General features: G+C 53.3%; 57 protein-coding genes, 1 tRNA gene and 1 pseudogene (2 of these 59 cut by a window edge). 30 read left to right on the top strand and 29 right to left on the bottom strand.

Annotation, left to right across the window (positions count from 1 at the left end; translation table 11 throughout):
• Both pyrB and A3466_RS22415 read right to left on the bottom strand, forming a co-directional pair.
• Positions 1-710, bottom strand: partial view of an aspartate carbamoyltransferase gene (gene pyrB / locus A3466_RS12835; protein WP_028015316.1) — the 5' portion only. It extends 223 nt beyond the left edge of the window; only the first 710 of its 933 coding nucleotides appear in the window; it begins with the start codon at positions 708-710; its stop codon lies off the left edge, out of view.
• Between the two features lie 34 nt (positions 711-744).
• Positions 745-849, bottom strand: coding sequence for a pyrBI operon leader peptide (locus A3466_RS22415; RefSeq protein ID WP_022646880.1), 105 nt, complete (start codon positions 847-849; stop codon positions 745-747).
• Here A3466_RS22415 and A3466_RS23175 point away from each other — a divergent pair.
• Positions 829-946 (top strand): annotated as a pseudogene (locus tag A3466_RS23175) (hypothetical protein). The gene A3466_RS22415 and the pseudogene A3466_RS23175 sit on opposite strands and share 21 nt — an antisense overlap.
• A gap of 3 nt (positions 947-949) precedes the next feature.
• On the opposite strand, the gene A3466_RS12830 reads toward A3466_RS23175, so the two are convergent.
• The 5 genes from A3466_RS12830 to arcA all read right to left on the bottom strand — a co-directional run bounded on the left by A3466_RS12830 (position 950) and on the right by arcA (position 6,132).
• Positions 950-1,429 (bottom strand): arginine repressor, encoded by a 480-nt coding sequence (locus tag A3466_RS12830; RefSeq protein ID WP_028015317.1) that lies wholly within the window; start codon positions 1,427-1,429, stop codon positions 950-952.
• Between the two features lie 80 nt (positions 1,430-1,509).
• Positions 1,510-2,913, bottom strand: a complete 1,404-nt coding sequence (locus tag A3466_RS12825; protein WP_063450866.1) for a YfcC family protein — start codon at positions 2,911-2,913, stop codon at positions 1,510-1,512.
• A 47-nt stretch (positions 2,914-2,960) separates the two neighbouring features.
• A complete protein-coding gene (gene argF / locus A3466_RS12820) occupies positions 2,961-3,965 on the bottom strand; it encodes an ornithine carbamoyltransferase (protein ID WP_063450865.1) in 1,005 nt (334 codons plus the stop codon).
• A 25-nt stretch (positions 3,966-3,990) separates the two neighbouring features.
• Positions 3,991-4,902 (bottom strand): carbamate kinase, encoded by a 912-nt coding sequence (arcC, locus tag A3466_RS12815; RefSeq protein WP_063450864.1) that lies wholly within the window; start codon positions 4,900-4,902, stop codon positions 3,991-3,993.
• A 9-nt stretch (positions 4,903-4,911) separates the two neighbouring features.
• The gene (gene arcA / locus A3466_RS12810; protein WP_063450863.1) at positions 4,912-6,132 is read right to left on the bottom strand and encodes an arginine deiminase; all 1,221 of its coding nucleotides are present in this window, start codon (positions 6,130-6,132) and stop codon (positions 4,912-4,914) included.
• A 675-nt stretch (positions 6,133-6,807) separates the two neighbouring features.
• Here arcA and A3466_RS12805 point away from each other — a divergent pair.
• The 5 genes from A3466_RS12805 (at position 6,808) to A3466_RS12785 (ending at position 13,583) form a co-directional block, all read left to right on the top strand.
• A complete protein-coding gene (locus A3466_RS12805) occupies positions 6,808-7,260 on the top strand; it encodes a YhcH/YjgK/YiaL family protein (RefSeq protein WP_063450862.1) in 453 nt (150 codons plus the stop codon).
• A gap of 202 nt (positions 7,261-7,462) precedes the next feature.
• Positions 7,463-8,371 (top strand): 2-keto-3-deoxygluconate aldolase, encoded by a 909-nt coding sequence (gene yagE, locus A3466_RS12800; RefSeq protein ID WP_063450861.1) that lies wholly within the window; start codon positions 7,463-7,465, stop codon positions 8,369-8,371.
• Between the two features lie 14 nt (positions 8,372-8,385).
• Complete coding sequence (gene yagF, locus A3466_RS12795; protein ID WP_063450860.1) at positions 8,386-10,353, top strand: xylonate dehydratase YagF; 1,968 nt, start codon at positions 8,386-8,388, stop codon at positions 10,351-10,353.
• A gap of 225 nt (positions 10,354-10,578) precedes the next feature.
• The gene (locus A3466_RS12790) at positions 10,579-11,961 is read left to right on the top strand and encodes an MFS transporter (protein ID WP_028015325.1); all 1,383 of its coding nucleotides are present in this window, start codon (positions 10,579-10,581) and stop codon (positions 11,959-11,961) included.
• 11 nt (positions 11,962-11,972) lie between these two features.
• Positions 11,973-13,583: a glycoside hydrolase family 43 protein gene (locus tag A3466_RS12785; RefSeq protein WP_063450859.1), complete on the top strand. Its 1,611-nt coding sequence runs from the start codon at positions 11,973-11,975 to the stop codon at positions 13,581-13,583.
• On the opposite strand, the gene xynR is transcribed toward A3466_RS12785, so the two are convergent.
• The 5 genes from xynR to argL all read right to left on the bottom strand — a co-directional run bounded on the left by xynR (position 13,568) and on the right by argL (position 16,684).
• Positions 13,568-14,329, bottom strand: a complete 762-nt coding sequence (xynR, locus tag A3466_RS12780) for a DNA-binding transcriptional repressor XynR (protein ID WP_063450858.1) — start codon at positions 14,327-14,329, stop codon at positions 13,568-13,570. The two genes, A3466_RS12785 and xynR, sit on opposite strands and share 16 nt — an antisense overlap.
• A 193-nt stretch (positions 14,330-14,522) precedes the next feature.
• Positions 14,523-14,975, bottom strand: a complete 453-nt coding sequence (locus tag A3466_RS12775; RefSeq protein ID WP_063450857.1) for a DUF3828 domain-containing protein — start codon at positions 14,973-14,975, stop codon at positions 14,523-14,525.
• Between the two features lies 1 nt (position 14,976).
• Entirely contained in the window at positions 14,977-15,339 is a 363-nt protein-coding gene (locus tag A3466_RS12770) for a hypothetical protein (protein WP_063450856.1), read from the bottom strand.
• 275 nt (positions 15,340-15,614) lie between these two features.
• A complete protein-coding gene (gene argF, locus A3466_RS12765) occupies positions 15,615-16,619 on the bottom strand; it encodes an ornithine carbamoyltransferase (RefSeq protein ID WP_063450855.1) in 1,005 nt (334 codons plus the stop codon).
• Positions 16,589-16,684: a putative translational regulatory protein ArgL gene (gene argL, locus A3466_RS23705; protein ID WP_245167745.1), complete on the bottom strand. Its 96-nt coding sequence runs from the start codon at positions 16,682-16,684 to the stop codon at positions 16,589-16,591. Before argL ends, argF (A3466_RS12765) begins: the two co-directional genes overlap by 31 nt.
• Positions 16,685-16,783: 99 nt before the next feature.
• Between argL and rraB the strand changes: the two genes are divergently transcribed.
• The 8 genes from rraB (at position 16,784) to A3466_RS12725 (ending at position 26,537) form a co-directional block, all read left to right on the top strand.
• Positions 16,784-17,209: a ribonuclease E inhibitor RraB gene (gene rraB / locus A3466_RS12760; RefSeq protein WP_017694625.1), complete on the top strand. Its 426-nt coding sequence runs from the start codon at positions 16,784-16,786 to the stop codon at positions 17,207-17,209.
• Between the two features lie 46 nt (positions 17,210-17,255).
• Positions 17,256-18,014 carry a tRNA isopentenyl-2-thiomethyl-A-37 hydroxylase MiaE gene (gene miaE, locus A3466_RS12755; protein WP_063450854.1) on the top strand — a complete coding sequence of 253 codons (759 nt, stop codon included), beginning with the start codon at positions 17,256-17,258 and terminating at the stop codon, positions 18,012-18,014.
• A gap of 30 nt (positions 18,015-18,044) precedes the next feature.
• Positions 18,045-18,767 (top strand): hypothetical protein, encoded by a 723-nt coding sequence (locus tag A3466_RS12750; RefSeq protein WP_063450853.1) that lies wholly within the window; start codon positions 18,045-18,047, stop codon positions 18,765-18,767.
• 106 nt (positions 18,768-18,873) lie between these two features.
• Positions 18,874-18,958 (top strand) — tRNA-Leu (locus A3466_RS12745).
• 464 nt (positions 18,959-19,422) lie between these two features.
• The gene (locus A3466_RS12740; RefSeq protein WP_063450852.1) at positions 19,423-20,979 is read left to right on the top strand and encodes a type I restriction-modification system subunit M; all 1,557 of its coding nucleotides are present in this window, start codon (positions 19,423-19,425) and stop codon (positions 20,977-20,979) included.
• Complete coding sequence (locus A3466_RS12735) at positions 20,976-22,223, top strand: restriction endonuclease subunit S (protein WP_063450851.1); 1,248 nt, start codon at positions 20,976-20,978, stop codon at positions 22,221-22,223. The genes A3466_RS12740 and A3466_RS12735 overlap by 4 nt, the downstream gene beginning before the upstream one ends.
• A gap of 1 nt (position 22,224) precedes the next feature.
• On the top strand, positions 22,225-23,415 hold the full coding sequence (locus A3466_RS12730) for an AAA family ATPase (protein ID WP_063450850.1): 1,191 nt from the start codon (positions 22,225-22,227) through the stop codon (positions 23,413-23,415).
• 23 nt (positions 23,416-23,438) lie between these two features.
• Positions 23,439-26,537, top strand: coding sequence for an HsdR family type I site-specific deoxyribonuclease (locus tag A3466_RS12725; protein WP_063450849.1), 3,099 nt, complete (start codon positions 23,439-23,441; stop codon positions 26,535-26,537).
• A 111-nt stretch (positions 26,538-26,648) separates the two neighbouring features.
• On the opposite strand, the gene A3466_RS12720 is transcribed toward A3466_RS12725, so the two are convergent.
• Positions 26,649-27,569: a COG2958 family protein gene (locus tag A3466_RS12720; RefSeq protein ID WP_063450848.1), complete on the bottom strand. Its 921-nt coding sequence runs from the start codon at positions 27,567-27,569 to the stop codon at positions 26,649-26,651.
• Between the two features lie 198 nt (positions 27,570-27,767).
• Here A3466_RS12720 and A3466_RS12715 point away from each other — a divergent pair, with 198 nt between their 5' ends.
• Positions 27,768-28,469, top strand: a complete 702-nt coding sequence (locus A3466_RS12715; RefSeq protein WP_063450847.1) for a hypothetical protein — start codon at positions 27,768-27,770, stop codon at positions 28,467-28,469.
• Positions 28,466-28,900: a hypothetical protein gene (locus A3466_RS12710; RefSeq protein WP_063450846.1), complete on the top strand. Its 435-nt coding sequence runs from the start codon at positions 28,466-28,468 to the stop codon at positions 28,898-28,900. Before A3466_RS12715 ends, A3466_RS12710 begins: the two co-directional genes overlap by 4 nt.
• Positions 28,901-28,937: 37 nt before the next feature.
• Here the strand turns inward: A3466_RS12710 and A3466_RS12705 are convergent, their stop codons facing one another.
• Together A3466_RS12705 and A3466_RS12700 are read right to left on the bottom strand one after the other, a co-directional pair.
• Positions 28,938-29,522, bottom strand: coding sequence for a class I SAM-dependent methyltransferase (locus A3466_RS12705; protein ID WP_063450845.1), 585 nt, complete (start codon positions 29,520-29,522; stop codon positions 28,938-28,940).
• A complete protein-coding gene (locus tag A3466_RS12700; protein WP_063450844.1) occupies positions 29,522-30,535 on the bottom strand; it encodes an HNH endonuclease domain-containing protein in 1,014 nt (337 codons plus the stop codon). Before A3466_RS12700 ends, A3466_RS12705 begins: the two co-directional genes overlap by 1 nt.
• 457 nt (positions 30,536-30,992) lie before the next feature.
• Between A3466_RS12700 and A3466_RS22410 the strand changes: the two genes are divergently transcribed.
• Entirely contained in the window at positions 30,993-31,466 is a 474-nt protein-coding gene (locus tag A3466_RS22410) for a SymE family type I addiction module toxin (RefSeq protein ID WP_074161018.1), read from the top strand.
• A gap of 74 nt (positions 31,467-31,540) precedes the next feature.
• On the opposite strand, the gene A3466_RS12690 is transcribed toward A3466_RS22410, so the two are convergent.
• The 5 genes from A3466_RS12690 to trpS form a co-directional block, all read right to left on the bottom strand.
• A complete protein-coding gene (locus tag A3466_RS12690) occupies positions 31,541-31,912 on the bottom strand; it encodes a hypothetical protein (RefSeq protein WP_047364124.1) in 372 nt (123 codons plus the stop codon).
• A gap of 114 nt (positions 31,913-32,026) precedes the next feature.
• Positions 32,027-32,506, bottom strand: coding sequence for an Hcp family type VI secretion system effector (locus tag A3466_RS12685; protein WP_063450843.1), 480 nt, complete (start codon positions 32,504-32,506; stop codon positions 32,027-32,029).
• Between the two features lie 2 nt (positions 32,507-32,508).
• Entirely contained in the window at positions 32,509-32,856 is a 348-nt protein-coding gene (locus tag A3466_RS12680) for a hypothetical protein (protein WP_047364002.1), read from the bottom strand.
• Complete coding sequence (locus A3466_RS12675; protein WP_063450842.1) at positions 32,849-33,532, bottom strand: hypothetical protein; 684 nt, start codon at positions 33,530-33,532, stop codon at positions 32,849-32,851. Before A3466_RS12675 ends, A3466_RS12680 begins: the two co-directional genes overlap by 8 nt.
• 179 nt (positions 33,533-33,711) lie before the next feature.
• The gene (gene trpS / locus A3466_RS12670) at positions 33,712-34,713 is read right to left on the bottom strand and encodes a tryptophan--tRNA ligase (RefSeq protein WP_063450841.1); all 1,002 of its coding nucleotides are present in this window, start codon (positions 34,711-34,713) and stop codon (positions 33,712-33,714) included.
• A gap of 199 nt (positions 34,714-34,912) precedes the next feature.
• On the opposite strand from trpS, the gene fosA reads away from it, so the two are divergent.
• Both fosA and A3466_RS12660 read left to right on the top strand, forming a co-directional pair.
• Complete coding sequence (gene fosA, locus A3466_RS12665; protein ID WP_063450840.1) at positions 34,913-35,329, top strand: FosA/FosA2 family fosfomycin resistance glutathione transferase; 417 nt, start codon at positions 34,913-34,915, stop codon at positions 35,327-35,329.
• A 385-nt stretch (positions 35,330-35,714) separates the two neighbouring features.
• Complete coding sequence (locus A3466_RS12660; RefSeq protein WP_239005667.1) at positions 35,715-36,560, top strand: hypothetical protein; 846 nt, start codon at positions 35,715-35,717, stop codon at positions 36,558-36,560.
• A 35-nt stretch (positions 36,561-36,595) separates the two neighbouring features.
• On the opposite strand, the gene A3466_RS12655 is transcribed toward A3466_RS12660, so the two are convergent.
• From A3466_RS12655 to A3466_RS12625, 7 genes are read right to left on the bottom strand one after another with little or no spacing between them, the layout of a single operon-like run.
• Positions 36,596-38,692 (bottom strand): flagellar biosynthesis protein FlhA, encoded by a 2,097-nt coding sequence (locus A3466_RS12655; protein ID WP_063450838.1) that lies wholly within the window; start codon positions 38,690-38,692, stop codon positions 36,596-36,598.
• Complete coding sequence (gene flhB / locus A3466_RS12650) at positions 38,679-39,815, bottom strand: flagellar biosynthesis protein FlhB (RefSeq protein ID WP_063450837.1); 1,137 nt, start codon at positions 39,813-39,815, stop codon at positions 38,679-38,681. The genes A3466_RS12655 and flhB overlap by 14 nt, the downstream gene beginning before the upstream one ends.
• A complete protein-coding gene (gene fliR, locus A3466_RS12645; protein ID WP_063450836.1) occupies positions 39,812-40,585 on the bottom strand; it encodes a flagellar biosynthetic protein FliR in 774 nt (257 codons plus the stop codon). The genes flhB and fliR overlap by 4 nt, the downstream gene beginning before the upstream one ends.
• 6 nt (positions 40,586-40,591) lie before the next feature.
• Positions 40,592-40,864: a flagellar biosynthesis protein FliQ gene (gene fliQ / locus A3466_RS12640; protein WP_063450835.1), complete on the bottom strand. Its 273-nt coding sequence runs from the start codon at positions 40,862-40,864 to the stop codon at positions 40,592-40,594.
• 2 nt (positions 40,865-40,866) lie between these two features.
• Positions 40,867-41,592 (bottom strand): flagellar type III secretion system pore protein FliP, encoded by a 726-nt coding sequence (gene fliP / locus A3466_RS12635; protein WP_074161031.1) that lies wholly within the window; start codon positions 41,590-41,592, stop codon positions 40,867-40,869.
• Positions 41,593-41,615: 23 nt separating this feature from the next.
• Positions 41,616-42,014: a flagellar motor switch protein FliN gene (gene fliN / locus A3466_RS12630; protein WP_063450833.1), complete on the bottom strand. Its 399-nt coding sequence runs from the start codon at positions 42,012-42,014 to the stop codon at positions 41,616-41,618.
• Positions 42,007-42,891 (bottom strand): FliM/FliN family flagellar motor switch protein, encoded by an 885-nt coding sequence (locus tag A3466_RS12625; protein WP_063450832.1) that lies wholly within the window; start codon positions 42,889-42,891, stop codon positions 42,007-42,009. The genes fliN and A3466_RS12625 overlap by 8 nt, the downstream gene beginning before the upstream one ends.
• 536 nt (positions 42,892-43,427) lie before the next feature.
• Here A3466_RS12625 and A3466_RS12620 point away from each other — a divergent pair.
• The 11 genes from A3466_RS12620 (at position 43,428) to A3466_RS12570 (ending at position 55,954) form a co-directional block, all read left to right on the top strand.
• On the top strand, positions 43,428-44,459 hold the full coding sequence (locus A3466_RS12620) for a sigma-54 interaction domain-containing protein (protein ID WP_063450831.1): 1,032 nt from the start codon (positions 43,428-43,430) through the stop codon (positions 44,457-44,459).
• 18 nt (positions 44,460-44,477) lie between these two features.
• Positions 44,478-44,846 (top strand): flagellar hook-basal body complex protein FliE, encoded by a 369-nt coding sequence (gene fliE / locus A3466_RS12615; RefSeq protein ID WP_063450830.1) that lies wholly within the window; start codon positions 44,478-44,480, stop codon positions 44,844-44,846.
• A gap of 10 nt (positions 44,847-44,856) precedes the next feature.
• Positions 44,857-46,548, top strand: coding sequence for a flagellar basal-body MS-ring/collar protein FliF (gene fliF, locus A3466_RS12610; protein WP_063450829.1), 1,692 nt, complete (start codon positions 44,857-44,859; stop codon positions 46,546-46,548).
• Positions 46,517-47,542 carry a flagellar motor switch protein FliG gene (locus tag A3466_RS12605; RefSeq protein WP_063450828.1) on the top strand — a complete coding sequence of 342 codons (1,026 nt, stop codon included), beginning with the start codon at positions 46,517-46,519 and terminating at the stop codon, positions 47,540-47,542. Before fliF ends, A3466_RS12605 begins: the two co-directional genes overlap by 32 nt.
• A 3-nt stretch (positions 47,543-47,545) precedes the next feature.
• On the top strand, positions 47,546-48,304 hold the full coding sequence (fliH, locus tag A3466_RS12600; RefSeq protein ID WP_063450827.1) for a flagellar assembly protein FliH: 759 nt from the start codon (positions 47,546-47,548) through the stop codon (positions 48,302-48,304).
• Positions 48,291-49,610, top strand: coding sequence for a flagellar protein export ATPase FliI (gene fliI, locus A3466_RS12595; RefSeq protein WP_063450826.1), 1,320 nt, complete (start codon positions 48,291-48,293; stop codon positions 49,608-49,610). The genes fliH and fliI overlap by 14 nt, the downstream gene beginning before the upstream one ends.
• A 6-nt stretch (positions 49,611-49,616) precedes the next feature.
• Positions 49,617-50,063: a flagellar export protein FliJ gene (gene fliJ / locus A3466_RS12590; RefSeq protein ID WP_063450825.1), complete on the top strand. Its 447-nt coding sequence runs from the start codon at positions 49,617-49,619 to the stop codon at positions 50,061-50,063.
• A gap of 5 nt (positions 50,064-50,068) precedes the next feature.
• On the top strand, positions 50,069-51,490 hold the full coding sequence (locus A3466_RS12585) for a glycosyltransferase family 2 protein (RefSeq protein ID WP_063450824.1): 1,422 nt from the start codon (positions 50,069-50,071) through the stop codon (positions 51,488-51,490).
• Positions 51,491-51,516: 26 nt separating this feature from the next.
• Positions 51,517-52,455 (top strand): hypothetical protein, encoded by a 939-nt coding sequence (locus A3466_RS12580; protein WP_063450823.1) that lies wholly within the window; start codon positions 51,517-51,519, stop codon positions 52,453-52,455.
• Between the two features lie 77 nt (positions 52,456-52,532).
• Positions 52,533-53,783, top strand: coding sequence for a methyltransferase domain-containing protein (locus A3466_RS22875; protein WP_082830938.1), 1,251 nt, complete (start codon positions 52,533-52,535; stop codon positions 53,781-53,783).
• Between the two features lie 89 nt (positions 53,784-53,872).
• Positions 53,873-55,954: a glycosyltransferase family 9 protein gene (locus A3466_RS12570; protein ID WP_063450822.1), complete on the top strand. Its 2,082-nt coding sequence runs from the start codon at positions 53,873-53,875 to the stop codon at positions 55,952-55,954.
• Between the two features lie 63 nt (positions 55,955-56,017).
• Here the strand turns inward: A3466_RS12570 and A3466_RS12565 are convergent, their stop codons facing one another.
• Positions 56,018-56,674 carry a glycosyltransferase family 32 protein gene (locus A3466_RS12565; protein WP_063450821.1) on the bottom strand — a complete coding sequence of 219 codons (657 nt, stop codon included), beginning with the start codon at positions 56,672-56,674 and terminating at the stop codon, positions 56,018-56,020.
• On the bottom strand, positions 56,671-57,235 hold the 3' portion of the coding sequence (locus A3466_RS12560; protein ID WP_063450820.1) for a hypothetical protein. It continues 98 nt past the right edge of the window; 565 of the gene's 663 nt are visible here — the last part of the coding sequence; the start codon falls outside the window, past its right edge; its stop codon occupies positions 56,671-56,673. Before A3466_RS12560 ends, A3466_RS12565 begins: the two co-directional genes overlap by 4 nt.

Here is a 57,235-nt window from a genome sequence, read left to right as displayed (position 1 = left end):
GGATCCAGACGCTCTTTCTGCACGCGGGTCATATAGAGAATATCCACGTTGCCCACCACCTCTTCGATGCTGGCGTGCAGGCTCCACGTAATGCCTTTCTCGTCCAGCATGTCGAGGATGTACTGCGGCATCGCCAGCGCGTCCGGGGCGATGAAGAAGAAGCGGTTGCCGCTAAATTTCGCCAGCGCCTGGGTCAGGGAGTGGACGGTGCGGCCGTACTTCAGGTCACCGACCATGGCGATGTTCAGGTTTTCAAGCGTGCCCTGCGTCTCCTGAATGGTGAACAGGTCCAGCAGGGTTTGCGTCGGATGCTGGTTGGCGCCGTCACCGGCGTTCAGCACCGGAATGCCGCCAGAAAACTCGGTCGCCAGACGCGCCGCGCCCTCCTGCGGGTGGCGCATCACAATCGCGTCAACGTAGGTGCTGATCACTGAAATGGTATCCGCCAGGGTTTCGCCTTTTTTGCCCAGCGACGTGTTGCTGCTGTCCGAGAAGCCCACCACGCTCGCGCCCAGGCGGTGCATGGAGGTTTCAAAGGAGAGGCGGGTGCGCGTCGAGGCTTCAAAGAAACAGCTCGCGATCACCTTGTGCTTCAGCAGCTCCGGCTGCGGATTGGCCTTCAGTTTTGCCGCGGTTTCCAGAACCAGTTCCAGCTCTTCGCGGCTGAGGTCGTTTATGGAAATGATGTGTTTTTGATAAAGCGGATTCATGTTTATCTCCTGACGCCGGGCAAAAAAAAGCCCCTCAAATGAGGGGCTCTGGGAATAGGTTTAGCAACGGGAAGAAAAACGGCAGGCCAGCGTCTGATTTCAGACGCGGTAAGACGTTATGTCGTACACGCTTGACCATGCTTCCTCCCGGCAAATTGTCGGGCATTATACGCAGCTCGTTTTTGGGATCAAGCGATTTAATGCACGCTTTACTCAATGCAAACGGTTCTTTATGAATATTAATGCATTCTGAGTAAATAATTAATTTGCTTATGCACCAGCGCGGTACGCTTCACCACCCGGGGCGCAACCCAGACAATACTGCTTCCCGCCACCACGCCTAAAATTTCCGGTAACTGGTGATAATCCAGAATACGCGCCACCGCGCGGCCATATCCGGCAACGGTATGAATAAGGATAAATTCGCTATTGTGCTCCACGCTCACCACCATTTCGGAGACGGTGCGCGCGGCGTCGGGGGCAGGGCGCAGCTGGGGATTCAGCGAATAAATCTTTAGCCCTTTGGCATTGCGAATTTTTATGACGCCGAGCAGCTTGAGCAGACGTGAAACGGTGGACTGGCTGATGGTCTCAAAACCCCGCTCCTGCAAGTCGCGGCGGATCTCTTCCTGAGAGAGATAGCTCTTTTCCGCGATCAGACGCTGGCAGACCGTTAGCTGTAGTTGCTCTTTGGGAGAGTACTCTTCGTAATCCATCATAGTTCCCATATCAGTTCCCGAAATAACCGGTGGCACCGCACCGATCCGTAGGCCGGATGAGCGCAGCGCCATCCGGCAAATCACAACAACGCGCCCAGGCTTAACGCCACCATAATCACCACCGTCAAAATCCCCAGCAGCGGCGCGACCCATTTCAGATAACGCATGTAGGGCACGCGGGCGATAGCCAGCCCGCCCATCACAACGGCAGAGGTGGGGGTGATAAGGTTAACGATGCCGGACGCCGACTGGTAAGCCGTAACCACCAGGTCGCGGTTGACGTTAGCGAAATCGGCAAGGGGCGCCATGATCGGCATCGTCAGAACGGCCAGGCCGGACGAAGAAGGCACAAGAAACGACAGCACCACCTCCAGCCAGTACATCACGTTAATGAACGCCACCGTCGATAATCCGGTAACCATCCCCTCGGCGCTGTGCAAAATGGTGTGGGTAATCATGCCCTTATCCATAATCACTACGATACCGCGCGCGATGCCGATAATCAGCGCGACGCCCAGCAAATCTCGCGCGCCGTTGATAAACGTCGACGTCAGCTCCTCTTCGCTCATGCGGGCGATAAGCCCAACGATAATGGCGCTGGCGAGGAACACCGCCGAGATCTCCGCCATCCACCAGCCCAGCACCGCCACGCCGTAGATCATCACCGCGAAGGCGAGGGCGAAAATCACCAGGATGAGTTTGCGCACCGGGGTAAATTCCAGCGACTGCTCGCCCTTGTTGCCGAGGAAGTGGGCGAGGTTCTCCTCCTGTTTATCCGCCACGATCGACAGCGACGGATCTTTGCGCACCTTGCGGGCATAGCGCATCACCCACGCCACGCAGATGATCCAGCCGATGACCAGCAGCGCGATGCGCAGCATGATCCCGTTGGTGAAGGGGATCCCGGCGGCGTTGGCGGCGATCACCGTCGCGAACGGGTTAATGGTGGACCCGAGCGTGCCGATCCCCGCCCCGAGCAGCACGGTGGACGCGGCAACCACCGGATCGAACCGCGCCGCCAGCATCACCGGCACCAGTAAGGTATAGAAGGGCAGCGACTCTTCGGCCATGCCGTAAATGGTGCCACCTGCGGCAAACAGCGCCATCAGGATCGGGATCATCCACTCTTCGCGCCCGCGCAGCCTGGTGGTGACGCGCTCGATCCCGGCGTCAATTGCCCCGGTTTTGGTGACGATCCCGAGAAATCCCCCGATGATCAGGATAAACAGCGCGACGTCGATCGCCCCGGCCTGGCCGGACTCCGGATCGTACAGCCCGGCAATCGGGGCCATCAGCACCGACACCAGCCCCTGCGGATGCGATGCCACGTGCGCATAGGTGCCGGCAACCGGCACCTCTTTGCCGAGCGCCTCGTTCATCGCCATATGGTACTGCCCGGCCGGAACAATCCACGTCAGCACGGCAACCACGGCAATCAGAAAAAAGAGAATGGTGTAAGCGGAGGGAAACTTGAACTTGCCCATGATGTTCTCCTGAAACCCGGCGCACCCCGCGGCGCGCCGGGCGGTGATTAGTCGCCGAGTGTCGCCACCATGACCGCCTTAATGGTGTGCATGCGGTTTTCTGCTTCGTCAAAGACGATGGAGTTCGGTGATTCAAAGACCTCTTCCGTCACCTCCAGCCCCTTCAGGCCGTACGCCATCTCGATCTCGCGGCCCACTTTAGTGTGCTCGTTGTGGAACGCGGGCAGGCAGTGCATGAACTTGACGTTCGGGTTGCCGGTGGCCTTCATCACGTCCGCGTTGATTTGATACGGCTTCATCAGGCTGACGCGCTCGGCCCACGCCTCCTTCGGCTCTCCCATGGAGACCCACACGTCGGTGTAGAGGAAATCGGTGCCCTGCACGCCTTCTTCCACATCGTCGGTGAGGGTGATGCGTGCGCCCGTTTCTTTGGCGATGGCGCGGCACTGCTCAACCAGCCCTGCTTCTGGCCAGAAGGATTTCGGTGCCACGAGGCGGATATCCATCCCCATCTTGGCCGCGCCGACCATCAGGGAGTTGCCCATGTTATTCCGCGCGTCGCCGAGATAGGCAAAGCTCAACTCCGGCAGGGTTTTGCCCGGTGAATGCTCCAGCATGGTCATCAGGTCAGCGAGAATTTGCGTCGGGTGGAACTCGTCGGTCAGGCCGTTCCATACCGGCACGCCCGCGTACTCGCCCAGCTCCTCGACGATGGCCTGGCCGTAGCCGCGGTACTCGATGCCGTCATACATGCGGCCCAGCACACGGGCGGTGTCTTTCATCGACTCTTTATGGCCGATCTGCGACCCGCTTGGACCGAGGTAGGTGACCTGCGCGCCCTGGTCAAATGCGCCCACTTCGAAGGCGCAGCGGGTGCGGGTGGAGGTTTTTTCAAAGATCAGGGCGATGTTTTTTCCGACCAGGGTCTGCTTTTCGCGCCCGGCCTTTTTGGCCGACTTCAGCTCGATGGCGAGGTCGATCAGGTACTGAATTTCCGCCGGGGTGTAGTCCAGCAGTTTGAGGAAGTTGCGGTTTTTCAGGTTGATGGTCATGGCTAAATCCTTTTTAAATGAGAGTTCAGTTACGAATCAGCGTGCCTTTCTCGCCCGCCAGGATCTCCGCGCCGTCGGCCAGCGCGCCGATCCCGGCAATGCCGTTGCAGGCCTCAACAAATTCGCGGCAGGCGGCCACTTTCGGCCCCATCGATCCGGCGTCGAACGGCATGTCTTTAAGCAATTCCGGCGTCACCTGCGCCAGCGGGCGCTGGGTCGGCTTGCCCCAGTCGAGGTACACCGCGTCGGCATCGGTGAGGATCAGCAGGGCGTCGGCCTCGATCTGGCGCGCCAGCAGGGCGGCGGAGAGGTCTTTGTCGATCACCGCCTCAACGCCGCGATAGCCGTTGGCGTTCTCCACTACCGGCACGCCGCCGCCGCCGTTGCAGATGACCAGGTGGTCACGCTGGATCAGCGCCGTAATGGCATCGCTCTCCACGATGCGCTTCGGCTGCGGAGAGGGCACCACGCGGCGGAAATAGGCGCCGTCTGCCCTGAACGTCCAGCCTTTTTCTGCGGCCAGCGCTTTCGCCTGCGCTTCGCTGTACACCGGACCGATGTACTTGGTCGGGTTGCTGAACGCCGGATCGGCGGCGTCCACTTCCACCTGGGTGAGCAGGACGCTCACCTCGCGTTGTGGCAGGCTGTTTTTCAGCGCCTGCTGGAGCATGTAGCCGATCATCCCCTGGCTTTCCGCGCCGAGAACGTCCAGCGGGTAGGGCGTCACTTTGTCGTAGGCGCTGTTTTGCAATGCCAGCAGCCCGACCTGCGGCCCGTTGCCGTGCACCAGCACCACGCGCCACTGTTCTGTTAATCCGGCGATGGTGCGGGCAGCCTGCTCGATGTTCTGGCGCTGGATATCCGCTTCCAGCGGCTCGCCGCGCTTAAGCAGCGCGTTGCCGCCCAGGGCCACAACCAGAGTGGGTTTTCGTTCCATGATGGCTCCTTAAATTCCGTCGCGTTCCAGTGGGCAGCTCATGCAGCGCGCGCCGCCGCGACCGCGTCCCAGCTCGTCGCCGGGGATCGGCAGCACGGTAATGCCCGCTTTGTCGTACTTCTCGTTGGTCCAGACGTTACGCTCGTAGCCGATCACCACGCCCGGGCGGATGGTCAGAACGTTGTTGGCGTCGTTCCACTGCTCGCGTTCGGCTTCAAAGGCGTCGCCACCGGTGGTGATGAGGCGGACCTGGTTAATGCCGAGGGCTTTCTCGATGGCGTGCAGCAGGTCGGTTTCCTGGGTGCGCAGCAGGCCGCCGCGTCCGTCCGGGGTGAGCGTCCAGCACTGGGCGTCTTTGCGCACCACTTCCGGATAGACGGAGAAGGTGTCCACATCGATGTGGGTCATCACCGTGTCGAGGTGCATGCAGGAGCGGTGTTTTGGCAGCTCAACGGCAATCACGCGTTCGGCCTGACGGTGTTTAAACAGGCTGTTGGCGAGGAACTCCACGCCCTGCGGCGTTGTGCGCTCGGACATGCCGATCAATACCGCCCCGCGGCCAATCACCAGTACGTCGCCGCCTTCTAAGGTGGCGTGGTCATAATTAATATTCTCGTCGCCGAAATACTTAATAAAATCGCCGTCGGCAAATGCCGGATGCCAGCGATATATCGCGCGCAGATTATTGGTTTCACGCTGGCGGGCGGGTTTCGCCATCGGGTTAATGGACACGCCGTTATAAATCCAGCAGGAGGTATCGCGGGTAAATAAATGGTTCGGCAGCGGCTTCATAATAAAATCATTCGCCGTGTGGGTATCCACTACCATATTTTTAATGGCTGCCGGGATTTCGCCGTAAGTTAATCCCCCGCTTAATCGCCGCGCCAGTTCACGGTGCGGCATATCCGCCAGCCAGCCGCGCACGTCGCCGGCAAAGGTTGGCCCGAGGCGATAATCGGAGATTTGCGTTTCAAGAAGCCAGGCTTTCGCTTGTGCAATATCAAGCGTTTGCGTGAGAAGGTCGGTCAACAGCAGGACTTCCACACCCTGCTCGCGCAGCGTGTTGGCGAAGATGTCATGCTCTTCACCCGCCCGTTCAACCGACAGTACATCATCAAATAACAGTTCCTGACAGTTTGAGGGGGTTAACCGCTTCAGGCTTAAATTAGGGCGGTGCAGCATAACGCTACGCAATTGACCAATTTCAGAACCGACGTAATGCTTTTCCATAATTATTCCTTTAACTGTTTTTCAGAATAAAAAGGGCATGCGCCATGTGATGTGTTTAATTTCATGGCGGCTAAGCTCAATTGATTTCGTGATTCATATTAGGCGCTTAAATAATGGTTATTGTGACATTGCTCACGCGAAAACCGATATTAAGACGTTTGTTTTCATTTGCATGATTCGCATCAGATAATGATTAAATTGTTATTATTGGGGGATGAATAGCTAAGCGGAAATGGGTGGCATTATTTGAGGTTGTTATTAATTTGTAGAATTACATATTTAGATATATTAAGTTACAGTGTTGATTTTAAACGATAAAATATCAAGATGAGAATGGCTATGCAATTAATGCAATTAACTATTTTGGACTTAAGAAAAATCAATAAATAATTATGGCGTTATAAAGGAAATAACCAGAGTGATAAAGTGTGACGTGGCCGCAGGTTTTGTGATTTAGGCTGTAGTTTCAAATGGTTATATTAATTCAGTGGCGAGTATCGGGTGAGGTTATGCATAACCACTGCATAAATGCCTGACTGCAATTAACAGCAAATTAACACATTTCCCGATAAACATGCGCTTGCGCAAAAGTTGCCTAAAAAGGGGTGGCGGGGAGAGAACAATTTTCGTATAAAAGATGGAAATGAAACGGTGTTTTAATTTGAGGGCTATACCATGATTGTGGGCAACATTCATCATCTCCAGTCCTGGCTACCAGAAGAACTGCGCCAGGCCATTGAGCACGTTAAGTCGCACGTTACCGACGCCACGCCGACCGGCAAGCACGACATCAACGGCAACAGCCTGTTTTATCTGGTGTCAGAAGACATGACCCAGCCGTTCGCCGAGCGCCGCGCCGAGTACCACGCGCGCTACCTGGATATCCAGATTGTGCTGAAGGGGCAGGAAGGGATGACGTTCAGCACCCTGCCGCACGGCACCCCGGACACCGACTGGCTGGCGGATAAAGACATCGCGTTCCTGCCGGAAGGCGAGCAGGAGAAAACCGTGGTGCTGAGCGAAGGGGATTTTGTGGTGTTCTGGCCGGGTGAAGTGCATAAGCCGTTGTGCGCGGTGGGGGAGCCTGCTAAGGTCAGAAAAGTGGTTGTTAAAATGCTGGTGGAATAATTTCCCCTCACCCCAGCCCTCTCCCACGGGGAGAGGGCTGGGGCACCAGACCGCACCCACGCATAATGTGATCCAGCTTAAACTTCCCGCACTCCCTCCTCATCTCCCATTTACCTCCCCTTTTTCTGCGTCATAGTATGATCGTTAAATTAATGAACACTGTTCTATAATGTAGAACAAAATGATTCAACAAGGAGATCTTATGCCGCAGTCCGCGTTGTTCACGGGAATCATTCCCCCTGTCTCCACCATTTTTACCGCCGACGGCCAGCTTGATGAGCAGGGCACCGCCGCGCTGATCGACGATCTCATCAAAGCGGGCGTTGACGGCCTGTTCTTCCTGGGCAGCGGCGGCGAGTTCTCCCAGCTCAGCGCTGAAGAGCGTAAAACCATTGCCCGCTTTGCTATCGATCATGTCGATCGTCGTGTGCCGGTGCTGATCGGCACCGGCGGCACCAACGCCCGGGAAACCATTGAACTCAGCCAGCACGCGCAGCAGGCGGGCGCGGACGGCATCGTGGTGATCAACCCCTACTACTGGAAGGTGTCGGAAGCGAACCTGATCCGCTATTTCGAGCAGGTAGCCGACAGCGTCACGCTGCCGGTGATGCTCTATAACTTCCCGGCGCTGACCGGTCAGGATCTGACTCCGGCGCTGGTGAAAACCCTGGCCGATTCGCGCAGCAATATTATCGGCATCAAAGACACCATCGACTCCGTCGCCCACCTGCGCAGCATGATCCTCACCGTTAAAGCCGCTCATCCGCACTTCACCGTGCTGTGCGGCTACGATGATCATCTGTTTAATACCCTGCTGCTCGGCGGCGACGGGGCGATTTCGGCGAGCGGCAACTTTGCCCCGCAGGTGTCGGTGGATCTTCTGAAAGCCTGGCGGGATAAAGACGTGGCGAAAGCGGCTGAGTATCATCAGATCCTGCTGCAAATCCCGCAGATGTATCAGCTGGATACGCCGTTTGTGAACGTCATTAAAGAGGCGATCGTGCTTTGTGGTCGTCCTGTCTCCACGCACGTGCTGCCGCCCGCCACGCCGCTGGACGAGCCGCGTAAGGCGCAGCTGAAAATCCTGTTACAACAGCTCAAGCTCTGCTGAGCCGGACGATAACGATGACCATTGAGAAAATTTTCACCCCACAGGACGATGCGTTTTATGCGGTGATCACCCACGCGGCGGGGCCGCAGGGCGCGCTGCCTCTGACCCCGCAGATGCTGATGGAATCCCCCAGCGGCAACCTGTTCGGCATGACGCAGAACGCCGGGATGGGCTGGGACGCCAACAAGCTGACCGGCAAAGAGGTGCTGATCATCGGCACCCAGGGCGGCATCCGCGCCGGGGACGGGCGCCCGGTTGCGCTGGGCTACCACACCGGACACTGGGAAATCGGCATGCAGATGCAGGCGGCGGCGAAAGAGATCACCCGCAACGGCGGGATCCCGTTTGCGGCCTTCGTCAGCGATCCGTGCGACGGGCGCTCGCAGGGCACGCACGGCATGTTCGACTCCCTGCCGTATCGTAACGACGCGGCGATCGTGTTTCGCCGTCTGATCCGCTCCCTGCCCACGCGCCGGGCGGTGATCGGCGTGGCCACCTGCGATAAAGGGCTACCCGCCACCATGATCGCGCTGGCCTCCATGCACGACCTGCCGACCATTCTGGTGCCGGGCGGGGCGACGCTGCCGCCGACCGTGGGGGAAGATGCGGGCAAGGTGCAGACCATCGGCGCGCGCTTTGCCAACCACGAGCTCTCCTTGCAGGAGGCCGCCGAGCTCGGCTGTCGCGCCTGCGCGTCGCCGGGCGGCGGCTGCCAGTTCCTCGGCACGGCGGGCACCTCGCAAGTGGTGGCGGAAGCGCTGGGGCTGGCGCTGCCGCACTCCGCGCTGGCGCCGTCCGGGCAGGCGGTGTGGCTGGAGATCGCCCGCCAGTCGGCGCGGGCGGTGAGCGAGCTGGATAACCGCGGCATTACCACGCGCGATATCCTCACCGATAAAGCCATCGAAAACGCCATGGTGATCCACGCGGCGTTCGGCGGTTCCACGAACTTACTGCTGCACATCCCGGCCATTGCCCACGCGGCGGGCTGCACTATCCCGGACGTAGAGCACTGGACGCGCGTCAACCGCAGGGTGCCGCGTCTGGTGAGCGTGCTGCCCAACGGCCCGGACTACCACCCGACCGTGCGGGCGTTTCTCGCAGGCGGCGTGCCGGAAGTGATGCTCCACCTGCGCGATCTCGGCCTGCTGCATCTGGACGCCATGACCGTTACCGGCCAGACGGTGGGCGAGAACCTCGACTGGTGGCAGACGTCCGAGCGCCGTAAGCGCTTCCGCCAGTGCCTGCGCGAGCAGGACAGCGTGGAGCCGGATGACGTGATCCTGCCGCCGGAGAAGGCCAAAGCGAAAGGGCTGACCTCGACGGTCTGCTTCCCGACGGGCAACATCGCGCCGGAAGGTTCGGTGATCAAGGCCACGGCGATCGACCCGTCGGTGGTGGATGACGATGGCGTTTACCGCCACACCGGCCGGGTGCGGGTGTTTGTCTCGGAAGCGCAGGCCATCAAGGCCATTAAGCGGGAAGAGATTAAGCAGGGGGATATCATGGTGGTGATCGGCGGCGGGCCGTCCGGCACCGGCATGGAGGAGACCTATCAGCTCACCTCCGCGCTGAAGCATATCTCGTGGGGCAAGACGGTGTCGTTAATCACCGATGCGCGCTTCTCGGGCGTGTCGACGGGCGCCTGCTTCGGGCACGTGTCGCCGGAGGCGCTGGCGGGCGGGCCGATTGGCAAGCTGCGCGACAACGATATCATTGAGATTGCCGTCGACCGCCTGACATTAACAGGCAGCGTGAACTTCATCGGCACGGCGGATAACCCGCTGACGCCGGAGGAGGGCGCGTGCGAGCTGGCTCGGCGGCAGACGCACCCGGACCTGCACGCCCACGACTTTTTGCCGGACGATACCCGGCTGTGGGCGACATTGCAGTCGGTGAGCGGCGGCACCTGGAAAGGCTGTATTTATGACACCGATAAAATTATTGAGGTAATTAACGCCGGTAAAAAAGCGCTCGGCATTTAATTATTTTTCACGCGATTGTCGTCTACGGAATATATTCCGTGGGCGGCTTTTCGTATCTGTAATTTGTTAATTTAAACAATAAGTTGCGATATATCGTTGGCGTCACAAAAGCAAAATAACGTAATTCAGAAATAAGATATGACCATTGCTGGTTAATTGAACAGCTCATTACACTCCATTAACACGATGTTGTAATTCAGCACACTACCAAAGGGTGTAATTCTGATGACGCAATTAACCATGAAAGACAAAATTGGCTACGGGCTGGGTGACACCGCCTGCGGCTTCGTCTGGCAGGCTACCATGTTCCTGCTGGCCTATTTCTACACCGACGTGTTTGGCCTGTCGGCGGGCATAATGGGCACGCTGTTTTTAGTCTCCCGCGTGCTCGATGCCGTGACCGACCCGCTGATGGGGCTGCTGGTAGACCGCACCCGCACGCGGCACGGCCAGTTCCGCCCGTTCCTGCTGTGGGGCGCCATCCCGTTTGGCATCGTCTGCATGCTGACCTTCTACACACCGGACTTCTCCGCGCAGGGCAAAATCATCTACGCCTGCGCGACCTACATTCTCCTGACCCTGGTTTACACCTTCGTTAACGTCCCGTACTGCGCCATGCCGGGGGTGATCACCGCCGACCCAAAAGAGCGCCACGCCCTTCAGTCCTGGCGTTTCTTCCTCGCCGCGGCGGGCTCGCTCGCCATCAGCGGCATCGCGCTGCCGCTGGTCAGCATCATCGGCAAGGGGGACGAGCAGGTGGGCTATTTCGGCGCCATGTGCGTGCTGGGGCTGACCGGCGTGGTGCTCCTCTACGTCTGCTTCTTCACCACCAAAGAGCGCTACACCTTTGAGGTGCAGCCTGGCTCGTCGGTGGCGAAAGATCTCAGGCTGCTGCTCGGCAACGGCCAGTGGCGCATCATGTGCGCGTTCAAGATGATGGCGACCTGCTCCAACGTGGTGCGCGGCGGGGCGACGCTCTACTTCGTGAAATACGTGATGGATCACCCGGAGATGGCGACCCAGTTTTTACTCTACGGCAGCCTCGCCACCATGTTTGGCTCACTCTGCTCCTCACGCCTGCTGGGCCGCTTCGACCGCGTCACCGCCTTTAAGTGGATCATCGTCGCTTACTCGCTCATCAGCCTGCTGATTTTCTTTACGCCAGCAGAGCATATTGCCCTGATTTTCGCCCTCAACATCCTGTTCCTGTTCGTCTTTAACACCACCACGCCGCTACAGTGGCTGATGGCCTCCGACGTGGTGGATTACGAGGAGAGCCGCAGCGGGCGTCGCCTCGACGGGCTGGTGTTCTCGACCTACCTGTTCAGCCTGAAGATTGGCCTGGCGATTGGCGGGGCGGTGGTGGGCTGGATCCTGGCCTGGGTGAACTACTCCGCCAGCAGCAGCGTGCAGCCGGTTGAGGTGCTCACCACCATCAAAATTCTGTTCTGCGTGGTGCCGGTGGTGCTCTACGCGGGCATGTTCATCATGCTGTCGTTCTACAAGCTCACCGACGACCGCGTGGAGGCCATCAGCCAGCAGCTGATCAAACACCGCGCGGCGCAGGGCGAGGCCGTACCCGACGCCGCGACAGCCGCATCCCATTAACCGGAGGCAACATGGAAATTACTAACCCGATCCTGACCGGCTTCAACCCGGACCCGTCCCTGTGCCGTCAGGGCGAGGACTACTACATCGCCACCTCGACCTTCGAGTGGTTCCCGGGCGTGCGCATCTACCACTCCCGCGACCTGAAAAACTGGTCGCTGGTCAGCACGCCGCTGGACCGCGTGTCGATGCTGGACATGAAGGGCAACCCGGACTCCGGCGGCATCTGGGCGCCTTGCCTGAGCTACGCCGACGGCAAATTCTGGCTGCTCTATACCGACGTGAAGATTGTCGACTCGCCGTGGAAAAATGGCCGCAACTTCCTCGTTACCGCGCCGTCCATCGAAGGGCCATGGAGCGAGCCGATCCCAATGGGCAACGGCGGGTTTGACCCGTCCCTGTTCCACGACGACGATGGGCGTAAATACTACCTCTACCGACCGTGGGGGCCGCGCCACCACAGCAACCCGCACAACACCATTGTGATGCAGGAGTTTGACCCGCAGACCAGCACGCTCTCGCCCGAGCGCAAAACGCTGTTTACCGGCACGCCGCTCTGCTACACCGAAGGGGCGCATCTTTATCACCACGCGGGCTGGTACTACCTGATGGTTGCCGAGGGCGGCACCAGCTACGAGCACGCAGTCGTGGTACTGCGTTCCAGAAATATCGACGGGCCGTACGAGCTGCACCCGGACGTAACGATGATGACCAGCTGGCACCTGCCGGAGAATCCGCTGCAAAAGAGCGGCCACGGCTCGCTGCTGCAAACCCATACGGGAGAATGGTACATGGCCTACCTCACCAGCCGCCCGCTGCGCCTGCCCGGCGTGCCGCTGCTGGCCTCCGGCGGGCGCGGCTACTGCCCGCTGGGGCGCGAGACCGGCATCGCCCGCATTGCGTGGCGCGACGGCTGGCCGTACGTGGAAGGCGGCAAACACGCGCAGCTGACCGTGCCCGGCCCACAGGTGGCGGAGCAGCCCGCAGCCGCTCAGGGTAACTGGCGGGATGATTTTGACGGCAGCACGCTTGACCCGCAGCTACAGACCCTGCGCATTCCGTTCGACGACACCCTCGGCTCGCTCACCGCCCGCCCGGGCTACTTACGGCTCTACGGCAACGACTCGCTCAACTCGACCTTTACCCAGTCGACCGTGGCGCGCCGCTGGCAGCACTTTACCTTCCGGGCCGAGACGCGGATGCAGTTCTCGCCGGTCCACTTCCAGCAGAGCGCGGGGCTGACCTGCTACTACAACAGCAAAAACTGGAGCTACTGCTTTGTGGATTACGAGGAGGGGCAGGGGAGAACCATCAAGGTGATCCAGCTCGACCACAACGTGCCGTCGTGGCCGCTGCACGAGCAGCCCATTCTGGTGCCGGAACATGCGGAGAGCGTCTGGCTGCGGGTAGATGTGGATACGCTGGTCTACCGCTACAGCTACTCGTTTGACGGCGAGACGTGGCACGCCGTGCCGGTGACGTATGAGGCGTGGAAGCTGTCGGACGACTACATCGGCGGACGTGGCTTCTTTACCGGCGCGTTTGTGGGGCTGCACTGCGAGGACATCAGCGGCGACGGCTGTCACGCGGACTTCGACTACTTCACCTACGAGCCGGTATAGCCCAGCGCGCGTGAGAGCTCGAGCCCGGCCTGCTGAAGCTGCTCGCGGAAGCGGGCCAGCTCGGCGTCGTCCACGCGGGAGGTGAGCGTCGACAGGCTCAGGGCGGCAATCACGCGGGATTCGTGGTTCCACACCGGCACCGCCACGCAGCGCACGCCCTGCTCGTTCTCTTCGCTGTCCAGGGCATAGCCCTGCTCGCGGGTCTGCGCCAGGGCGGCCATTAACGCTTCACGAGACGCGAGGGTGGAAGGCGTAAAGGTGGTGTAGTGATAGCCCTCCAGCAGGGCGTTCAGCTCGGCCTCACCCAGCCAGGCAATCAACACCTTGCCGATGGCGGTGGCGTGAACCGGCAGGCGGCGGCCAATGCGCGAATAGGCAATGGCCGCCAGCTTGCCTTCAATCTTCTCGATATAAACCCCTTCACGCCCGTCCAGGATCCCCAGATGGGTGGTCTGTCCGGTCCGCTGGGACAGCTCCGTCAGCCAGCCTTTCGCCTTCTGGCGAATATCGATGGAGCCCACGACAAAATGACCGCGCTCGACCAGCTTCATGCCAAGGCGATATTTGCCGTTCTCCGGGTTCTGATCGATATAGCCGTGAAGCTGGAGGGTTTTCAGCAGCGAGTGGAGGGTGCTCTTGCTCAGCCCCATCAGTTTGCTGATGTCGGTGATCTTAAGCTCGGTGGCCTGCTCGTTGAACAGGTCGAGGATCTGTAACGCACGTTCAACAGACTGAATAATCGGCATAATGCTGGCATGTCCACGCTGGAATGAAGGCGAAAACGTACCTTTTTCGGGGTGAAAAATCAATGAAGGGGAGCCGGTTTGCCCGGCGGCGCTTCGCTTGCACGGGCCTACGGGTTTTGTAGGCCGGGTAAGCGCTGTGTCACCCGGCAGGAAGATCGCACCGATCCAATATCATGTCAGTACGTTGTTTGGCTCAGTTCGGTATAGTCAGGTTTCTTGAAAATTCAACAGCAGAAACCGACTGCACCTTCCATAAGTTGTTTTCTTTAACCATGCAGTCTATGACTACGTGGTCCTGCTTTTTACCGAATGCAATGTATACGTTGACACAGACTGGATCGGTATCCCCGGCTATGGCTGTTACATTCTGCGGCCAGTCATCGCCGACGTATTGCGCTTTTAAAAATATATCAGCCTCGTAAAATTCTTCGTCTGCATAGCGAGGATCCTGCGCGTGACGGAGTTTTTTCATTGTTGATGCTGTGACATATTTATCTATTTCGTTTCCATCAGTGATGGGAAATACATCTTTGTTGATTTGATTTACGTACCAGCTGTTAAATTTTACAGCACGCTCAATCGGATCAGAATGGCCAGCCATTGCAGAAAAAGAGAATATGAAGAGAAGCAGTAAGATATTTTTCATATCAATAGTGCCTGTAAAGAGTGATTTTGGGCTGTATCTTCCGATATGTCTGGCCGGGATAAAGGCTATTCTGTTTAAAGTCTGAATACCAGGTACCCGATCCGTCGTAGATACAAGCATGCCCGTTCTGATGCGCTCCAGGTAATGCGTCAATGACTGCAACATCACCCTCAATAGGGGTGCCATACACTTTACTGAATCCTGCCTTCTCAAGAGAACGCCAGAAGTTTTTTGCATCAGCGCCATCAATCTTCAGTCCTCCGGCGCGGATAGCTGCATCAACGGCGCGGGCGCAGTAACCGGTACTTTTATGATGTGCGTGGCTGCGGGCATACGACACAGCTTCATGCTTATTCCATGACATAAATAATCCTTATTAACGAAATGCAGCAATAAGGAAATATTACGCCGATAATATACGGTGTTTTGTAATTGATAATGACCTGATATTAACCATTATCCACTCAGTAAATAATGGTTAATAAAAATATAAATATCTATTATGGTTAATGCCTGGCTGAGAAAGCGGCAGTAAAATATTTTTCTGCCAGACCATAACGCTATTGTCGTTTTTAGGGTTTTCTCCCTCTCCCTGTGGGAGAGGGCCGGGGTGAGGGCACCAGACCGCAGAGGACCCAATCACTCCCCAAGCGTCGCCACCATCACCGCCTTAATCGTATGCATCCGGTTTTCCGCCTGGTCAAACACAATGCTCGCCGCCGACTCAAACACCTCGTCCGTCACCTCCATCCCGCCGTGCAGGTCGAACTCCTTCGCCATCTGCTTGCCGAGCGTGGTCTGGTCGTCATGGAACGCGGGCAGACAGTGCAGGAACTTCACGTTCGGGTTGCCGGTCAGCGCCATCATCTGCGCGTTCACCTGATACCCCCGCAGCAGCGCAATACGCTCCGCCCACTTCTCTTTGGCTTCGCCCATCGACACCCAGACGTCGGTATAGATAAAGTCCGCGCCCTTCACGCCCGCCGCCACGTCTTCCGTCAGGGTGATTTTGCCGCCGTGCTTCTCCGCCAGCGCGCTGCACTCCGCCACCAGGCTCTCTTCCGGCCAGCAGGCTTTCGGGGCCACCAGGCGCAGATCCAGCCCGGTCAGCGCCGCCGCTTCCAGCATCGAGTTGCCCATGTTGTTGCGCGCGTCGCCCGCGTAGACCAGCGTCATCTCGTTAAACGCCTTGCCCGGCAGGTGCTCCTGCATGGTCAGCAGGTCCGCCAGCAGCTGGGTCGGGTGGAACTCGTTGGTCAGCCCGTTCCACACCGGCACGCCCGCATACTGCGCCAGCGTTTCGACGACGTCCTGGCCGTGGCCGCGATACTGAATGCCGTCGTACATCCGCCCGAGAACCCGCGCGGTGTCCTTAATTGACTCTTTATGCCCAATCTGGCTGCCGCTCGGCCCTAAATACGTGACGCGCGCGCCCTGGTCAAATGCGGCAACTTCGAAAGAGCAACGGGTACGGGTCGAGTCTTTTTCGAAGATGAGCGCGATATTTTTACCGGTAAGTTTCTGTACTTCCTTGCCATTTTTCTTATCGGCCTTGAGCTGTGCGGCAAGGGTCAGCAGAGAAGTGAACTGTGCAGGGGTAAAGTCGAGCAATTTCAGAAAGTGTTTCTTGTACAAATCGGCCATTTTATCCTCGCATGGCAAACGCCAATTACTGAATTAAAATTCACTTTATATGTGTAATTATTCATTTGCAACCCCGTTTCACAAATCTTTCCAACAAAGGTGGAGGCAAACCCGTCCGTGTGTGAAAATAGAAGTATCTGCCGCACTTTAAAGAGGATTGAGCCATGGCAAACCCGGAATTACTGGAAGAGCAACGCGAAGAGACGCGCCTGATTATTGAAGAACTGCTGGAAGACGGTAGCGATCCGGACGCGCTGTACACCATCGAACACCATTTCTCTGCGGACGACTTTGAAGCGCTGGAAAAAATGGCCGTGGAAGCCTTCAAGCTGGGTTACGAAGTGACCGAGCCGGAAGAGCTGGAAGTGGAAGAGGGCGACACCGTCATCTGCTGCGACATCCTGAGCGAAGGCGCGCTGAAGGCGGAGCTGATCGACGCGCAGGTCGAACAGCTGATGAACCTGGCCGAGAAGTTTGAGGTGGAATACGACGGCTGGGGAACCTACTTCGAAGATCCGAACGGTGAAGACGGCGAAGAAGGCGACGACGAAGATTATGTCGACGAAGACGACGACGGCGTGCGTCACTAAGTGATTCAGGCGGTGGCGCGCGCCACCGCTTTTTCAAGGCAGAACCATGGATTACCCGCAGATACTCGCCCCCGTACTCAACTTCCTCCAGTGCCCGACCCCGCAAGCATGGATTGATAAAGCCCGCGACCCGTCGAACCTGTCGCTGCTGCTCACCGACCACATGGTGTGCGAGCTCAAGGCCGCCCAGACCGCGCTGCTGCTGGTGCGTAAATACGTCGCCGACGAAAGCGGTGCCGACGCGCTGCTCGACTGGCTCAAACCCTACGAACAGTTCACCTTCCGCGACGGCCCGGAGCCGGACTTCATCGCCCTGCACAGGCAGATTGGCAAAAGCGTAATGCCCAAAACCGACGACCCGTGGGGCCAGGCGCTCATCGACAGCATGGTGCTGCTGATTAAAGAGGAGCTGCACCACTTCTGGCAGGTGCGCGAAGCGATGCTGGCGCGCGACATTCCGTACGTTAAAATCACCGCCAGCCGCTACGCCAAAGGGATGCTGAAGGAAGTGCGCACTCACGAACCGCTGACGCTGATCGACAAGCTCATCTGCGGCGCCTACATCGAAGCCCGCTCCTGCGAACGCTTCGCCGCGCTGGCCCCGTTCCTCGACGATGATTTGCAGAAGTTCTATCTCTCGCTGCTGCGCTCGGAAGCGCGCCACTATCAGGATTACCTGACGCTGGCCCAGCAGGTAAGCGACGACGATATCTCACCGCGCATACAGCTTTTTGGCGAAATTGAAGCCACACTTATTTCGACACCGGACAACGAGTTTCGCTTCCACAGCGGCGTGCCGGTGTAAACCGGCATAACGCAAGGATAAGGATGCGAGATGAAAAAAACGTGGATCAGTACGGTCATTGTTGTTGTCGCGGCTGCCGCCGTGGCGTTCTGGGTGTTCTTCGACAGGCAGCGCGCTCCGGAACAGCAGATGGATGCCGCCCTTAACGCGATGCCCGCCTGGCAGGTGATCAAGGAGCAGGAGCCTGTGCTGCATCAGCGCATCCTCGACCAGATGGCCGCCCTGCAAAAGGCCGGCGAGCCGGAGCAGCACATTATCGACACCATCCAGCCGCAGATCCTGCATTTACAGATGACGCGCCTGCAAAATGCCCCGGACGCCAACGTGGTGAACTACATGACCATCAACATGGAGCAGACCGCCGCCATCCAGAAGGTGAGCGACGACGCCTGCTTCCGCTTCCTCTACCCGATGGTGAAGGGCGGCATCAACCCGATGCGCATGCTGGATAAAGACCTGATGACCCGGCGCATGCAGGCCGATGCCGACATGATGCGCGCGGCCTACGGCAAAAACCGCCACACCGTGACCCAGGCCGAGCGTGAGGCGGCTGTCGAGGACGTGCGGCCCATTATGAAGGCGCTTGCCGATAAGTACGGCGAGGACATCCAGCTGTTGCAGATGCCGGAGAAGGCGGAAGGCAAGGAAAAGCTCTCCTGCGATATGGTGCAGGCGATGTGGGCGAAGGTGCTGGCGCTGCCGGAGCAGAAGGCGGCAGGGGTGATTCGTCTGGCGGTGTCTGAGCTGGAGTGACGAAGGGCGCTGGTTTTTTGGGCACTTAGCGCGGGTTTCGCGCGTCGTCGCTTGCATGGCGGCGCGCGACAGGTATAATCCACAACGTTTCCGCATCCCCTTCAGTGCCGAAGTGGCGAAATCGGTAGACGCAGTTGATTCAAAATCAACCGTAGAAATACGTGCCGGTTCGAGTCCGGCCTTCGGCACCAAAAGATGCAAATCAAAGTCGCTTAAGGGCGGCTTTTTTTGTGTCTGGAATTCAGAGTCTGCTGGGATTTCCCCGCTTTATCAATCAACCTAAGTCAACTTGATTCACTCTACATCAACTTACTGATGCGGGTACAACTGTTGGTATATTGCAGTTTGATAATATTTCTACCCACACAGAACCCTTGAAAAGATGTTCATCGTGGCTCTGAGTGATGTGAAGGTTCGTTCGGAGAGCTAATTAGCTGTGGGAATTGGCTTTAGATCTGGTTATAGGATGAGCTCTACAATAGCGAACACCATAATTGTTGGAGTATTGTCGGGAGTCGGGCAGCCCCATTCCCAGTTAATCAGGGCCAACTAATTAGTGGCGATTCGCTATGATTAGTACTTCTTTAATCGTTATAATGCAGGGCTAATTATGAGCCTATGGCTATCAAAAATGTTTTAAAACCGGAGTTTTACCATGACAAGCACCCAACAACGCGCCGCACTGCAACGCCAGATCTGGCAGATTGCCAATGATGTACGCGGTGCAGTGGATGGCTGGGATTTTAAACAATACGTTTTAGGCGCTCTGTTTTACCGCTTCATCAGCGAGAATTTTGCCAAATACATTGAAGGGGGTGATGACAGCGTCAAGTATGCAACACTCCCCCGGAGCGTCATTACCCCGGAAATCAAAGACGACGCCATTAAAACCAAAGGCTATTTCATTTACCCAGATGATTTGTTTGTTAACATCGCCGCAGGTGCTAGTACTAACGAAAAATTAAACACCGATTTGGCTGACATCTTCTCGGCTATTGAAATGTCAGCCAGCGGATACCCTTCAGAGAACGATATCAAGGGATTGTTTGCTGATTTTGACACCACCAGTAACCGGCTCGGCAATACGGTAAAAGACAAGAATACACGCCTGGCGGCAGTGCTCAAAGGGGTGGCAGAATTAGATTTTGGCGATTTTGAGGGTAGCCACATCGATCTTTTCGGTGATGCTTACGAGTTTCTTATCTCCAACTACGCCGCCAACGCAGGCAAATCCGGCGGTGAGTTTTTTACCCCGCAACACGTGTCCAGGCTGATTGCGCAACTGGCCATGCACAAGCAAACCAGCGTCAACAAGATTTATGACCCGGCGTGTGGTTCTGGCTCGCTGCTGCTGCAAGCCAAAAAACACTTTGACGCCCACATTATTGAAGACGGTTTTTGGGGACAGGAACTCAACCACACCACCTACAACCTGGCGCGGATGAACATGTTCTTGCACAACATCAACTACGACAAGTTCAATATCCAGCTCGGTGATACGCTGCGTAATCCGCATTTTGGCGATGACAAACCGTTTGATGCCATCGTCTCCAACCCACCTTACTCGGTGAAATGGATAGGCTCAGACGATCCCACCCTGATCAACGATGACCGTTTTGCCCCAGCAGGTGTGTTAGCGCCAAAATCCAAAGCCGACTTTGCCTTTGTGCTGCATGCGCTCAGTTACCTTTCCAGCAAAGGCCGCGCAGCCATTGTTTGCTTTCCCGGCATTTTTTACCGGGGTGGTGCCGAGCAGAAAATTCGCCAATATCTGGTGGATAATAACTACATTGAAACCGTGATTTCACTCGCGCCCAACCTGTTCTTTGGCACCACCATCGCCGTCAATATTCTGGTGCTGTCCAAACACAAAACCGACATGACCACCCAGTTTATTGATGCCAGCGGGCTGTTTAAGAAGGAAACCAATAACAACACGCTCACTGAGAAGCATATTGAGCAAATCATGCAGGTGTTTGATAGCAAGGCTGAGGTTGACCATTTTGCTAAATCGGTAAATTTTGAAGACATTAAGGCCAAAGATTACAATCTGTCGGTAAGTAGCTATGTCGAAGCCAAGGACAGCCGCGAAGTAGTCGATATCACTACACTCAATGCCGAGCTGAAAATCACTGCCACCAAGATCGACCAGTTGCGGGCGGAGATTGATGTGATTGTGGCGGAGATTGAAGGTAAGGAGCTGAAGGCATGAGCGAGATGAGCTTTATGGAAAAGCTGCTGGATGGCATTAAAGTAGAGTGGAAACCTTTGGGCAAAGTGCTTGTTCGTACCAAGGGCACAAAGATTACCGCTGGTCAGATGAAAGAGTTACACAAAGATGGCGCACCACTTAAAATCTTTGCGGGCGGTAGGACTGTTGCATCTGTCGATTTTGACGATATACCTGCGAAAGATGTAAATAGGAAACCATCTATTATTGTCAAATCTCGTGGCATTATTGAATTCGAGTATTATGACAAACCATTCTCCCATAAAAGCGAAATGTGGTCGTATCATTCAAATAATGACGGAGTCCATATAAAGTATGTTTATCATTTTCTGAAATTGAATGAACCCCATTTTCAGAGTATTGGCAACAAGATGCAAATGCCGCAAATTGCAACGCCTGATACTGATAAGTTCAAAATCCCCATTCCATGCCCTGAAAATCCCAAAAAATCGCTCGAAATCCAGAGCGAAATCGTCCGTATTCTGGACACTTTTACCTCTCTTACAGCCGAGCTTACAGCCGAGCTTACAGCCGAGCTTACAGCCCGTAAAAAACAATACAACTACTATCGCGACCAGTTGTTAAGTTTTGAAAATAGAGATGTGGAGTGGCAGACATTAGGGGAGGTAACTAAGAAATGGTACTCGGGTGGAACGCCCACAGCCGGAACACCAGAATATTACGAGAATGGGGAGATACCATGGCTAAGAACCCAAGAGGTTAAGTTTTCTGACATTGAAGAAACAGAAGTTAAGATAACCCCTTCTGCGCTGAAAAATTCAGCAGCCAAGTGGATTCCCGAAAACTGCGTAATAATCGCGATTTCCGGAGCAACAGCGGGCAGATCTGCGGTAAATAAAATACCCTTAACAACCAATCAGCACTGCGGTTGCTTGGAAATAGATAGCACAAAGGCGCTATATCGATATGTATTCCATTGGGTTAGCTTTAACTATGAAAATATTAAGGCTCTTGGACAGGGGGCTAGAGGCGACCTTAACTCTAGCATCATAAGAAATTTCAAGCTTCCAATTCCCTACCCAGACGACGCTGAAAAATCGCTTGCCGAACAAGCCCGCATCGTCGCCATACTGGACAAATTCGATGCCCTGACTAATTCCATCAGTGAGGGTTTGCCACGGGAAATCGCATTACGGCAAAAACAATATGAGTATTACCGCGATTTGCTGTTGAGCTTTCCCAAGTCTGAAGAGGTAGCGGCCTAATATGAGCAAGACGCTAGCAGAAATCGCCCAGCAGCTTAAAGACGCCAATAAAAAGGTACAGTTGATCTATGCCTTTAATGGCACGGGGAAAACACGCCTGTCGCGAAAGTTTAAGCAGCTTGTTGCCCTCAGGAATGAGGGGGATGAAGTCGAACAATCTGAGTTGTCACGCAATAAATTCCTGTATTATAACGCTTTTACCGAAGATTTATTCTATTGGGACAACGACCTGGAACAGGATGCCGAGCCTAGGCTAAGGATCCAGCCCAATTCGTTTACTGATTGGGTGCTGAAAGATCAAGGGCAAGATCGAAACATTATCACCAACTTTCAGCGCTATGCTAATGAGAAGTTAACCCCACGATTCAATGAAGAATATAAAGTCAAAGGCAAAGATGGCAAAGAGATCGCTGTAAAGGCTTTTACTGAAGTGACTTTTTCCCTTGAACGCGGTGACGATGAACATTCCGGAAATCTGAAAATCTCTAAAGGCGAGGAAAGCAATTTCATCTGGAGTATTTTCTATACGCTGATTGAGCAGGTGATTGACATTCTCAATGTTGCTGAGCCTTCCGAGCGTGAAACCAATGCATTTGACCAATTGGAATATATCTTTATTGACGACCCGGTAAGTTCACTGGATGAGAACCATTTGATTGAATTGGCCGTAGATTTGGCCCAACTGATCAAGTCAAACAATTCTGATGTTAAATTCATCATCACCACGCACAATCCGCTTTTTTATAACGTTCTGCATAATGAGCTCAACAGTGATGACGGTGGTTACAAGAAAAAATGTCTTGATAAGTATCGGATGGCCCGGCTTGACGATGGCACATTTCAATTAGTCCAGCAGCCCAATGATTCGCCATTCTCATATCATCTTTATTTGAAATCAGAACTCGAAAAAGCCATCGAGAGTGGTCAGTTGAGCAAGTATCACTTTAATTTTTTAAGAAACATTCTGGAAAAAACCTCCACGTTTCTTGGCTATAAGAAATGGGGCGATCTGTTGCCAAAAACTGATGACGGAACAACCAATCCGTATGAGGCACGGATTATTAATATCTCCAGCCACTCGAAACATGCGGGCGAAGAAGTGGCCGATCTCACTGAAGACGACAAGCGTGTTTTGCGGTATCTGGTTAATGAAATCAATATGATGTATCGCTTTCAGCAGGCTGAAAACTAAAGAAAAAGATTTAGGGGTAAAGCATGTACGAATACAAGGCTGTTGCCGAATCAAATAGCTTTATCGTTCTCGATAGATACGCCAGGGCATGGCAACTTAATGAAAGCTACCAGAGCGAAGGTGACCTGGAACGAGAGTTCATTCAGGATTTGCACAATCAGGGCTATGAGTATGAGCCTGGTTTAAATACGCCTGAGGAGCTGCTGGCCAACGTGCGTGAGCAGTTGCAGACCCTGAACAACATGCAGTTTGCTGACGGTGAGTGGATGCGGTTTGTGGAGACCTGGCTGGACAAGCCAAGCGATGGTATCGTCGATAAAACCCGCAAAATTCACAACGACTATATCCATGATTTTGTGTTTGACGATGGTCATATCCAGAACATCTACCTAGTAGACAAAAAAAACATTGCCCGCAATAAAGTTCAGGTGATCAAGCAGTTTGAGCAACAGGGCAGTCATGCCAATCGTTATGATGTCACCATTCTGGTGAATGGCTTGCCGCTGGTGCAGGTGGAACTGAAAAAGCGCGGCGTGGCGATCCGCGAAGCCTTTAATCAGGTGCACCGCTACAGTAAAGAGAGTTTTAACAGCGAACATTCCTTGTTCAAGTATTTGCAGCTTTTTGTGATTTCCAACGGCACCGATAGCCGTTATTTTGCCAATACCACCCAGCGCAACAAAAATAGCTTCGACTTCACCATGAACTGGGCGAAGGCTGATAACAGCTTGCTGAAAGACCTCAAGGACTTTACTGCAACCTTTTTCCAGAAGGACACCCTGCTCAATGTGCTGCTGCATTATTCGGTGTTTGATGTGAGCGATGCACTACTGGTGATGCGCCCTTATCAGATTGCCGCTACTGAGCGCATCTTGTGGAAGATCAACAGCGCTTATCAGGCCAAAAATTGGAGCAACACGGAAAGCGGCGGTTATATCTGGCACACCACAGGTTCTGGTAAAACCCTGACCAGCTTCAAAGCGGCGCGCTTAGCCACTGAGCTGGAGTTCATCGACAAGGTTTTCTTCGTGGTGGATCGCAAGGATCTGGATTACCAGACAATGAAGGAGTACCAGCGTTTTTCGCCGGATAGTGTGAACGGCTCTGACAGCACCGCAGGACTCAAGCGCAATCTGGATAAAGATGACAACAAAATCATCGTTACCACCATCCAGAAGCTCAATAACCTGATGAAGAGCGAAAACGACCTGCCCATTTACAACAAACAAGTGGTGTTTATCTTTGATGAATGTCACCGTAGCCAGTTTGGTGAAGCCCAAAAGAACTTAAAGAAAAAGTTTAAGAAGTTCTATCAGTTCGGCTTTACTGGCACGCCGATTTTTCCGCAAAACGCTCTGGGAGCAGACACCACTGCCAGCGTGTTTGGTCGAGAGTTGCATTCTTATGTGATCACCGATGCGATTCGAGATGAAAAGGTGCTCAAGTTTAAAGTGGACTACAACGATGTGCGCCCACATTTCAAAGCCATTGAAAGCGAACAGGACGAAAAAAAACTCAACGCGGCGGAAAACAGGCAAGCCTTATTGCATCCGATCCGAATAAAAGAAATTTCGCAGTACATCCTGAATAACTTTAGGCAAAAAACGCATCGCTTGCACGCAGGGGCAAAAGGGTTTAATGCGATGTTTGCCGTGAGCAGCGTGGAAGCCGCCAAGCTGTATTACGAATCATTCAAATACTTGCAAAAAGACAGTGATAAGCCGCTAAAAATCGCCACCATATTCTCTTTTGTAGCCAATGAGGAGCAGGATGCCGTAGGCGATATTCTGGATGAAAGTTTTGACGTATCGGCAATGAATAGTAGTGCCAAAGAGTTTTTAAGTGCCGCCATAGCTGACTACAACGCGCTGTTCAAAACCAACTTCAGCGTGGAAAGCAAGGGGTTTCAAAACTATTACCGCGATCTAGCCAAGCAAGTTAAGGCTAAGGAGATCGATTTGCTGATTGTGGTCGGTATGTTCCTGACCGGGTTTGATGCACCGACACTGAACACCTTGTTTGTGGATAAAAACCTGCGCTATCACGGTTTGATGCAAGCCTATTCACGTACCAACCGTATTTTTGACGCAACCAAAACCTTTGGCAATATCGTTACCTTCCGTGATCTGGAGCAAGCGACAATTGACGCCATCACCTTGTTTGGCGATAAAAACACCAAGAACGTAGTGCTCGAGAAAAGCTACGAGGAGTATATGGAAGGCTTTACCGATGTGGTCACCGGTGAGGCAAGACGTGGTTTTGTGGATGTGGTAAGGGAGTTAGAGCAACGCTTTCCCGATCCTTCTGCCATTGAGAAAGAGTCCGACAAAAAAGCCTTTGTGAAACTCTTCGGCGAGTATTTACGCGTTGAGAACGTGCTGCAAAACTACGATGAGTTTGCCAGCCTTAAGGCCTTGCAGAACATTAACATCAATGATCCTGAAGCAGTTGAGGATTTCAAGGCCCTGCATTATTTAAGCGATGAGGATCTGGCGATGCTGCAAACGATTAAAATGCCGTCTGAACGGAAAGTTCAGGACTACCGTTCAACTTATAACGATGTTCGCGATTGGCTGCGTCGGGAAAAATCTACCGCTGAAAAAGAAAAATCGATTATTGATTGGGATGACGTTGTCTTCGAAATAGATTTACTGAAGTCGCAAGAAATTAATCTTGATTATATTCTCGAGCTGATTTTTGAACACAACCGTAAGAATAAAAGTAAAGCAGGCTTAATTGATGAAGTTCGTCGGTTAATACGTGCCAGCCTTGGGAGTCGAGCTAAAGAAAGTTTAGTCGTTGATTTTATTAATCAAACCGACTTAGACAAAATTAATGACAAGGCCAGTATTATAGATGCCTTCTTTGCTTTTGCACGGGTAGAACAACTGCGCGAAGCACAAGAGTTAATTGGATCCGAAAGTCTGAATGAAGAGGCAGCTAAACGTTATATTACCACTTCTCTCAAACGAGAGTTTGCCAGCGACAATGGCACAGAGCTCAATGCTGTTTTGCCCAAAATGAGCCCACTAAATCCCGAATACCTCACAAAAAAGCAAAGCGTTTTCCAAAAAATCGCAGCGTTTGTTGAAAAATTTAAAGGAGTGGGTGGGAAAATATAGATACTTCAACTCATGATACAAAGTTGTGGGTTGAACAGAATGGCAAGCCCTTTAAAGGATTTGCCATTCTTATATGTATCAGCTTATAACTGATAATAATCTATACAGTTACTATTTATTCCAAAGTGTTTTATGGATTTTCCCTGTCTGAAGATATTCCCCCACCAGCTCAATAAAATCTTTAAAATCCCGATTCTCTTCCACCAGACGGTTCACTGACTGCCAGTCTACGCTGGTACGTTCACGCGCTGGGATCAACGTCTGGCTATTAGAGAAATCATTTGGATCCAGAAGGATCACACCAATACCGTGCAACGCACAGAGCATCTGAAGTTCACGCTCCACACTACGTTGTTTATCTTCGTTAATTTCAGTCGCCACTAGATAGCCGAAATGCGCCCAACTGGAATTGCTGACCGCCTGGAAGAAACATTCACGCACATTGCTACGGTTTAGCTGCTTTTTAACCTCAAAAGACCACAGCCTTGTCAAACGCCCTTCACTATGGCGAACACAGTTTTGAACTACATCATCCCACTCTTTATCAAGAGGCTCCAATGCGACAATATCGGGATAAAGCCAATGGTTGCCCCCCAACCCTTTGTTGTTGCTTGAGCGCTTTTCGTCAATACGGCGGCACAGTAGCCCTTCTTCCTGCGAGAGGTAATCAATCAGGATCGGATACAACGAATGCTCGGTAAAGCTAACAGTTTCAACTGTTGGTTCGGGGGCGACATTACCATCCGGCAGTTCAACCACAGACTCCCCCCAATAAAACAACCGTGGTCTTGGCTTATCACGCGTCATCACCTGTGGACACATAGCTTTCGCTTTAACTGTTCGACTGCCACCAACTTCAGCAGTAATTTGGCTTAAAAAAGCTTCATCGCTGGCAAAACGTGGATTTTTACGTTTTTCAGCCAGTTCTGCGCTGTAGTGATCAATGATTTTCTGCGCCAGTTGACGGGCAGTGAACTGCTGGCCGGGATTAGCCTGTAACACGTTGATTATCATCTGGGGACGACTTGTCATATGCCTTCCTGCGTATGTACGCACGGCTTTGCGTATCAGCTTTTAAGCGATGCGTGATTTACAGCTCTTGTGAATGAACCCAGTTTACCTTTCAGAATTACAGACATAAAGCATCGATTTCCCTTTCTACCAGTTGGCTGGACTGAATTAAAAATCGTCTATAACATAGCCAGTTAGACTACATAGGGAGATGTAAGCATGAGCACCAGAAGAGAGATAAAGGATGGGGCACTCTTTGACGTTCTCGACAGAGGAATTGTCTACACCGAGGCGTTAGGCTGGCTTGATATGGGACATGCCCGTGGCAATGACGTGGTGGCGCTCAAACGTCAATTTGTTGAGGGAGAGCGTAGCGGTAAGCCATCTTATTCCGTCATGTATCGGCAAGATATGGGCGTCTTAAAATTCAAATCGCGGTTCGGCGTCGGGAAGTTCTCTCATTGGGAAATCAAGCGTGGCAGGAGTACTGACGACATTAACAGAATCATGCTTGCGATGATGATTAACACCGCGTCCAGATTCGAAGGCCTACAAAGCCTGCGATCGTTCTCCTGGTATACGGACAGCGGCTTTAGCGGCGAGGATTTGGTATCTGATCTGTTCGGGTTCTATCGCGCAATTCTTCCTGGCCGGTACGGCTATCGTCTCAAGCCCGTGAGCTATGCATCAGCCGTTCGCCGCTGGGATTATTACGGCGCTATCGGTTCCCATAAAAATCGTGGCTTCCGTCCGATTCTCTTTCCTGATCCGCAGGACCAGTGCGTGCGGCACAAGCCGTATAAGGTCAGTCTTCCGCATTTTATGACATGGCTTCGGCCGTGGGATGATTTCACATCCGGAGTGGTTAAGGTCATTACAAACGATGGGACATCGCTCTCATTCATGGGGACTAAGCCATGAAAATCCTTTTAAAAGTTCTGAAGTGGTGTGCACTCTCGGTTACCACCGTCTTTATCCTTGGATGGCTGTTTGTCTGGCTCGTGGCATCGGGTTCGGATGAAACGACGGTTTACACAGAAAATGACTTTTTCCACTACCACACGCTGACAGATAAGGACATTGAAAACGCCCCGCGTATCACGCACGATTACTATTTCGAGGCGCATCCAGGCGATGGTTATGCCCCTTCAAATAGCATCTTTTTTAAAGGGGCTACCGGGGCTGCACCGTTGCGCGCGTATCTCGAAACGCTGGGATACACAAAGGAAAAGCGTCGCCTGGGGGATAAGGAAATCTGGTCAAAACCCGATCAGGTAAAAGGGGATATTTTTTATCTGTACTTTAATGCCGCTATGGGTGAAGTTGAGCTGACCAAAGTGAAGAATTACTGAACTCACTTACTCCGTGTCGATTAGCACCGCCTGATGATCAAGCGGCGTTTTTTCGTAATACCCCATTCAGCCATGTCTCATACCTGTCCGGGCGGTTATCCTCAGTCGCCCACAGCGATGCTATCTCTATCCCCGGAACCGCCTTCAGTAACTCCTGCAACCCCTCTTCATCCAGATCCGTAAACCGTCTTTCACCTTGCAAGCGCTCACCGTTGCCATACTTAAAGGACACGTACCAGACGCCGCCAGGCTTAAGCGCATCCGCAAGCTTCTGCATCACGGCAGGTAACTCAGAAGAGGGGACATGCAGCAAAGATGCACAGCACCAGATCCCATCGTACTGCGCTTTACCGTCGATCTCTGAAAATGTCATCAGCTGCACGGGTAGCCCGGTATGTTGCCTTGCCAGCTCCACCATCGCGGAAGAGGCATCAAAAGCATCCACCTGATAACCCATCTCATGAAAGGCTTTTGCGTCTCGTCCTGAACCGCAGCCCGCATCCAGAACACGGCCACCGTTAGGCAGATGTTGGGTGAAGGCCGCGTAAAGCGGGGTCATATCGACATTGACCGTGCCATCGAAGAATTCCTGTGCGTGGTTCTGGTAGTAGTGAAGTGTCATTAAAACGTTGCCTCGCCTTCCGCGTTGGGTTTCCAGGTATGGATAAGTTTGTCCAGCGCGGCCTGCCAGTTGCGCTGGAGAAAGCTTTTCCGTGCTTCAGGACGTTGCCCTGTCTGTAGAACAATCGTCTCATGTAACGGCAGTTTGCTCTGAATAAAATACTCATTGCGGGTGTGTAACCGTTGCAGGAGCCTGAGCTCGGGAATGCGTGCAGACTTGCCTTCAACGCCACGGTTACAACATCGACAGGCCAGCACTAAGTTCCATACGCCGTTAATATTGCTCACTTCCTGGCGGGCAGCCCAGGGAATAAAGTGGTCGACGTCCGCCAGTTCTGCGTCTCCCGTTACCAGACTGATGGGTTTAAAGCAGTAAAAACACCGTCCTTTCTGGTAACCATTCAGGCTGTCGCGACAGCTGGTGATGTCTACGCGCCGTGCGTTCACCCTTGTGAACAACAGCTGATTATCTTCGTCAAACTCCACGCCCACAAGGTTACGCGATATCCCCATCGACCAGGCCTGTTCCACCAGGTTCCAGCGGGCATTGGTTTCAAAGGCGAGGTTTTTATACTGAAGGCGTTCGCCCAGTTTAAAGAAGTTATCCGTCAGGCGGATCCCGTTGTGGGTTTTGCGCTCATCAAGGAAAAAACGTTTATCGATCTCGCCCTGGTTCACGTAATGAAAGGCATCGATCACGTTGTTAAAGCCAAGGCGCACCGTCGCTTCAATGAGCTGGGCGTGGGTGATTTCGCCTCTGTTGAACTTCAGGCAGGTTTCCAGAAATTGGCTGCTGCGAGAGGTGATCTGTTTTGGCGCATGCTTCAGGTGCTCGCAAAGATAGCGGCTGAACGGAACGGCAAGCTGGTCGAGCGTTATCAAATCGCTGCCCGTCTTATCCACTTCATACAATGCTGACGCCAGCGCAAATTTGTAAGATGCGACGTTCCTTCCAAAGAGGATCACACCACGCCAGTAGTTCTCAAGCGTCGGATCGGCCTGATAAAATTCCATCGATGAAGTCCTGTTACGGTTGGCTGGGCAGGGCGTCACTAAAGCCTGTAACAGGATCACATAACAAAATCAGGGTGATGTAAATCGTTAATCTATAGGTTTGGTGAATTTTGCGAGGTCTGAGAGGAAGGTGTAGCGGCAACCGATGCGGCATTAGCGTCAGGTTTGCGAACGAACAGGTATCTGGAAAAGGGGAGTTGAAGTGATTTCCAGGCCGAAGCGTTGTTGTTTCTCGAATTAAAAAATACCTACCGTTATTTCCTGAATCCCCCTCGCAAATTTCAAATTTACCCCACCCAAAACCGCTGTATTTATATTCAGCCCTGTATAATGAGCACCAGAAATTACGCCGAACGGCAAAGGAAGTATCAAAGAGAATTTAAGCGAGAATTCGCGATATGAAGGTGCTGCAACACCCCCATACCGCTAACCACAACCAACTAGTAAGGAGTTGTATATGGCTGCGACGAATTTTAAGCCAGAGTTTAGTGTTTGCAAAACAGAATCAGACGCTTTCACCGGCATGATTGAAAACCGCGAGTTGGTACGCAAAAACAGCGCCCGCCGACTTCACGGCAACCCGCCTAATGCGGCGCCCGTCCATCCCCGCGCGGAAACGCCGCAGGACAGTGCCGCCTGCTGCGAACTCTATGCACGCATAGACATGAAATACCTTCTTCTGGGCGGTGACTGGCTAACCCGTGCGGGCTTTATCAACGGCATGCCCGTGAAAATCCGCGCCATGAAAGACTGCATTGTCATTACGCCCCAGCATACAAGAGAATTATGGGGATGCCTGGAAGGGATGAGCGTGGTGAATATCAATAAACAGAAAGTCGCACAGTGGCTGAAGACCTTTCCGGGAGCGCTGAATGATACCGGTGATATACCGACTGTTAAGCGTGGAACAGGGCAGGTGATATTGGAGTAACTGTGCTTCCCATCCAATGTAATCCGTGAAGCAATAAAACGGGCATGTCATCCCATGCCCGTTGTAAGTAAAAATCACTCGTGCTTTACCTGCTCTTTCACAGCCTTAACCAGCACAGCGTGAAGTTCGCCGACGGTTAAATCGCGTATAACAGGTTCGGGTATGCCACGTACCCAGCGGATAAACCGACAGATGCCAAAAAAGTCTATACCTTCACCTGTAAACAGATACTCATTTTCTGCGAGAGAGAACGTTTTCATATAGCCATCTTCTTCCGTGGCAAGCTGAACGCCAAAAGCTTCTTCGCAGTCTTCCAGTAGGTCTTCGCCGTCCATACCGCAAATATGCAAATCGGCCTCAATCAACGTATTGCTATCGATAGGTTTACGATGCTCACCTGAGGAGTTTCGAACAACCTCAATGACCTGAGAGAGTGTGGGTTCCATCATGATGCTCTCCTTTAAGCGGTAGAAATAATCGCCAGCGCTTCCCGGCGACGTTCCGCTTGGTCGGACCGACAAGAACAGCGTTACCCCGGCCCGAGAAATTTTAAAGTCGGTTCAGGCTATCGCCATATGATTCCAGGCATCTCTGTAAACTATATTCCCGTCACAGTGTTTCCAGGTGATTGCCTCATATCTTAGCTCGATTGTCTCTGTATGCGTTCCTGTTCCAGAACCCGGGAACAGATTGGGCGTAATACCCGTGATTTTTACATTCTCCAGGATAATGTTGAAATATTCTCTCTCGATTCCAGCATCATCAATTTGATACATTTTGATCGTAGCCGATTTTAGCGTTTGGTTTTCACACAGTGCCCTGATGAGAACCGGTGTTGTTTTATCAAACTCTTTCTGAACGGCAATCGGTGTATGTACGCGGGTACCTGTTAGTCGGCCTGTATTTCCACTCACAGGAATGGTGAGGTGATGAGCGACCGCCTTTAATTCAATAGCGCCTAACCTGCCGGACACCATAGAACTTCCTACGACGGGTGAGCCATTAGCATCGGTTAACCAAAGATATGCTGGATTTGACATGATTATTCCTCATCTATTTTTACAAAAGAAGGTAGGTGCAACATCGCCACGACCCATATGAACAAGCCAATAATTTTCAGCGGCCATGGTTCAAGGACAGCTATACAAGCAAATGCACCGATGATCAGTAAGGGACCTGATAACACATCCAGGATCCCGCCAAAAATATGTATCTTGCCTGGTAGTAATTTATTCATTACTAATGAAATAATGTAGGCGCTTAGGGTAATGATGCAAAAGGCGATTGTTTTATCATGCCAGTTGTCAAATTCTACCCAGCTAAGGATATATAATAAGACTAAATATGAACAAAGAAGTAGGTTTATAATAGGAATAATGAATTTACTCATACGAGCCTACCGTACGTTTGGCATTAAGTTTTTCATTAAGTTTGTTTATGATCTGATTAAAGACAGGTTTTCCTTCTGAGTAACCTGCATGGATAGCATCTACGAAAGGTTGGACGGCATCAGCAAAGAGAAAGTAGAGTAGGTCGTAGTCTCGGGGTCTGAGAAGTTCGTATATCTCCGGTGCTTCTGCTTTAAGCCTGGCAGATGTTCTGATTGAGCGTTCTGCCATTCCTCCAAACAAAAGGAGTGTACTCAGTCCTGTTATTGGATTTAATTTGCCTTTGAAAACCACAAATGTAAAAGACGTTCTTTCAATAACACGTTTCGCAATAGTGGCTGCTATAATATTTGTTGATACTCTACCCAGTATTGAAGAAGCTGCTGGTCTATAAACCTTATCTTGCTCAGCCTCGGTTAAATATCTGTTGAATAGTTTAAATATTTGCTTGGCTGCATTGATGATATTATTGTAATTCAAAATGTCTTTTATGATTGCGGTTGCTATTCTAATTCTTTCCGTTTCGCGTTCATACCTTGTTTCCGTGTCAAAGATACCATAGATCAGATATCCATAATCTAGCGGAACGGATAAGCCTCCATTTATAAATGCTGTGACTGTATCTGGAGAATCGATTATGTTGAATAATCTCAAGGATATATTATCTACATCTGCCATGTTAATCCTTTAAGCGTGTCATAAAGGATTTATCAATGTAATATTAAAGTAATTAAAGCAATTTAAATTATCTAAAAGGAAAATTAAGTATTTTTATAACAAACGATATTTTAAATCGAGAGGCAAAGCGGCTACGTGTCAATCACACTCCACCGCCCAACCTCAATCAACTCACCTAATCAAAACACCGGCACCCCCAACCCAACCTTCACCTCCCTCAACGTCGCCTGCGTCACCCCCTGCGCCCGTTCGGTCCCGCGCTTCAGCATCGCCATTAGCTCCCCCTTATCCCGCATATACATCGCCCGCCGCTCCCGCATCGGTGCAATCAGCTCCTGCAAACATCCCTCCAGCTCGTTCTTACACGTCCGGTCGCCCAGCCCGCCCGCCTGATAGTGCGCCTTCATCGCCGCCACTTTCTCCTTGTCTGGATGAAACGCATCGAGATACGTAAACACCACGTTCCCCTCAATCTGCCCCGGGTCGCTCACCTTCAGGTGGTTCGGGTCGGTGTACATCGCGCTGACCGCACGGTGAATGGTCTCTTCACTGGCCGAAAGGTGCAGCGTGTTGCCGAGCGATTTCGACATCTTGGCGCTGCCGTCGATGCCGGGCAGGCGGCTGGTATCGCTCAGCATCGCCTTGCAGTGGCGCAGCACCGGAGCGGGCAGCAGGCTGTTCATCTTGTGGACGATCTCGTTGGTCTGCTCAATCATCGGAAGCTGGTCGTCTCCGACGGGCACGCACTCGGCCTTGAACGCGGTGATGTCCGCTGCCTGGCTGATGGGGTAGGCCATAAACCCGACCGGCAGCGAGCGGGCAAAGCCTTTCTGCGCAATCTCGTTTTTCACCGTCGGGTTACGCTCCACGCGGGCGACGGTGACGATGTTCATATACAGCATCGTCAGCTCGGCGAGGGCGGGCAGGGCGGACTGCAGGCAGATGGTGGTCAGGTTCGGGTCGATGCCGGCGGCGAGGTAGTCGGCCAGCACTTCGGGGATGTTGTCGCGAATTTTTTGCGGGTTGCTGCCGTTGTCGGTCAGCCCCTGAAGGTCGGCAATCAGCACAAACTGGTTGTGCGTGTGCTGGAGCGCCACGCGCTGGCGCAGCGATCCGACGAAATGGCCGAGGTGCAGCGGGCCGGTTGGGCGGTCGCCGGTGAGGATGGTGGGTGCGTTCATAAAGACTCCTTAACGTTGTAATGCCGAAAGGGGTCTTAGATGTGTGAAAGCCGCCTTTCGGCGGCTATCTGAAAATGGGGAAAACTACTCCGTGCCGCCTTTAAGAAGGCAGCCACCAGCGGTTTACGGTGAGGACGGCGTGGTTTATGTTCATCTCTTTACCGTATCACGTCCGGCGCGAAAAACAAAAGGGCACGTCATGCTGCAATCTCTCAACCACCTGACCCTCGCGGTCAGCGACCTGCAAAAAAGCATCAGCTTCTGGCACGAGCTGCTGGGGCTGACGCTGCACGCCCGCTGGAATACCGGGGCCTATCTTACCTGCGGCGATCTGTGGGTCTGCCTGTCGTACGACGAGGCGCGCCGGTACGTGCCGCCGCAGGAGAGCGACTACACCCACTACGCGTTTACCGTGGCGGAAGAGGATTTTGAACCGTTCTCGCAAAGGCTTGAGCAGGCGGGCGTCACCGTCTGGAAGCAGAACAAAAGCGAGGGGGCGTCGTTCTACTTTCTCGATCCGGACGGGCACAAGCTGGAGCTGCACGTGGGTAGCCTCGCCGCGCGGCTGGCGGCGTGTCGCGAGAAGACCTACGCGGGCATGGTGTTTACCGCATAATCTGAACATTAATGAAATACCGGCACAAAAATACCTGTTCCCGGTATTCACGTTACTGGGTTTCTTTATTTTTAACGTAAGTAGGAAATAATTTTTACATTGCTGAAAATTATTATTGTAAAAATCTACATTAACCGTTTTATTTATATATTTAGTTCGTCAATAATTTAATTTGATTTATTGCAACGTGAGCGCAATTTAGCCAAAATACCCGCCCTTTTTCGGTTAAAAAGTACCCGCTATGATAAAGTTCATGAATGTTTTAGGCATACTTATCGCGTCATTAACGGCAACCAGCGCGTTTGCCGTTAATTGCCAGCGTGCGGCCACCCCTCTTGAGAACACGATTTGTAGCAGTGAAAATCTCAGCTGGCTTAATAACATTATGACAACTTACTATCGCGATATGCTGGTGCGCCGCGACGGACACGTTGTTCATCAGGAATATCTGGCATGGCAGACGTCACTCAAAAAATGCACGTCAGAAAGCTGCATAGAGCGCGCTTACTTCGCGGGAATCGGCAAGCTGGCCGAAGCCCCTCCGCACTTTCTCTGGCAGGGGCGCTGGTGGAATACCCTGGCGGCAAACATGAACGGCGGGGTGATTGAATTCAGCCACAACGCCGACTGGACGGTCAATGTTGATATTCGTATCTGGTCTGGGTTGAATAAAGAGACCTATACCGCCGAAGCACGCAAGGTCGACGGCATGCTGCTTATCGACAATATGGCGGAAAGTAAACGCTGCAAGGTCTTGCTGATCCCCGAAAGCAGCGGTGCGCTTCAGGCTTTTAGCAGCGGCAAAAGAGGATGTAGTCTCTCCGTGCCCAACGGCGCCTTTATTGACGGTATTTACGCCCGGTCAGAAAAGGACCCGCGCCCAAAGGCAACGCTGCTCTCGCTGCAAATCCTGCCCGATGCGAAAACGGACGAACGATTTCGTGCGCTGGTGGGGGATGATTATCAGAAATTTATTCAGACGGCTAATGCGTATATATACCGCAAAGATATCGATAATATTGGCGCCACGGTCATTTCGTCCTGGCTTCGCGGGGCGGCCAATACCCGCACCGCAATGATTATGTATAACGCCAGCCATATTTGGGCTGCCCGCATTGCTCCCGATGAAAAAGGCAAATTGACCTTTTATTACTACAGCACGCAGCATAATGACGTCAGCAAAATGCCGCGCACCATAGCGGAATGGCGCATGCGCTACATGGAGCATTAAGCGTCACGTCCTGTTTCCAGGACGCGTGTTGAGCCTTACGCCAGCGTGCCAACGACGTTTAAATCCGCATCGTCAGGCACTTCATTGTAGGAAAGCACGTGTAGACCTTTGGCAAACAGGCGGGCATAACGGGAGATCAGCGGCCGCAGCTGCGGCGTGACCAGCAGCAGCGGAGGCATATTTCTCGCTTTCATCTGCTCGTAGATCATTGGCATCGTATTTTGCAGCTGCGTCAGGATGTTGGGATCGACCGGGAAGTTATCCAGAGCAACTTTACCCGCCTGCTGGGCCTGGTTCAGTGCGCTAAGCAGCAGGTTTTCCAGCTGATTATCGATCGTATAAGCAGCCAGCTGAGGGCGATCGCCGTTGATGTTATGCACCAGCGCGCGGCGAAGCGCGTAGCGCACGTCGGCGGTAAGCAGCAGCGGATCTTTCGTGATGGCCGAGCTTTCCAGCAGCGTTGAGGCGATGGTCACAATGTCCTTCAGCGATACCTGCTCGAGCAGAAGCTGGCGATAAACGCGCAGCAGCTGGCTATAGTTGAGCGCGGCGTTTAAGTCCTCGGCAAGCTTGGGAGCCTGCTGGGCCAGGCGCGCGTGCAGATGCGTGATGTCGTCATAGTTAAACAGCTCCGGTAAATATTCACGCGCGACCTTGTTGACGTGGGTGGCGACCACGCTTGAGCAATCCACGACCTGATACCCCAGATTGAGCGCCTTCGCCTTCTGGTCGGGATCGATCCAGACGATCGCCATACCGTAGGCCGGATCGGTGTCCAGCACGCCATCAATCTCACCGTACAGCTCGGTTCCGGGGATCGCCATCAGCTTTTCGGCCTGAACTTCAGCCACCGCCGTGCGTATGCCGTTGACATGAATCGCATACTGCGAGGGTTTCAGCCGGAAGTTTTCGCGTATGCGGATCTCCGGCAGCAGCACCCCACACAGTTCGGAAATGACCTGCCTTACCCCCCTGACGCGCAGCGAAAGCGGGCTACCTCTGGACTCGTCTACCAGGGTGACAAGCTTGTAGCCGAGGCTCAGACCGATCGGCTCAACCAGCGGGATATTGTCCCACGTGATGGCCGTGGAGGTGTCGGGGGCCAGCGCCTCGTTGATCGCCTCCATGTCCATTTCCGGTGCGGCGGGCTGAACTACCTTGCTCTGACGCCAGGCGGCAAACAGCAGTAGCGCGGTAAAGCTCAGGAAGGCAACGTGCGGCATGCCGGGCACAATCGCCAGAATAAACATCACAAACGCGGCGGTGTAGAGCACTTTCGGTTTCGAAAGAAGCTGCGTCTTGATCTCATCGCTGATGTCATTGCCTTCGCTGACGCGCGTCACGATGATGGCGGCGGAGGTGGCGAGCAGCAGGGACGGAATTTGGGCAACCAGGCCGTCACCAATGGTGAGCAGGACGTACTGACGGAAAGCGACGCTGGCCTCTAAATCGTATTTGAAGATACCGATACAGATCCCGCCAATCACGTTAATGATCAGAACCATGATCCCGGCAATGGCATCGCCGCGGACGAATTTAGATGCCCCGTCCATCGCGCCGTAGAAGTCCGCCTCTTTGGCGACCTCCTGACGGCGGCTGCGAGCCTGCTGCTGGTTGATCAATCCGGCATTCAGGTCGGCATCAATCGCCATCTGTTTACCGGGAAGGGCGTCCAGCGTAAAGCGAGCCGAGACTTCCGAGATACGCTCTGCACCCTTGGTCACGACGACGAAGTTGATGATCATCAGGATGATAAACACCACAAAACCCACGACGAAGTCGCCGCCGATGACCACCTGTCCAAAGGCTTCGATGACTTTACCCGCCGCGCCTTCCCCTTCATGCCCCTTAAGGAGAACCACGCGCGTGGAAGCCACGTTCAGCGTCAGGCGCATCAGGGTCGTGATCAGCAGCAGCGTCGGGAAGATGGCAAAGTCCAGCGGACGCTGCATATTGACCGAGGCCAGCAGCACGATGACCGCCAACACGATGTTAAACGTAAACAGAATATCCAGCATCAGCGGCGACAGCGGCAGGATCACCATCGCCAGAACGCAGAGAAGCAGGATAGGCACAGCAATCTGCCCCTTCCGGAGCATGCCGAACACGTTGGATAACTTACCGTTCGCCATGGTGTTTAAATACCTCTTGAGGAATGTCTATTTGCCTGTTCAGGCGGGGTTTTTGTTCAATGCGGCCTTCACGCCAGGACTTCAGCTGCATCACATAGGTCAGCACGTGCGCAATGGCGCGAAAGAGTTGAGCCGGTATTTGCTGGTTAACGCGGGTGGTGTAGTAAACCGCTCTCGCCAGCGGTGGAAACTCCACGACCTCAATGCGATGGCTGGCACCGACTTCTCGTATCCACAGCGCTACATCGTCAATCCCTTTTGCGACGATGTAGGGAGCTTCCGCCTGCTGCGGATCGTATTTCAGCGCCACCGCATAATGGGTCGGGTTGGTGATGATCACATCGGCGGTCGGTACGGTGCGGGTAATCTGCCCCATCGCCATCTGTCGCTGTAGCTGACGGATCCGGCCCTTGATCTGCGGGTTACCGTCGTTGTTTTTATGCTCTTCCTTCACTTCCTGCTTGGTCATGCGCATTTTTTTGGTATACATAAATTTGCTGAGCGGCACATCGAGCAGGGAAAAAAAGACGATAACAGCGATGAAATAGCTGACAACGTGATGGAAAATCGCAAATCCCCGGAGAATGGCCTCGTTCAGGTACAGGCGTTGCAGATTCAGCAGTGCCGCCATGTTATCGCCCACCATCACGTACAGCACCGCCAGTATCGCCGAACACTTCAGCAGCATTTTGCCCACTTCCGTATAGTGGCTGGCTGAAAACAGTCGCTTTGTACCGGCGATCGGGCTGATTTTTTTAAAATCGGGCTTTAATTTGGCAGGCGTAAACAGCCATCCCCCGGGGATCAGGCTGGCGATGATGCAGGCCACGGGAATAGGAACAAGCGTTGCGATAAAGCGCAGCATCACGCTCAGGTTAAGCAGAAGAAACTGATTCAGCACGGCGGGGTTATCGATATCCCTCGCCATCTGTGAGGCGGCGGTAAACGACTCCCCGATAAGCTGGCGATAGTAAGGCAGGAACGTCGCCAGCGTGATAAAGGAAGCGACAAGCCCCACCGCCATGGTGAGATCTTTTGAACGGGGAATATCCCCTTTCTCCCGCGCCTTTCGCAGTTTCCCGGGGGTGGGTTTTTCACTTTTATCGCCGCTGGAGGACACTATTGCACCCTTATGGCGTCAAGCTTCGCCAGTATGTCGTTAGTCATGTTGAGATAGTGGTCAGGAATGTTCGTGACCAGCATCGAGATGCACAGAAGCCCAAAAAGCATGCTGATTGGGAAACCGAGCGAGAACAGGTTTAACGTCGGTGAAATGCGGTTCAGCAGGCCAAACCCTCCCTGAACGATCAGCATGACAAAGGTTGTCGGGAGCGCAATCAGCACGGCGGCAGCGATAATCCATCCCAGGCCCTGGGCAACCAGCATCAACGTCGGCTGGTTAATCGCCTGCCCGATGGGCCAGTAGGTGAACCCTTTGTACAGGATGGTGACCAGCAGAAGATGGCCGTCGGTGATGAAAAATAGCAGGGCGCAAAAGACGTAGATAATCTGTGAAATCACCGTTGTCGAGCTGCCGTTGACCGGATCGTTCATCATGGCCATCGCCAGCCCCATGTTCATGGAAAGCATATGCCCGGCCGTCTGTAGCGCGACAAAGACCAGATGCAGGATCGTCGCGAAGAGCATGCCCCACAGCAGCTGTTCGCCAATCAATAACACCGAGCGCAGCGAGAGCAGTTCCGTGAGTACGACCCGCTCCGGCAGCATGGGGGCAATCACAATAGCCAGCGCCAGCGCGGTACCGATTTTTACGCGGCGCGAGAAGACGCGGTTGTCGAGAACCGGCGCGAACTGGATAAAGGCAAGGATACGGAAAAAAGGAAGCACCAGTGCCATTAGCGGCGCGATCAGCGCGTGAATATCAATAGCCATCGTGTTTTAACCAACCAGCGCGGCCGCTTGGGTGAAGAGCTGGACGGTAAAATCCACCAGCTGCGTCAATATCCATTTTCCGGCGAAAACGAGCACGCCCAGCGTCACCACCAGTCGTGGCAAAAAGCTGAGCGTCTGCTCGTTGATCTGGGTCGTGGCCTGGAAAATGCTGACGCACAGGCCGATGAGCAGGCTGGGAACAATCGCAACGGCAGAGATCATCAGCACGAGGTGAAGGCCCGTCGCCATGATGTCGCCGGCGGTGTCCATATTCATCATGGCTATAGTCCCCGCACGCTGGCGGTGAGCGTGCCGACGATCAGCGTCCAGCCGTCGCAAAGCACAAAGAGCATCAGCTTAAAGGGGAGCGAAACGATGAGAGGCGATAACATCATCATCCCCATTGCCATCAGAATACTGGCGACAATTAGATCGATCACCAGGAAAGGAATGTAGATCATGAAGCCAATCTGGAAAGCGGTTTTCAGTTCGCTCAGCAGATAGGCGGGCGTCACGATCGTCAGGTCCTGTTCGCGAGCATCCCCCTCCACGCCCGCAATCGTCATGATCTGGGCCATGGCCTTTTCATTGGTTTGGGCAAGCATATACCGCTTCAGCGGTGCTTCAGCATTGACCAGCGCCTGCTTCAGGGTAATGCGATCGCTCTGAAAGGGTTCAACCGCGTCGGTGTAAATAGTGGTCCATACCGGTCTCATCACCAGCAGCGTTAAGGCCAGAGCGATACCGGTCAGGATTTTATTCGGCGGGCTGGATTGCAGGCCCAGCGCCTGACGCAGAATGGCCAGCACGATAATAAAGCGCGTAAAGCAGGTCATCATCAGGACCATAATCGGCAGCAGGCCGAGTAAGGTCATGAGGATCAGGATCTCAATCTTTACGTTGTAGTCCTGGCCATCGCCGTTGGCTGCGGTGCTGAGCAGCGTAATATCGCCGTTCGCCGCCATCGCCTGCTGATTAAACAGCACGCCGAAAAGCAGCAGCATCATGCCCCACAGAATAATATCGCGGTTCATCGGGTCAGCTCGCCCAGCTCTTTGGTGTTGAAATCGATGATCCGCAGGCCATACTTATCATTCAGTACGACCACTTCCGCCTTACCAAACGGGATACCGTTGACCTTGATGTCTAACGGCTCGCCGGCCATTTTGTCCAGCTCGATCACCGAGTCGCTGCTGATATTCATCAGTTCCGACAACGGAATATCCACGGAGGAGACCTCCAGCGTCAGGGTAACCGGGATACGGCTAAACAACGCCATACGGCGCATATCGGTCATCGACGCGTGTGAAGGCTCAGGCTGTAAATCGTTGCGGATAGTGCCTTCTGCCGGCGCGTCCTGCGGCATATCACTGAGGTTGAGATCGTCCAAATCCAGAGACTGGCTCAGCTCATGTTGCAAATCACTCATATTGTTTCTCGGGCGTCTTTTCATGGATGTCGCAGAAGAAAAGCTTGCCGTAATCTTCGGCTATTGTGGCTTCGAAAATCTGCTCTTTACCGATAAAAACGGGCATCGGTTCGTTGATGGTGATGGGGATAATATCCCCGGGTTTAATGTCGGCAATTTGCGCCACGGTGAGGTTCAGGCTGGCTAACCGACCGTTCAGCTTGATGGGTAAACTATCAAACAAGCGCTCCAGCTGAGCGGGACTCAACGAGTCCGTTTTTCGCTGCCGGTGTTCTTTTGATACGGGTGAGCGCAAATTTGCCAGCATCTGGTCAATGTGGTGGCTATCCAGCAGTATGCTGAAACTACCGTGTTTATAGCCTTCCAGATTAAACGTAATACACCACGGCCACTGATTAATGACGGTGGAATAATCCACTTTAATCTCGAGATCTTCACCCAGCGTCTCTTTACAGATGATCAGAGAGGTGAGCTCCTGGCCCAGCTTGCTTTGTAAACGCTCTTCCGTTTTCGTTACCGGCATCGATTCATCTGGCTCAATATGCACGCTGTCTTTATTAAGACCGTAGTAGTCGTGCAGGATATTTAGCAGCAGCAGGCGATCGATAACGAACCCGAGATTTCCATAGGGAGTGGAAAAAATCTGTGCATTTTTAAAATGACGGTCGACAGTAAATGTCATTGATTCCAGCGTGGCGTTTACCCGAAGTTTTTTCAGGAAGTAAATGCCAAGGCGTGCATCAAGGATGTCAAAGCTGTCGTTCATGGACTTAGGAAGTTTATGCCATGGTCGACCAAGTTTGCTGATATCAAGTATTTCCAGCTCAGGAAGACTATCCTGCTGATGGATTCTGATGCGCTGGGTAGCAGGGTACATAATCATTCCGCTTTAATAACAATGCATGATGAAACCGTTGTGCGTTTTTACGACGCGCTGATGGGCTCTTCGACCATACGTAAAATTTTTTCTGAAAAAAAACGATTTCAGGTGGTTTTGTGTCGCTATAGATAAATAGAAGCTCACACACCGCAAGACACATTTACATGCTTTTTTTCAGAGTGAGAATTAGACATCTGTAGTCATTTTATTTCAAGACTATTCCGGTTATTAATCTATAATTAATTAGGATTAATTCAGTTTAATAACTCACGTAAATTATTGTTTTACATTGATTAATTCTTTAATACGCATTAAAAATAAGACAATTCTCAACGGGAACGTATACTAGGCAACACATTTTCAGGGAAGGTTTGCTTCCTGTGAAGAGTACGCAGATATTTGTTTTCTTTCATTGTTAATGGCTTATTAGTTTCTCCTTGTAGCGCAAGTGCGGAAAATAAGTTTGTTATCATTTTTTTAATAAATTTCTAACGTGCTGTTGGTTACATTGTTTTATTACTTGGGCTCAAAATATGAACATTATCATTGGGCGTGAAAACCGTAATGTAGATGGCGTTGTCGCTGTTTCACCTGCCAGCGTTGGCGTAATTTCATTGGCGCGGCGCGTTGCAAAATATAATGTTTCGGTATTGATTACCGGCGAAACAGGAACAGGAAAAGAGTGCATCGCCAAATATATCCATAAGCACGCTTGCGGTGACGATGCCCCCTACGTAGGTGTTAACTGCGCGGCAATTCCGGAAAGCATGCTGGAAGCCATTTTATTTGGCTATGAAAAGGGCGCTTTTACCGGGGCTGTCGCCAGCGTGGCGGGTAAATTCGAGCAGGCTAATGGCGGTACGCTGCTGCTGGATGAAATTGGCGATATGCCGCTCTCCTTGCAGGCGAAATTATTGCGCGTTTTGCAGGAGCAGGAGGTGGAGCGTCTGGGAAGCCATAAGCGTATCCCTCTGGATATTCGCCTGATTGCGTCCACTAACAAAGATTTGCAGCAGGAAATCGCCGAAGGTCGTTTCCGTCAGGATTTATTCTACCGTATTTCTGTTGTGCCTATTCATATTCAACCGCTGCGCGAGCGCAAGCAGGATATTTTGCCGCTGGTGCAGCGTTTTATTGATAAATATCGCGCTTTCCACAAGGGCAATATCCGCCTGAGCGAAGAGGCCCGTAGAGCACTCCTGGGCTATGACTGGCCGGGTAACGTCCGCGAACTGGAGAATGTGATTCAGCGGGGCATGATCCTGAGTAACGGGGAAGAGATAACCGCAGAAGATTTTGGTCTTGAACCCCGCGTCCCGCTTCCTGAAACGCCAGCGGTCGATCTCATGCCTGCCTATCGCGAGCAGGAGAGCGGCAGCTCCGCCATTAAGGACGTTAAGCTTCACGGTCGTCTGGCGGAGTATCAATACATCATCGACCTGCTTAAACGCCATAAAGGCAACAAATCGAAAACGGCCGAGTTTTTAGGGATTACGCCGAGAGCGCTGCGCTACCGCCTTGCCTCGATGCGCGATGAAGGCATTGATATTGAATGCTATTCCTGAAGTTTGTAAGGAAAAATGATGGACAAGATAGGCGCTGTAGGTATGCAACCCACGCAGCAGATGTTGCTGAACCAGATGCGGCAAACGGCCAGACTGGCCTCTGCCGGTCAGGTCAGCACGTTTCCAACCATTGCGCCGGCTCATAACGCCTCTGCCGGTACGCATAGCGTCTCGTTTTCTCGCGTGCTGGATAACGCCATCAATCAGGTGGATGCATTACAGCACAGCGCGGGCGCAAAGCAGACCGCCATTGATATGGGTCAGAGCGACGACCTGGCTGGCGCGATGATTGAGAGCCAAAAAGCCAGCGTGGCCTTTTCGGCGATGATGCAGGTGCGCAACAAGCTTAACAGCGCGCTCGACGAAGTGATGAATACTCCGCTGTAAGGTTTGTACCGTGTTAAACAAAATCAAAGATCGTCTTTCCGCGCTCTCCCTGCCTGCCGGCCTGATGAGTACCCGATTGTGGGTCATTGCCGGGGGGGCGGCGTTAGCGATCGCTATTGTTGCCTCCCTGTGGAACCGCAACCAGGGCTATGTCGCGCTGTATGGCGCGCAGGAAAACATTCCTGTCTCGCAGGTGGTTGAGGTGCTGGGGGGGGAAAATATTCCCTATCGTATCGACCCCAACAACGGGCAGGTGTTGATCGCAGAGAGCAAACTTCCTCAGGCGCGTATGGCGCTGGCCGCTAAGGGTATCAGTGCGATCATGCCGGACGGCTATGAGCTCATGGACAAAGAGGAGATGCTGGGCAGCAGCCAGTTTGTCCAGAACGTGCGCTACAAGCGCAGCCTGGAAGGCGAGCTTGCAAAGAGCATTATGGCGCTCCAGCCGGTCGAGCATGCGCGCGTTCATCTTGGCCTAAGCGAATCCAGCTCGTTTGTCCTCACGAACAAACCCAACAGCAGCGCGTCGGTCATGGTTCAGCTGCGCTATGGCAAAACGCTTGATGATCAGCAAGTTGCGTCGATCGTCCAACTGGTATCTGGCTCGGTGCCCGGTATGGCACCCGGCAGCGTGCGCGTGGTCGATCAGGCGGGCAACCTCCTGTCGAGCGGCATTGAGGGCCAGGATGGCACCCTCGGCGAAAAGCGTCTTGCTAACGATGTGACGCAGCGTATTCGCGAAGATACCAGCAAAAATGTCTCCAGCCTGCTGACGTCGCTGGTGGGCAGCGACAATTTCCGCATTAGCGTTGCACCCACCGTCGATTTAAGCCGCGTAGAGGAGACGCAGGAGCGTCTGGGCAAAGAACCGAAGGTGAGCGACGAGCAGCTGAGCCAGGAGAACATCACCAATGAGATGGCGTTTGGTATCCCTGGGTCGCTGAGCAATCGTCCGGTTAACCAGAATCCTCAGGCTGCTGCGGCACAGGCCGCGGGCGGCGAGGCGACCGCTGGTAATACCGCGACCGCCAGCCCGTCCTCCGATCCGCGCAAGCTTTCCGCGCGCAGTCAGGAACAGCGTAAATACGTTTTTGATCGCGATATTCGCCATATCCGCCATCCCGGTTACAAGCTGCAAAAGCTGAGCGTGGCCGTTGCGCTGAATAAATCAGCCCCGGCGCTGGCCGCCGCGACCCCGGAACAGCTGGCTTCGATCACCCGTCTGGTGGAGAGCGCGGCGGGCATCGACAAAACGCGTGGCGATGTGCTGACGCTGGATGTGCTGGCCTTCAACGTACAGAAACCGGTTGAAACCGAGGTGCTGGCGTGGTGGCAGGATCCTGATATGCAGTTCTGGGGACAAAACCTGGGGATTGGCCTGCTGGCAGTGTTGACGCTGCTGTTCGGCGTGCGCCCACTCGTTAAGCGCCTGGGACGGCGCGAACGCGTTGAACACGAGGCCGATGTGCAGGAACTGCCTGTCATAACAACGGAAACACCGCCGCAGGAAGATGAACTTTCTGTGCTGCCGAAAGCGGCATTCAATATCAATGACGACAAACTGCCGCCGCAGAGCTCCGGTCTGGAAACCAAAGTCGAGTATCTACAGGTTCTCGCCCAGAACGAAACGGAGCGTGTAGCGGAGGTTCTGAAACAATGGATTAACAGCAATGACCGAAGCAACGCGAAATCAAACGAATAGTTCTGCTGGCCGTAGCCCCCTTGAACAGGCCGCTATCCTGCTGATGAGCGTGGGCGAAGAGGCCGCAGCGCAGGTAATGCAGAAGTTTAACCGGGAAGAGGTGATGCTCCTGAGCGACACCATGGCGCGGCTTCACGACGTCAAAATGAGCCAGGTGCGGCAGGCCATGAATAATTTCTTCTCTGATTACAGTGAGCAGAGCGGGATTAACGGCGCCTCGCGTTCCTATCTGCGCAGCATTCTGGAGAAGGCGCTGGGCAGCGAGATCTCCCGCAGCGTGATCAACGGCATCTATGGCGAAGAGATCCGCTACCGCATGGCTCGCCTACAGTGGGTTGATACCCCACAGCTGGCGGCGCTGATCGAGCATGAGCATTTGCAGATGCAAGCGGTGTTTCTTGCCTTCCTGCCGCCGGACATCGCCGCGGGCGTGCTCGGCGTGCTGCCGCGCGAGCGACAGGATGAGATTATCTATCGTATTGCCCGGCTGGACGACATCAACCGCGACGTGATTGATGAACTCGATCGCCTGATCGATCGCGGCATTGCCGTTCTCTCTGAGCATGGTTCGAAGCTGAGAGGGATCAAGCACGCAGCGGATATCGTTAACCGCATTCCTGAGAATCAGCAGGAGCTGTTGGACCAGCTGCGTGAACGCGATGAGAGCGTCGTTGAAGAGCTTCAGGACGAAATGTACGAATTCTTTATCCTCAGCCGTCAGTCTCCGGTCACGCTACAGCGTCTGATAGACGAAGTGCCTATCGAAGACTGGGCCGTGGCGCTCAAGGGAACCGAGCAGGTCCTGCGCGAAGCGATCTTCAACGTTATGCCGAAGCGTCAGGTAACGCTGCTGCAAAGCACCGTTACGCGCCTTGGTCCGGTGCCGATCAGCCGCATTGAGCAAGTGCGTAAAGAGATCATGCAAACGCTGCGTCAACTGGTGGATGAGGGTGAAATCCAGGTACAGCTCTTCGCAGAGCAAACGGTGGAATAAGCCATGTTTACAAAACGGCGTATTTCGCCGCAGCCCGTGTTTACCGCCCGGCCAACCGACGTAAAGCCGCGGCCGTATAAGTTCCCTCCGTTAAGAAAGGGAGTGAACGTGCCCGACGTGCCGGGAGCCGGAAACGAGCCGGTCTCTCTGAACCCCGCTGAATATCAGCAGCGGCTTGAGGAGGGATTTCGGGAGGGAATGAACCAGGGCTTTGCGCAGGGCGTGGAAGAGGGTAAGCAGGCGGGATACCAGGAAGGCATGCGGCTTGGTTTTGAAGAGGGCATGACGAAAGGGCAGGCTGAAGGGGCGCTTCAGGCCCGCCAGCTGTTTCTTGAGGCGGCAACGCCCTTCGAGCAGATGACCGCCAACGTTCAGCGCTTTCTGGACAATTACGAGCAGCGCCGTCGCGAAGAGCTGCTACAGCTGGTCGAAAAGGTCACCCGGCAGGTTATTCGCTGCGAGCTGTCGCTCCATCCAACCCAGCTTTTAGCGCTAGTTGAGGAAGCGTTGACCAGCCTGCCGCAGCCGCCCGAACAGATTCGCGTCCTGCTTAACGCTGAAGAGTTCCGCCGCATTAGCGAAGCGGAGCCCGAAAAAGCCCGTGAGTGGGGCCTGGCTGCGGACCCGGGGCTGGCGCTCGGGGAGTGCCGCGTAGTGACCGAGTCTACCGAGATGGACATTGGTTGCCAGCACCGTCTCGACCAGTGTGTCTCCGTATTAAAAGAAAAACTACTGCCAGAAGAGAGCCATGAGCAATCTTGATTTTGAACACGCGCTGCGCTCTATCGAACAGATTGATCTGGCACGCGTTGCGGGTCGTCTGGTACGGGTTAACGGTATCCTCCTCGAATGCGTTGGCTGCCGTCTGGCGATAGGCCAGCTCTGCCACGTGGAGAGCGTTGAGCTCGACATGATTGACGCTCAGGTTGTCGGTTTCGATCGGGACGTCACCTTCCTGATGCCCTTTAAGCAGCCGTCCGGGCTGATTGCTGGCGCGCGCGTTTTTCCTGCCGGAAAGAGCGAAAGCATCATGATTGGTGACGCGTGGTTGGGCAGGGTGGTGAACGGCCTTGGCGAACCGCTGGATGAAAAGGGCAGGCTCGGCGGGGATACATTACTGTCTTCCCAGCTTCCCCAGGTACACCCCCTTAAGCGCCAGCCGGTGGAGTCGCCGCTGGACGTGGGCGTGCGGGCCATCAACGGACTGCTGACCATCGGTAAAGGCCAGCGCGTCGGACTCATGGCGGGTAGCGGGGTGGGAAAAAGCGTTCTGCTGGGGATGATCACCCGCTATACGCAGGCCGAGGTGGTCGTGGTGGGCCTGATTGGCGAGCGTGGCCGCGAGGTGAAGGAGTTTATCGAAAATTCCCTCCAGGCTGAAGGGCTGGCGAAATCGGTGATTGTTGCCGCGCCGGCGGATGAATCGCCGCTGATGCGCATTAAGGCGACCGAACTGTGCCACACCATTGCCAGTTACTACCGCGACAAAGGGAAAGACGTTCTGCTGCTGGTGGATTCCTTAACCCGCTACGCGATGGCGCAGCGCGAGATTGCGCTTTCGCTGGGTGAGCCCCCCGCAACCAAGGGCTACCCGCCCTCGGCGTTCAGCATGATCCCCCGGCTGGTGGAGAGCGCGGGTAACAGCGAGAGCACAGGATCGATGACGGCGATTTATACCGTGCTGGCGGAAGGGGACGATCAGCAGGATCCGATCGTCGACTGTGCCCGAGCGGTACTCGATGGTCACATCGTGTTATCACGCCAACTGGCGGAGGCGGGGCATTACCCGGCCATCGACATTGGCCAGTCAATCAGCCGCTGCATGAGCCAGGTGACGGCGCGCGAGCACCAGCTGGCCGCCCGCACCGTTAAGCAGCTTTACGCGGAATATCAAAATATCAAACCGCTGATCCCGCTGGGCGGCTATGTTGCCGGCGCCGATGCGCTGGCGGACAAAGCCGTTCGGCTCTCTCCGGCCATCGTCGGATTCCTACAGCAGGAGGTTCAGGATGCGGCATTGCTGGAGCCCACTATCAGCGATCTCTGTGCGCTGGCAAACGCAGGGTAAGGAATCATGAGCAAACTTATTTCAACGCTAGAACAGCTGCATCTTATGCGCTCCCGCGCTGTCGATGATTTAAGCCTCAAGCTGGCTACGCAAAAACAGCTTTGCCAGCGGTTCGAGAAAAATATCGACTCGCTCTCTTCCCTCGCGTCTGGCATGGCGAATGCAAACCTCAACAGCCCGGTGATGATGAGTAACCAGTCGACGTATAAGCACGTTATCCAGCGGGTTATCGACTGGCAGAAACAAGAGCATGCGTTGGCAAATCTGGAAGCGCAAAAAATGCAGGGGACGCTTGTGGCCGAAGCCCGGCGCGAGAAGAGCCTTGAGCTCGTGCTGGAAGCGAAACGCCGCGATCGCCAGCAGGAGCACAATCGCCGCGAACAAAAAATGACCGACTCTATTTCTGCGCAATGCTGGCTGCGCCAGCAGCAGATCACCACACGTCAACGATAAGTGTTATGAAGACTGTAAAACAGCCCGCCCACTCCTCTTTGATTAACGCGCTTATGGCGCGCAATAAGCGCATTCAGCCGTTGCCGACGCCGTTTGTGAGCGTTATTTGTCCAACCTATAACCGCCGCGAGTTTCTGCCCTACCTGCTCTATATCTGGCAGTATCAGGACTACCCTGCCGAAAAGCGTGAGTTGATCATTCTTGACGACTCGCCCGCCAGCAATGCCGATCTCGTGGAGATGATGGTCGATCCGGCTCAGGCTAACGTGCGCTATATCTACAGCCCCGAGCGGCTGGTGCTGGGTAACAAGCGTAACCGCCTCAACGACCTGGCGAAAGGGGAATACATCATCTGCTTTGATGATGATGACTATTATCCGCCAAATAAAATCTCTCATCAGGTTGCGGAGATGCAGGTGAATAAGGCCCTGTTCTCCGGCAGCGATCGGATCTACATCTGGTACAGCCATCTCGACAAAATCTATATGACCCACGGGTTTGGCCCGCGTCATGCGCTCAACGGTACCTTTGGCTACCACCGTAACTTCCTGAAAAAGCATCGCTACCTTGACGATGCGACGTTGGCGGAAGAGGTGGGATTCCTGAAGGACTTTACCGCGCCGGTTCTTCAGATTGATCCAAAACAGGCGATCCTGTGCATCTCGCACAGCAGTAATACGTACGATAAAGACTTTATTCTCAGCTCTTCCACGCCGGTGGACCTGACGCTGGAGGACTTCGTCAGCGATCCCAACCTGCTGGCCCACTATCGTCGTCTGAGCACCGCCCCGCTCAACACCCAGGTGAACTGGAGCGCGTTTGAGAAAATTGCCGTGCTTTACGATCCCCTGGAGGAAGCCGACCTGCCTGCCTGCTGTGAAAACCTGAAATCCCTGGGGATCAAAGAAGAACAGCTCTGGACCGTTGCCAGCGCGCAGGGAAGCTCGCCCGAGGCTAACGAGCTGCAAACGCATTCTCATGTGATTGCAAAGGCGCAGCAGCAGGGCTGGAAAAATGTGCTGCTGCTTGATGCAAAGCTGCGCTTTGTCAGGAAAGAAAACGTGGTCACCAACATCAATAAGCTGCTCAACGGTTTGGATCGGATCAACTGGCAGATGCTGCTGCTGGGAGGGCGCTATGACAACTTCACGCCGACCCAGTCGCTGCAAGGGGTGGCCCGTATTTACAGTGCCGGCTGCGCCTGCGCTTACGCGGTAAATGCGAACTATTACTCAGTGTTGCTGGACGCCTATGAACAGACCTTAACGCTGAAGGCGAGCCTTGACCGTTGCTGGAACGTGCTGATGCGTTATGACGCAATATGGCTCGGCTTTAGCCCGAGCTTCGCCTTCCTGCAAAACTGGACCGATCCACAGAGCGGAAAGGCGATCGACTGCACCCACTGGTTTTTCCGTAAACAATCTTAAGACGCTATCGCTGGAAGAGAACAGACATGGAACTGATTGAACAATACCAACCCGAATTCGTATTGCGCTTTGACGCGCGTGAGACCCGCTGCGACTGTCCAACCTGTAAGGATGCCGATGACGCGTGGCCGCACAGCAGCGTGAAGTTCAAAAATCAGCAGCGCGATAGCCTGGATATTCGCTGCGAGACGGCGGCGCATGAAATGCTGCTGAGTCCTGACGCGTTTGTTCTGCACGAGGCAAAGATTGCCGCGAGCGCAGAAGAGACCTTGTCAGCCTGGAGCGAAACGTTAAATCAGCAGTGCATTAATCTGGCCATTCATCCGGCGCTGTCGCTCGAAGTAAGCCTGTATGGGATAGGCGTGCTCCTCAGCAAAGCGCAACATTATCGCGATAACGGCGAGCGTTCTCCGGCGCTGCTTGAAGAGATGGGCGCGCAGCTGAGCCTGTTAGCAGAGCAGGGTATTCTGACCCAGCAGTTCACGATGCTGCCGCCGATTAATGAGCATCGCATTGCCACGCTAAAAGAGATGGGCACGATGCGCCTGGATCTGAATTTACCCATGGTGGATAAAATAGGCGTAGCGCTGAAGCTGAGCGAGCTGTCAGTAATGCAGCCATCCCGCTTGACCGACCGATTGCATGAGCTGGAAGCGGCCTGGGGGGAAGCGACGATCCTCCACGATAACCCATACATCATGCGCAATTTAATTATCTATTCACTCTATCATGACGTGTTTCCCGGCGTTGACTGCGCCAGCTACGGTCAGGCCTTTTTAGATCTGGCACGTCAGGTATTCCAGTTCAAGATGCTGTGTGCCTTCCGCGCAGAGCAGAAGGCCCTGGCGCAGGAGGATATCGCGCCGCTTGTTAGCGCCCTGCACGACTGGCACCTGAAGAATGCGGCAGGGGAAACACAAAATACCCCCGACTACAGCCTGTTGTATGGATTATCGCTTCTTTAGTGGCGCCTGCGCTGCCGTTTACGCGTAATACACCCGAGCGGCACGAAACAAATAACAACATTAAAGGATACTCGCGAATGGGTAATATTGTACGTTTTCCGGTAAATACGTTGGTCTCAGATTATGGCGTCACCCATTTTATTGAGACGGGGTATGGTAAAGGGGTCTCGTGTCGAGCCGCTATCGCCTATGGCTTTTCTAAAGCGCTATCGTGTGAAATCTATCCCGATCTGCACAGACAGGCGATACAGAATGAGAAGATTTCCGTCGCGCTCTCCGACAGTACGGATTTTATCCAGTCCGACATCGTTAACCAGACGCTGGAACAGAACCGTTGTTTAATTTTCCTTGATGCCCATTACCCCGGCGCGGATTTTGGTTATGAGGACTATAAAACTGATAAATGGGACAAGGAGACGAAACTCCCCTTGCTCAATGAATTGCTCGCGCTACAGGGTAAGTGCAACAACAGCGTAGTTATTATTGACGATTATCGTATATATCTTAAGGAACGAGAGGTCTATCAGGGGGCGATTGGCGACATCGCAGAGAATGATTTTGAGAGCCGCGAGCTTTTCATCAAGCTCTTAAATGGTTTCAGCGCTACACACGAAATACACTTATTGCCGCATGACACGGGATACGTGATTTTGTGGCCGAAAGCCTGGGGTGAAAATGTGCTGGTTCCTTATATTTTCCCGGGCGATCCAACCGCGACGTTCAGCGTAACGCCAGGCGTGCCGGGCACCACGTCGATGTCGATTAACCGCCGTCTGCACGATTCACGCTTTTCGACTCGCTGGCTGGTTGGCTATGGGCTGGATATTGGCGGAGGCAACGACAGTATCGGTATTTATCAATCGCTTTTCCCGTTAATAAAAGCGGTTACGCTTTATGATATGCCACAGGGTGATGCGCAGTTCCTGTATAATGTGCCGGATAATGCTTTTGATTTCGTCTATTCTGCACACTGTCTGGAGCATATGGTTGATCCAACCATCGCGATAAATAACTGGTTCCGCGTTTTAAAGCCAAACGGCCATATGATCCTCACCATTCCTGACGAAGATATGTATGAGCAAGGCGTTTGGCCTTCAACCTATAACTTCGATCACAAACATACGTTTACTTTAGCGAAAAAGAAGAGCTGGTCTCCCGTGTCGATTAATGTTCTGGACCTGCTCAACACGTTAAATGGAACGTATGAAATTCAAAAGATTGAGCTTTTGAATCAGAGCTATTTAACAAATGTTCCGCGCATAGATCAGACCAGAACGCCGTTTGCAGAGAGTGGTATCGAAATTGTGATTAAAAAAATTGGCGACTAACACGTCGCGATAATTGTTTTATAAACGCCATATGAAATGGCGTTTATAACCCTGCGCGCACGCTTTGGTATTGAATGGAGTCGAATCTCTTGGTAAAGTTGAATATATATATTCAGGATGAAGATGCCTGGCATCTTTTCCCGATTATAGATTATGCAAAAAACTTCAGGCAGAATGATTATTACCTTTTCTTTTTGAAAAAAAAGTATCCTGGGTTACATAATGACAAAAATGTCATGGTATGTGATTTCCCGGCTGCCGTTACGGATGAGTGGTGTAATACCCTTTCTCAGTTTGCCTGCAAAATCAACGCAGACGCCGTCACGATCCATACGCCTGTCCACTGTGGTAAGTCGATCAACTTTCCGTTGCTTCAGGCTTTCAGGCAGAAGGCGCAAGCGTTCCGGCTCGCCTTCTGCCTCTATGAGACGCGCATCGTTGACGCCGTTTTTCGACAAGAGCTTAATAAACTCCTCTATGAAGGGCTGGACGTGCGCGCCTTTTCGCAGCAGTTAAAGCGTAAAGTCACGCATCATAACGCGGAGTGGAGCCCGGTCTATAATTATCTGTTTAACGCATTGGTAAACACAACCTATTACCTGTCTGATTTCCACCGGAATACGTATAAAAAGTTTTTTGCAACGCCGCAGTTTCGTTACTGGAGCCAGCTGCTTAACAGCATTAACGCTGATGCAGCCGCAGGCGCACTCAGGTTGCTGGGCGTGGATAATGTTATTCTGGATTCATTGCGTGAAATGAACGAAAAGAAAAAAACATTATTTTTTGTTGATGATGGTGAAACGCATCTCCTGGGGCAGGAAGGAAAGGGCGCCTGTTTACAACAGGAAATTGATGCCGATAGTGTTGATTATATCGTTATCCTGAATAGTAAAGGATCGATTCCGCTAAACGGAAGTGGCGCGAATGTCATTGCGCTGCCTGATAATATCACTTTTGCATCTTTATTGTTGGCAGGCGTTGCGCCACGCAACGTTTACGGATTCCCTGTCTTTGAGCTTTTTCTCGCGCCGGCAAAAAGCATCCAAAAAATATTTTTCCATGAGCACGAGAATTTTTCAGAAAATGCAACGCTGGGCCGCTATCTTGCCCTAAATGGTTTCGCTAAAAAAACCTTCCGTTATGTTAATGAAACGCAGAGAAAAATAGCTGGTAACTATTTTACAAAGCATATCTTTCTTTTGGCTGAGTCCATGGGAGATGTCCTGTTTGCTGCTGGAGCGCTAAACGCGCTTCGCGACAGGCTGGAAGGTTCGTTTATCTGTATCGTGCCCAAAATTTATCACGATCTATTATCGCTCTGCCCCTGGGTGGATGAGCTTTGGGAACCTCAGTACTTTACTCAACAGCAGGCGGAAGACATTTATATTGCGCAGCAGCTGGGGCAATACCACTTACCAAGCCACGTAAAACATATTCTCGACCAAAAGCACCAGATTGATTCTTTTGTGGACGCCTTTGGGGGCGAGCCGGTCGACGATAGCAGGAAATCCATTGTCTTATCCCTTGACGCGCTTGATAAACGGCATGTTGACGCGTTTATGGACGCCCACGGCTTAACGCGTGCGGAAAAAATCGTTTTGGTCCACCCTAACGTAGGCGTGCCAAACCGAACCTGGCCACAGCAATACTGGGAAGCGCTTATCGCGCGTTTCGTCGACGACGGATGGTCCGTGGTGCTGATCGGCAGTAATACCAACTTTTACTCCCATAAAAAAGCGCTGGAGATTGAAAACGCTGCCGTGGTGAATGCCATCGATCGGTTTACGATACTGGAAACGGCCTATTTAATGACCCAGGCTACACTGCTTGTCGCCTGTGATTCCGGACCCGTGGCGTTAGCGGGGGCAACCGATATTGCTATTTGCGCCCTCTATTCGGTTGTGCCCGGAGAGTATCGTTTGCCCTGGCGTTACGGTGAGCAGGGCTGGAATTCACTGGCGGTGGATATCCCCTGTAGCTATTACCATTGCGCCAGCTCCTATCGTCTGGGCTCGAATGAGAAGTTTGATGAATGGTGTCCCAATAACAGGTCTTATACCTGCATGAGTGGCTTCAAGCCCGATGATTTTTATTCGCGTATCCAGCGTTTTATCACGTCAGAGAGGTTCTTCGATCGGCGTGTCCAGAAGAAGAGGAGCCCGGCGGAATAACGGGCGAATCTGTTCAGGCGTGCGGCCCGATGCTTGTCGGGCCGTCTTGCCTGTGATTGATGCTTACGCAGACTCGGGAACGTCTATCTCGAAGAGCGTTTCATTCAGGCCATTGGTCGTGCCCCACAGCTGATGTGCAAAGGCGCGCCCCGGTCCGAGATAGCGCTGTCCGGTAAAATGTTCGGGTAAAAAGTAGTGGCTTGGCCAGTAGGTGATATTTGCGTATCCCAGCTCCCGGACGGTATCCGTCAGGAATTTCGGCCCTGTAACAATCCACGGCAGATCATAAGTAACGCTTTTTTTCTGCTCAAGCCGCATGATTAATTCAGCCACCAGTGCCGACCGCGGCTCTGATGCCACAAAGCCGTTCGCGATAAGGCCAGGACGTACGATCTCATTTTCCATGCTGGCGCAGACCTGGCTGTCAAAAAGCCAGTCCTCAAGAGGCCGCAGGCATATCGCATCTGCATCAATCGCAAATCCGCCGTGATGAAAAAGAATTTCGTAACGCATAATATCTGCCGCCCCGCACATCCTGCCTGATTTAATCATCGCGTCGATATGGTTTTTATTTATCCATTTAGTCTGGCGTAGCGCGGCATTATTCCAGACTTTTACCGTCCAGGAGGGATTGTTTTTTTTCCAGGTATCAATCATCTTTCGCGGCGTTTTGTTTTCGTCGCCGATCCAAACAACATGAATGATCTTAGGTATTCTCATAATGCTATTACCGAAAGCTCTTTGTAATAATGTTCAGTATGGTCAACGACACACCCCTCCGTGTCGGACATTCCCGGCGCGGGATGCCCTGCGACAGGGTACATACCGATCCATCGGTGCTGCTGCATTAACGGCAGCCAGGTATTTTCAAGCGCATATTCATGGGGGCTGCCTCCCTTGAGCAAATATCCCGTCGCCGTGGCAAAGCAGGCACGCATGGTGTCACGATAATCGCGGTGAACGGCATAGGCACAGGCGGAGCCCGCGTCGACAGGCTTCACTACCCGGTCCGTGCTTTTAAGTGTGATGACCTTTCTGTAACGGGTGCTTAAGAGGGCGCAGTGCCAGTCAATCTTCTTCAGCGTTTGCAGGAACGCGTTGAGGCGCTCTTTTGCCTCAGCGGTAGTGTCGAAGATCATATTGTCTTCGAGGATAAGAACATTTCCCCAGCCTTCTGAGATTGCCGTTTCAACCGCCGCCAGATGGGAGCGGGCGCGTCCAATTTGCCCGACAAGATGCCGGGTTGCCTCAACGCGGTGAATCAGATGGGGCGGGATACCG

Origin of the sequence: Enterobacter genomosp. S (genome assembly GCF_001631805.1) — a bacterium.
GTDB classification, from domain to species: domain Bacteria; phylum Pseudomonadota; class Gammaproteobacteria; order Enterobacterales; family Enterobacteriaceae; genus Enterobacter; species Enterobacter quasihormaechei.
Note: the sequence above shows the minus strand (reverse complement) of the source record. Positions and strands in the feature narration are given on the sequence as shown.

Bases quoted from the DNA above. Each gene is read 5' to 3' on its own strand.
- A3466_RS22415 (WP_022646880.1), bottom strand. From the start codon at position 849: ATGGTCAAGCGTGTACGACATAACGTCTTACCGCGTCTGAAATCAGAC.
- A3466_RS12830 (WP_028015317.1), bottom strand. From the start codon at position 1,429: ATGATGGATTACGAAGAGTACTCTCCCAAAGAGCAACTACAGCTAACG.
- A3466_RS12825 (WP_063450866.1), bottom strand. From the start codon at position 2,913: ATGGGCAAGTTCAAGTTTCCCTCCGCTTACACCATTCTCTTTTTTCTG.
- argF (WP_063450865.1), bottom strand. From the start codon at position 3,965: ATGACCATCAACCTGAAAAACCGCAACTTCCTCAAACTGCTGGACTAC.
- arcC (WP_063450864.1), bottom strand. From the start codon at position 4,902: ATGGAACGAAAACCCACTCTGGTTGTGGCCCTGGGCGGCAACGCGCTG.
- arcA (WP_063450863.1), bottom strand. From the start codon at position 6,132: ATGGAAAAGCATTACGTCGGTTCTGAAATTGGTCAATTGCGTAGCGTT.
- A3466_RS12805 (WP_063450862.1), top strand. From the start codon at position 6,808: ATGATTGTGGGCAACATTCATCATCTCCAGTCCTGGCTACCAGAAGAA.
- yagE (WP_063450861.1), top strand. From the start codon at position 7,463: ATGCCGCAGTCCGCGTTGTTCACGGGAATCATTCCCCCTGTCTCCACC.
- yagF (WP_063450860.1), top strand. From the start codon at position 8,386: ATGACCATTGAGAAAATTTTCACCCCACAGGACGATGCGTTTTATGCG.
- A3466_RS12790 (WP_028015325.1), top strand. From the start codon at position 10,579: ATGACGCAATTAACCATGAAAGACAAAATTGGCTACGGGCTGGGTGAC.
- A3466_RS12785 (WP_063450859.1), top strand. From the start codon at position 11,973: ATGGAAATTACTAACCCGATCCTGACCGGCTTCAACCCGGACCCGTCC.
- xynR (WP_063450858.1), bottom strand. From the start codon at position 14,329: ATGCCGATTATTCAGTCTGTTGAACGTGCGTTACAGATCCTCGACCTG.
- A3466_RS12775 (WP_063450857.1), bottom strand. From the start codon at position 14,975: ATGAAAAATATCTTACTGCTTCTCTTCATATTCTCTTTTTCTGCAATG.
- A3466_RS12770 (WP_063450856.1), bottom strand. From the start codon at position 15,339: ATGTCATGGAATAAGCATGAAGCTGTGTCGTATGCCCGCAGCCACGCA.
- argF (WP_063450855.1), bottom strand. From the start codon at position 16,619: ATGGCCGATTTGTACAAGAAACACTTTCTGAAATTGCTCGACTTTACC.
- argL (WP_245167745.1), bottom strand. From the start codon at position 16,684: ATGAATAATTACACATATAAAGTGAATTTTAATTCAGTAATTGGCGTT.
- rraB (WP_017694625.1), top strand. From the start codon at position 16,784: ATGGCAAACCCGGAATTACTGGAAGAGCAACGCGAAGAGACGCGCCTG.
- miaE (WP_063450854.1), top strand. From the start codon at position 17,256: ATGGATTACCCGCAGATACTCGCCCCCGTACTCAACTTCCTCCAGTGC.
- A3466_RS12750 (WP_063450853.1), top strand. From the start codon at position 18,045: ATGAAAAAAACGTGGATCAGTACGGTCATTGTTGTTGTCGCGGCTGCC.
- A3466_RS12740 (WP_063450852.1), top strand. From the start codon at position 19,423: ATGACAAGCACCCAACAACGCGCCGCACTGCAACGCCAGATCTGGCAG.
- A3466_RS12735 (WP_063450851.1), top strand. From the start codon at position 20,976: ATGAGCGAGATGAGCTTTATGGAAAAGCTGCTGGATGGCATTAAAGTA.
- A3466_RS12730 (WP_063450850.1), top strand. From the start codon at position 22,225: ATGAGCAAGACGCTAGCAGAAATCGCCCAGCAGCTTAAAGACGCCAAT.
- A3466_RS12725 (WP_063450849.1), top strand. From the start codon at position 23,439: ATGTACGAATACAAGGCTGTTGCCGAATCAAATAGCTTTATCGTTCTC.
- A3466_RS12720 (WP_063450848.1), bottom strand. From the start codon at position 27,569: ATGACAAGTCGTCCCCAGATGATAATCAACGTGTTACAGGCTAATCCC.
- A3466_RS12715 (WP_063450847.1), top strand. From the start codon at position 27,768: ATGAGCACCAGAAGAGAGATAAAGGATGGGGCACTCTTTGACGTTCTC.
- A3466_RS12710 (WP_063450846.1), top strand. From the start codon at position 28,466: ATGAAAATCCTTTTAAAAGTTCTGAAGTGGTGTGCACTCTCGGTTACC.
- A3466_RS12705 (WP_063450845.1), bottom strand. From the start codon at position 29,522: ATGACACTTCACTACTACCAGAACCACGCACAGGAATTCTTCGATGGC.
- A3466_RS12700 (WP_063450844.1), bottom strand. From the start codon at position 30,535: ATGGAATTTTATCAGGCCGATCCGACGCTTGAGAACTACTGGCGTGGT.
- A3466_RS22410 (WP_074161018.1), top strand. From the start codon at position 30,993: ATGGCTGCGACGAATTTTAAGCCAGAGTTTAGTGTTTGCAAAACAGAA.
- A3466_RS12690 (WP_047364124.1), bottom strand. From the start codon at position 31,912: ATGGAACCCACACTCTCTCAGGTCATTGAGGTTGTTCGAAACTCCTCA.
- A3466_RS12685 (WP_063450843.1), bottom strand. From the start codon at position 32,506: ATGTCAAATCCAGCATATCTTTGGTTAACCGATGCTAATGGCTCACCC.
- A3466_RS12680 (WP_047364002.1), bottom strand. From the start codon at position 32,856: ATGAGTAAATTCATTATTCCTATTATAAACCTACTTCTTTGTTCATAT.
- A3466_RS12675 (WP_063450842.1), bottom strand. From the start codon at position 33,532: ATGGCAGATGTAGATAATATATCCTTGAGATTATTCAACATAATCGAT.
- trpS (WP_063450841.1), bottom strand. From the start codon at position 34,713: ATGAACGCACCCACCATCCTCACCGGCGACCGCCCAACCGGCCCGCTG.
- fosA (WP_063450840.1), top strand. From the start codon at position 34,913: ATGCTGCAATCTCTCAACCACCTGACCCTCGCGGTCAGCGACCTGCAA.
- A3466_RS12660 (WP_239005667.1), top strand. From the start codon at position 35,715: ATGACAACTTACTATCGCGATATGCTGGTGCGCCGCGACGGACACGTT.
- A3466_RS12655 (WP_063450838.1), bottom strand. From the start codon at position 38,692: ATGGCGAACGGTAAGTTATCCAACGTGTTCGGCATGCTCCGGAAGGGG.
- fliR (WP_063450836.1), bottom strand. From the start codon at position 40,585: ATGGCTATTGATATTCACGCGCTGATCGCGCCGCTAATGGCACTGGTG.
- fliQ (WP_063450835.1), bottom strand. From the start codon at position 40,864: ATGATGAATATGGACACCGCCGGCGACATCATGGCGACGGGCCTTCAC.
- fliP (WP_074161031.1), bottom strand. From the start codon at position 41,592: ATGATGCTGCTGCTTTTCGGCGTGCTGTTTAATCAGCAGGCGATGGCG.
- fliN (WP_063450833.1), bottom strand. From the start codon at position 42,014: ATGAGTGATTTGCAACATGAGCTGAGCCAGTCTCTGGATTTGGACGAT.
- A3466_RS12625 (WP_063450832.1), bottom strand. From the start codon at position 42,891: ATGTACCCTGCTACCCAGCGCATCAGAATCCATCAGCAGGATAGTCTT.
- A3466_RS12620 (WP_063450831.1), top strand. From the start codon at position 43,428: ATGAACATTATCATTGGGCGTGAAAACCGTAATGTAGATGGCGTTGTC.
- fliE (WP_063450830.1), top strand. From the start codon at position 44,478: ATGGACAAGATAGGCGCTGTAGGTATGCAACCCACGCAGCAGATGTTG.
- A3466_RS12605 (WP_063450828.1), top strand. From the start codon at position 46,517: ATGACCGAAGCAACGCGAAATCAAACGAATAGTTCTGCTGGCCGTAGC.
- fliH (WP_063450827.1), top strand. From the start codon at position 47,546: ATGTTTACAAAACGGCGTATTTCGCCGCAGCCCGTGTTTACCGCCCGG.
- fliI (WP_063450826.1), top strand. From the start codon at position 48,291: ATGAGCAATCTTGATTTTGAACACGCGCTGCGCTCTATCGAACAGATT.
- fliJ (WP_063450825.1), top strand. From the start codon at position 49,617: ATGAGCAAACTTATTTCAACGCTAGAACAGCTGCATCTTATGCGCTCC.
- A3466_RS12585 (WP_063450824.1), top strand. From the start codon at position 50,069: ATGAAGACTGTAAAACAGCCCGCCCACTCCTCTTTGATTAACGCGCTT.
- A3466_RS12580 (WP_063450823.1), top strand. From the start codon at position 51,517: ATGGAACTGATTGAACAATACCAACCCGAATTCGTATTGCGCTTTGAC.
- A3466_RS22875 (WP_082830938.1), top strand. From the start codon at position 52,533: ATGGGTAATATTGTACGTTTTCCGGTAAATACGTTGGTCTCAGATTAT.
- A3466_RS12565 (WP_063450821.1), bottom strand. From the start codon at position 56,674: ATGAGAATACCTAAGATCATTCATGTTGTTTGGATCGGCGACGAAAAC.